The 55,214-nt window shown below is 72.2% G+C and carries 53 protein-coding genes and 2 pseudogenes (1 of these 55 running past the window's edge); 26 read left to right on the forward strand and 29 right to left on the reverse strand.

Going from position 1 to position 55,214, the window contains the following annotated elements:
• Positions 1-277: 277 nt before the first annotated feature.
• A complete protein-coding gene (locus J7E93_RS27365; protein WP_215072636.1) occupies positions 278-1,372 on the forward strand; it encodes a glutamate--cysteine ligase in 1,095 nt (364 codons plus the stop codon).
• A 39-nt stretch (positions 1,373-1,411) separates the two neighbouring features.
• On the opposite strand, the gene J7E93_RS27370 is transcribed toward J7E93_RS27365, so the two are convergent.
• Positions 1,412-2,182: an NIPSNAP family protein gene (locus tag J7E93_RS27370; RefSeq protein ID WP_308368802.1), complete on the reverse strand. Its 771-nt coding sequence runs from the start codon at positions 2,180-2,182 to the stop codon at positions 1,412-1,414.
• Between the two features lie 126 nt (positions 2,183-2,308).
• On the opposite strand from J7E93_RS27370, the gene J7E93_RS27375 reads away from it, so the two are divergent.
• The gene (locus J7E93_RS27375; protein WP_215072638.1) at positions 2,309-3,286 is read left to right on the forward strand and encodes a YafY family protein; all 978 of its coding nucleotides are present in this window, start codon (positions 2,309-2,311) and stop codon (positions 3,284-3,286) included.
• A gap of 85 nt (positions 3,287-3,371) precedes the next feature.
• Here J7E93_RS27375 and J7E93_RS27380 read toward each other — a convergent pair whose 3' ends face one another.
• The 3 genes from J7E93_RS27380 to J7E93_RS27390 form a co-directional block, all read right to left on the reverse strand.
• On the reverse strand, positions 3,372-5,087 hold the full coding sequence (locus tag J7E93_RS27380) for an ABC transporter ATP-binding protein (RefSeq protein WP_215072639.1): 1,716 nt from the start codon (positions 5,085-5,087) through the stop codon (positions 3,372-3,374).
• Entirely contained in the window at positions 5,084-6,844 is a 1,761-nt protein-coding gene (locus J7E93_RS27385) for an ABC transporter ATP-binding protein (protein WP_374105440.1), read from the reverse strand. Before J7E93_RS27385 ends, J7E93_RS27380 begins: the two co-directional genes overlap by 4 nt.
• A 281-nt stretch (positions 6,845-7,125) precedes the next feature.
• Complete coding sequence (locus J7E93_RS27390; protein ID WP_215072641.1) at positions 7,126-8,022, reverse strand: alpha/beta hydrolase; 897 nt, start codon at positions 8,020-8,022, stop codon at positions 7,126-7,128.
• Positions 8,023-8,139: 117 nt separating this feature from the next.
• Here J7E93_RS27390 and J7E93_RS27395 point away from each other — a divergent pair, with 117 nt between their 5' ends.
• Positions 8,140-9,177, forward strand: coding sequence for a helix-turn-helix domain-containing protein (locus J7E93_RS27395; RefSeq protein WP_215072642.1), 1,038 nt, complete (start codon positions 8,140-8,142; stop codon positions 9,175-9,177).
• 48 nt (positions 9,178-9,225) lie between these two features.
• Here the strand turns inward: J7E93_RS27395 and J7E93_RS27400 are convergent, their stop codons facing one another.
• The gene (locus J7E93_RS27400; protein WP_215072643.1) at positions 9,226-9,681 is read right to left on the reverse strand and encodes a hypothetical protein; all 456 of its coding nucleotides are present in this window, start codon (positions 9,679-9,681) and stop codon (positions 9,226-9,228) included.
• Between the two features lie 147 nt (positions 9,682-9,828).
• Between J7E93_RS27400 and J7E93_RS27405 the strand changes: the two are divergent.
• Positions 9,829-9,963, forward strand: a pseudogene (locus J7E93_RS27405) (J domain-containing protein); the annotation flags it as partial.
• A gap of 392 nt (positions 9,964-10,355) precedes the next feature.
• Here the strand turns inward: J7E93_RS27405 and J7E93_RS27410 are convergent.
• On the reverse strand, positions 10,356-11,075 hold the full coding sequence (locus tag J7E93_RS27410) for a type III effector protein (protein WP_215072644.1): 720 nt from the start codon (positions 11,073-11,075) through the stop codon (positions 10,356-10,358).
• Positions 11,076-11,203: 128 nt separating this feature from the next.
• Between J7E93_RS27410 and J7E93_RS27415 the strand changes: the two genes are divergently transcribed.
• The 3 genes from J7E93_RS27415 (at position 11,204) to J7E93_RS27425 (ending at position 12,739) form a co-directional block, all read left to right on the forward strand.
• Positions 11,204-11,629, forward strand: a complete 426-nt coding sequence (locus J7E93_RS27415) for an Hsp20/alpha crystallin family protein (RefSeq protein WP_215072645.1) — start codon at positions 11,204-11,206, stop codon at positions 11,627-11,629.
• Between the two features lie 216 nt (positions 11,630-11,845).
• Positions 11,846-12,295 carry a DUF4383 domain-containing protein gene (locus tag J7E93_RS27420; RefSeq protein ID WP_215072688.1) on the forward strand — a complete coding sequence of 150 codons (450 nt, stop codon included), beginning with the start codon at positions 11,846-11,848 and terminating at the stop codon, positions 12,293-12,295.
• A gap of 6 nt (positions 12,296-12,301) precedes the next feature.
• Positions 12,302-12,739, forward strand: coding sequence for a hypothetical protein (locus J7E93_RS27425; RefSeq protein ID WP_215072646.1), 438 nt, complete (start codon positions 12,302-12,304; stop codon positions 12,737-12,739).
• 15 nt (positions 12,740-12,754) lie between these two features.
• On the opposite strand, the gene J7E93_RS27430 is transcribed toward J7E93_RS27425, so the two are convergent.
• Entirely contained in the window at positions 12,755-13,189 is a 435-nt protein-coding gene (locus J7E93_RS27430) for a hypothetical protein (protein ID WP_251067176.1), read from the reverse strand.
• A 2-nt stretch (positions 13,190-13,191) separates the two neighbouring features.
• Complete coding sequence (gene ctaD / locus J7E93_RS27435; protein ID WP_215072647.1) at positions 13,192-14,925, reverse strand: cytochrome c oxidase subunit I; 1,734 nt, start codon at positions 14,923-14,925, stop codon at positions 13,192-13,194.
• Positions 14,926-15,290: 365 nt separating this feature from the next.
• On the opposite strand from ctaD, the gene J7E93_RS27440 reads away from it, so the two are divergent.
• The gene (locus tag J7E93_RS27440) at positions 15,291-16,841 is read left to right on the forward strand and encodes an FAD-dependent oxidoreductase (RefSeq protein ID WP_215072648.1); all 1,551 of its coding nucleotides are present in this window, start codon (positions 15,291-15,293) and stop codon (positions 16,839-16,841) included.
• A gap of 104 nt (positions 16,842-16,945) precedes the next feature.
• Here J7E93_RS27440 and J7E93_RS27445 read toward each other — a convergent pair whose 3' ends face one another.
• Together J7E93_RS27445 and J7E93_RS27450 are read right to left on the reverse strand one after the other, a co-directional pair.
• The gene (locus J7E93_RS27445; protein ID WP_308368803.1) at positions 16,946-17,398 is read right to left on the reverse strand and encodes an ATP-binding protein; all 453 of its coding nucleotides are present in this window, start codon (positions 17,396-17,398) and stop codon (positions 16,946-16,948) included.
• 12 nt (positions 17,399-17,410) lie between these two features.
• Entirely contained in the window at positions 17,411-18,376 is a 966-nt protein-coding gene (locus J7E93_RS27450) for a pirin family protein (RefSeq protein WP_215072649.1), read from the reverse strand.
• A 152-nt stretch (positions 18,377-18,528) separates the two neighbouring features.
• Here J7E93_RS27450 and J7E93_RS27455 point away from each other — a divergent pair, with 152 nt between their 5' ends.
• From J7E93_RS27455 to J7E93_RS27465, 3 genes are all read left to right on the forward strand, one after another.
• Positions 18,529-18,873, forward strand: coding sequence for a tetratricopeptide repeat protein (locus J7E93_RS27455; protein ID WP_215072650.1), 345 nt, complete (start codon positions 18,529-18,531; stop codon positions 18,871-18,873).
• Between the two features lie 85 nt (positions 18,874-18,958).
• Entirely contained in the window at positions 18,959-19,414 is a 456-nt protein-coding gene (locus J7E93_RS27460) for a DUF6153 family protein (protein ID WP_251067177.1), read from the forward strand.
• A 114-nt stretch (positions 19,415-19,528) separates the two neighbouring features.
• Entirely contained in the window at positions 19,529-20,200 is a 672-nt protein-coding gene (locus tag J7E93_RS27465) for a DUF305 domain-containing protein (RefSeq protein ID WP_215072651.1), read from the forward strand.
• Positions 20,201-20,254: 54 nt separating this feature from the next.
• On the opposite strand, the gene J7E93_RS27470 is transcribed toward J7E93_RS27465, so the two are convergent.
• A complete protein-coding gene (locus J7E93_RS27470) occupies positions 20,255-21,916 on the reverse strand; it encodes an amidohydrolase (RefSeq protein ID WP_215072652.1) in 1,662 nt (553 codons plus the stop codon).
• Between the two features lie 30 nt (positions 21,917-21,946).
• Entirely contained in the window at positions 21,947-23,341 is a 1,395-nt protein-coding gene (locus J7E93_RS27475) for a cytosine permease (RefSeq protein WP_215072653.1), read from the reverse strand.
• Positions 23,342-23,504: 163 nt separating this feature from the next.
• On the opposite strand from J7E93_RS27475, the gene J7E93_RS27480 reads away from it, so the two are divergent.
• On the forward strand, positions 23,505-24,119 hold the full coding sequence (locus tag J7E93_RS27480) for a TetR/AcrR family transcriptional regulator (RefSeq protein WP_215072654.1): 615 nt from the start codon (positions 23,505-23,507) through the stop codon (positions 24,117-24,119).
• A gap of 55 nt (positions 24,120-24,174) precedes the next feature.
• On the opposite strand, the gene J7E93_RS27485 is transcribed toward J7E93_RS27480, so the two are convergent.
• Together J7E93_RS27485 and J7E93_RS27490 are read right to left on the reverse strand one after the other, a co-directional pair.
• The gene (locus tag J7E93_RS27485; RefSeq protein ID WP_215072655.1) at positions 24,175-25,041 is read right to left on the reverse strand and encodes a 3'-5' exonuclease; all 867 of its coding nucleotides are present in this window, start codon (positions 25,039-25,041) and stop codon (positions 24,175-24,177) included.
• The gene (locus J7E93_RS27490; RefSeq protein WP_215072656.1) at positions 25,038-26,543 is read right to left on the reverse strand and encodes an NAD(P)/FAD-dependent oxidoreductase; all 1,506 of its coding nucleotides are present in this window, start codon (positions 26,541-26,543) and stop codon (positions 25,038-25,040) included. Before J7E93_RS27490 ends, J7E93_RS27485 begins: the two co-directional genes overlap by 4 nt.
• Positions 26,544-26,680: 137 nt before the next feature.
• Between J7E93_RS27490 and trxA the strand changes: the two genes are divergently transcribed.
• Complete coding sequence (gene trxA / locus J7E93_RS27495) at positions 26,681-27,046, forward strand: thioredoxin (protein ID WP_215072657.1); 366 nt, start codon at positions 26,681-26,683, stop codon at positions 27,044-27,046.
• Positions 27,047-27,117: 71 nt separating this feature from the next.
• Here trxA and J7E93_RS27500 read toward each other — a convergent pair whose 3' ends face one another.
• The 3 genes from J7E93_RS27500 to J7E93_RS27510 all read right to left on the reverse strand — a co-directional run bounded on the left by J7E93_RS27500 (position 27,118) and on the right by J7E93_RS27510 (position 29,787).
• Complete coding sequence (locus tag J7E93_RS27500) at positions 27,118-28,305, reverse strand: thiolase family protein (RefSeq protein ID WP_215072658.1); 1,188 nt, start codon at positions 28,303-28,305, stop codon at positions 27,118-27,120.
• 172 nt (positions 28,306-28,477) lie between these two features.
• Positions 28,478-28,747, reverse strand: coding sequence for a hypothetical protein (locus J7E93_RS27505; protein ID WP_215072659.1), 270 nt, complete (start codon positions 28,745-28,747; stop codon positions 28,478-28,480).
• Positions 28,748-28,764: 17 nt separating this feature from the next.
• Positions 28,765-29,787, reverse strand: a complete 1,023-nt coding sequence (locus J7E93_RS27510) for a LacI family DNA-binding transcriptional regulator (protein ID WP_215072660.1) — start codon at positions 29,785-29,787, stop codon at positions 28,765-28,767.
• Between the two features lie 175 nt (positions 29,788-29,962).
• Here J7E93_RS27510 and J7E93_RS27515 point away from each other — a divergent pair, with 175 nt between their 5' ends.
• The 4 genes from J7E93_RS27515 (at position 29,963) to J7E93_RS27530 (ending at position 33,745) form a co-directional block, all read left to right on the forward strand.
• On the forward strand, positions 29,963-31,216 hold the full coding sequence (locus J7E93_RS27515; protein ID WP_215072661.1) for an MFS transporter: 1,254 nt from the start codon (positions 29,963-29,965) through the stop codon (positions 31,214-31,216).
• 82 nt (positions 31,217-31,298) lie between these two features.
• Positions 31,299-32,006 carry an alpha/beta fold hydrolase gene (locus J7E93_RS27520; protein ID WP_215072662.1) on the forward strand — a complete coding sequence of 236 codons (708 nt, stop codon included), beginning with the start codon at positions 31,299-31,301 and terminating at the stop codon, positions 32,004-32,006.
• 8 nt (positions 32,007-32,014) lie between these two features.
• On the forward strand, positions 32,015-32,239 hold the full coding sequence (locus J7E93_RS27525) for a hypothetical protein (protein ID WP_374105441.1): 225 nt from the start codon (positions 32,015-32,017) through the stop codon (positions 32,237-32,239).
• Positions 32,240-32,320: 81 nt separating this feature from the next.
• Positions 32,321-33,745 carry a flotillin family protein gene (locus J7E93_RS27530; protein WP_215072664.1) on the forward strand — a complete coding sequence of 475 codons (1,425 nt, stop codon included), beginning with the start codon at positions 32,321-32,323 and terminating at the stop codon, positions 33,743-33,745.
• A gap of 68 nt (positions 33,746-33,813) precedes the next feature.
• On the opposite strand, the gene J7E93_RS27535 is transcribed toward J7E93_RS27530, so the two are convergent.
• From J7E93_RS27535 to J7E93_RS27545, 3 genes and pseudogenes are all read right to left on the reverse strand, one after another.
• Entirely contained in the window at positions 33,814-33,984 is a 171-nt protein-coding gene (locus tag J7E93_RS27535; protein WP_215072665.1) for a hypothetical protein, read from the reverse strand.
• A 115-nt stretch (positions 33,985-34,099) separates the two neighbouring features.
• Entirely contained in the window at positions 34,100-35,176 is a 1,077-nt protein-coding gene (locus tag J7E93_RS27540) for a glycosyl hydrolase family 18 protein (RefSeq protein WP_215072666.1), read from the reverse strand.
• Between the two features lie 118 nt (positions 35,177-35,294).
• Positions 35,295-36,053 (reverse strand): annotated as a pseudogene (locus J7E93_RS27545) (TIGR02452 family protein); the annotation flags it as partial.
• A 132-nt stretch (positions 36,054-36,185) separates the two neighbouring features.
• Between J7E93_RS27545 and egtA the strand changes: the two are divergent.
• Genes egtA through egtD form a run of 4 tightly spaced genes read left to right on the forward strand, consistent with a single transcriptional unit; the run spans position 36,186 to position 40,484 of the window.
• On the forward strand, positions 36,186-37,445 hold the full coding sequence (egtA, locus tag J7E93_RS27550; protein WP_215072667.1) for an ergothioneine biosynthesis glutamate--cysteine ligase EgtA: 1,260 nt from the start codon (positions 36,186-36,188) through the stop codon (positions 37,443-37,445).
• Complete coding sequence (egtB, locus tag J7E93_RS27555) at positions 37,442-38,755, forward strand: ergothioneine biosynthesis protein EgtB (protein ID WP_215072668.1); 1,314 nt, start codon at positions 37,442-37,444, stop codon at positions 38,753-38,755. Before egtA ends, egtB begins: the two co-directional genes overlap by 4 nt.
• Entirely contained in the window at positions 38,755-39,522 is a 768-nt protein-coding gene (gene egtC / locus J7E93_RS27560) for an ergothioneine biosynthesis protein EgtC (protein ID WP_215072669.1), read from the forward strand. The genes egtB and egtC overlap by 1 nt, the downstream gene beginning before the upstream one ends.
• Positions 39,519-40,484 carry an L-histidine N(alpha)-methyltransferase gene (egtD, locus tag J7E93_RS27565; protein WP_215072670.1) on the forward strand — a complete coding sequence of 322 codons (966 nt, stop codon included), beginning with the start codon at positions 39,519-39,521 and terminating at the stop codon, positions 40,482-40,484. The genes egtC and egtD overlap by 4 nt, the downstream gene beginning before the upstream one ends.
• Here the strand turns inward: egtD and J7E93_RS27570 are convergent.
• From J7E93_RS27570 to J7E93_RS27580, 3 genes are all read right to left on the reverse strand, one after another.
• A complete protein-coding gene (locus tag J7E93_RS27570) occupies positions 40,379-41,278 on the reverse strand; it encodes a 1-acyl-sn-glycerol-3-phosphate acyltransferase (RefSeq protein WP_215072671.1) in 900 nt (299 codons plus the stop codon). The genes egtD and J7E93_RS27570 overlap by 106 nt on opposite strands.
• On the reverse strand, positions 41,275-42,159 hold the full coding sequence (locus J7E93_RS27575) for a GNAT family N-acetyltransferase (RefSeq protein ID WP_215072672.1): 885 nt from the start codon (positions 42,157-42,159) through the stop codon (positions 41,275-41,277). Before J7E93_RS27575 ends, J7E93_RS27570 begins: the two co-directional genes overlap by 4 nt.
• 185 nt (positions 42,160-42,344) lie before the next feature.
• Positions 42,345-43,595: an extracellular solute-binding protein gene (locus tag J7E93_RS27580; RefSeq protein WP_308368804.1), complete on the reverse strand. Its 1,251-nt coding sequence runs from the start codon at positions 43,593-43,595 to the stop codon at positions 42,345-42,347.
• A gap of 220 nt (positions 43,596-43,815) precedes the next feature.
• On the opposite strand from J7E93_RS27580, the gene J7E93_RS27585 reads away from it, so the two are divergent.
• Positions 43,816-44,031, forward strand: coding sequence for a dodecin (locus J7E93_RS27585; RefSeq protein ID WP_215072674.1), 216 nt, complete (start codon positions 43,816-43,818; stop codon positions 44,029-44,031).
• Positions 44,032-44,234: 203 nt separating this feature from the next.
• Here J7E93_RS27585 and J7E93_RS27590 read toward each other — a convergent pair whose 3' ends face one another.
• Positions 44,235-44,723 carry a hypothetical protein gene (locus J7E93_RS27590; RefSeq protein ID WP_215072675.1) on the reverse strand — a complete coding sequence of 163 codons (489 nt, stop codon included), beginning with the start codon at positions 44,721-44,723 and terminating at the stop codon, positions 44,235-44,237.
• A gap of 47 nt (positions 44,724-44,770) precedes the next feature.
• Here J7E93_RS27590 and J7E93_RS27595 point away from each other — a divergent pair, with 47 nt between their 5' ends.
• Together J7E93_RS27595 and J7E93_RS27600 are read left to right on the forward strand one after the other, a co-directional pair.
• Complete coding sequence (locus J7E93_RS27595; protein ID WP_215072676.1) at positions 44,771-45,802, forward strand: LLM class flavin-dependent oxidoreductase; 1,032 nt, start codon at positions 44,771-44,773, stop codon at positions 45,800-45,802.
• Positions 45,803-45,846: 44 nt separating this feature from the next.
• On the forward strand, positions 45,847-48,201 hold the full coding sequence (locus J7E93_RS27600; protein ID WP_215072677.1) for an excinuclease ABC subunit UvrA: 2,355 nt from the start codon (positions 45,847-45,849) through the stop codon (positions 48,199-48,201).
• A gap of 18 nt (positions 48,202-48,219) precedes the next feature.
• Here the strand turns inward: J7E93_RS27600 and J7E93_RS27605 are convergent, their stop codons facing one another.
• Positions 48,220-48,771, reverse strand: a complete 552-nt coding sequence (locus J7E93_RS27605) for a YceI family protein (protein WP_215072678.1) — start codon at positions 48,769-48,771, stop codon at positions 48,220-48,222.
• Positions 48,772-48,871: 100 nt separating this feature from the next.
• On the opposite strand from J7E93_RS27605, the gene J7E93_RS27610 reads away from it, so the two are divergent.
• On the forward strand, positions 48,872-49,726 hold the full coding sequence (locus J7E93_RS27610) for a helix-turn-helix domain-containing protein (RefSeq protein ID WP_215072679.1): 855 nt from the start codon (positions 48,872-48,874) through the stop codon (positions 49,724-49,726).
• 72 nt (positions 49,727-49,798) lie between these two features.
• Here the strand turns inward: J7E93_RS27610 and J7E93_RS27615 are convergent, their stop codons facing one another.
• The 3 genes from J7E93_RS27615 to J7E93_RS27625 are packed head-to-tail and all read right to left on the reverse strand — an operon-like array spanning position 49,799 to position 53,260.
• On the reverse strand, positions 49,799-50,548 hold the full coding sequence (locus J7E93_RS27615) for a succinate dehydrogenase/fumarate reductase iron-sulfur subunit (protein WP_215072680.1): 750 nt from the start codon (positions 50,546-50,548) through the stop codon (positions 49,799-49,801).
• Positions 50,545-52,527, reverse strand: a complete 1,983-nt coding sequence (locus tag J7E93_RS27620) for a fumarate reductase/succinate dehydrogenase flavoprotein subunit (RefSeq protein WP_215072681.1) — start codon at positions 52,525-52,527, stop codon at positions 50,545-50,547. Before J7E93_RS27620 ends, J7E93_RS27615 begins: the two co-directional genes overlap by 4 nt.
• A 1-nt stretch (position 52,528) precedes the next feature.
• Complete coding sequence (locus J7E93_RS27625; RefSeq protein WP_215072682.1) at positions 52,529-53,260, reverse strand: succinate dehydrogenase; 732 nt, start codon at positions 53,258-53,260, stop codon at positions 52,529-52,531.
• Between the two features lie 72 nt (positions 53,261-53,332).
• Here J7E93_RS27625 and J7E93_RS27630 point away from each other — a divergent pair, with 72 nt between their 5' ends.
• The gene (locus J7E93_RS27630; RefSeq protein ID WP_215072683.1) at positions 53,333-54,232 is read left to right on the forward strand and encodes a LysR family transcriptional regulator; all 900 of its coding nucleotides are present in this window, start codon (positions 53,333-53,335) and stop codon (positions 54,230-54,232) included.
• 13 nt (positions 54,233-54,245) lie between these two features.
• On the opposite strand, the gene J7E93_RS27635 is transcribed toward J7E93_RS27630, so the two are convergent.
• A protein-coding gene (locus J7E93_RS27635; RefSeq protein ID WP_215072684.1) for an EAL domain-containing protein crosses the window boundary here: on the reverse strand, positions 54,246-55,214 show its 3' portion. The gene runs 1,194 nt beyond the window's last position; 969 of the gene's 2,163 nt are visible here — the last part of the coding sequence; its start codon lies off the right edge, out of view; it ends in the stop codon at positions 54,246-54,248.

Here is a 55,214-nt window from a genome sequence, read left to right on the forward strand (position 1 = left end):
GAGGCCCGGGAGGCGCTGCGCGGGGTGCTGGCGAGGCTCCCGGCGGCGCTGCGTGACCGACGACCGCTGCCCGCTCCCGTGGAGGCGGCGGCGCGGCGCCTGGACCGGGAGTGACCGCTCACGCTGTGACACCGAGAGTGACCGCTCGCCGCCTCTCGCCACGGGCGCCGGCCCGGCACCAGCGTGGCGGCGCCATCACGATGGCGGCGCCAGGACGGTCGAAGGGTGACCGCACCTTGTCCGATTCGTCCCCCTGTTCTCGGGGTACCTGCGCCACATGATCACCATTGGGGTCGAGGAAGAATACTTGCTGCTTGATCCGGACACCTGCCTGCCGGTACCGCTCGCGGACCGGGTGCGGGCGGCGGCCGGTCTGGAGCCGATCGTCGACGACGCCGAGCTCCAGTCGGAGCTGCTGCAGGCCCAGGTGGAGGTCGCGACACCCGTCTGCACCGACCTGGAGGAGGTCGGCGGTCACCTGCTGCGACTGCGACACGCCCTCGGCACGGCGGCGGAGCGGAACGGCTGCCGGCTCGCCGCCTGCGCGACGGCCCCGTACCGGGAGGCGGCCCCCGTTCCGGTCACCCGTAAGGCGCGCTACCTGGCGATGCGCTCCCAGGCCCCGCAGCTCGTCGCCGAGCAGCTGGTCAACGGGATGCACGTCCACGCGGCCGTGCCGGACCGGGAGATGGGCGTCGCCGTCCTGAACCGTATCCGGGTCTGGCTGCCGACCCTGGTGGCCATGTCGGCGAACTCGCCCCTGTGGGACGGCAAGGACACCGGTTTCGCGAGCTGGCGCACGGTGATCTTCGGCCGCTGGCCGGTCAGCGGCCCGCCGCCCCGCTTCGACTCGCTCGCGGACCACGAACGGCGTGTCCAGTCACTCCTGGACACCGGCATCATCACCGACACCGGCCAGCTGTACTGGCAGGCCCGCCTGTCCGACCGGTACCCGACCGTCGAGGTGCGCTGCGCGGATGTGCAGCTGCGCGCCGACACGGCGGTGATGTTCGCCGGGATCGTCCGCGCGCTGATCGCCACCGCCATTCGCGAGGAGAAGACGGGTGGCCCGCTTCCGCAGCTCCCGACCGAGCTGCTGCAGGCGTCGAACTGGCACGCCGCACGGCACGGGCTGAGCGGCCTCCTGGTCGACCCGGCCGGCCGGGCGCGCCGGGCGGGTGACGTGCTGTGCATGCTGCTCGACCACATCACCCCCGCCCTCGACGAGGCGGGCGACACCCGTGAGGTGACCTCGCTGCTGCACCGGCTCCTCCAGGAGGGCACCCCGGCGGACCGGCAACGCCGCGCACTGGCGGAGGGCGGTCTGCCGGCCCTCACGGAACTGATCACGGGCGAGACGGTCACTCCCTGACACCACGCCCCCGCACCGCCGCGCCGCTACGGGGGCGGGTCACGAGATGAGCGAGCGGCCGGTCGGCGCCAGCCGGAGCAGTTGGGGTGGCGCGGTCCGTTCTCCCGCGACGTCCCGCCCTACGTCTCCCTCGACGTCCCGCTCGACGCCCGGAAGGATCTTCCCTGCGAGGGGGTGGGCCCGGACTTCGGCGAGGTGGCGGCGGTACGCACGTTCGTCGGGGTACGAGGTGAAGATCGCGGCGACGTTCTCGCCGGTACGGACCGGCAGCCTGGCGAACGTGTTGTGCGCGTCCTCGGTGGTCAGGAAGGCGAGCGGCGCGGGCCCGGTCTCCCGGAGCGCGGGGAGGAGACCGTCCTGGATCCGCGCGACGCCGTCGTGCCGTCCGGGAGGGAAGGACCACAAGGTGGCGGCCACGAACCGGTCCGGTGCCGGAGCTCCGACCGGGGAACGCCCGGAGGGGAAGACGGTGAAACCGCTCCCGTCCTGCGCGGGGCGCAGGAGGAGGACGTCGTCGGAGTCGATCATGGTGTCGTTCGCCTGCGGGCCGTGCTCGGCCCAGACGGGACCGCCGTAGAAGTCCGTGAGCGCGCGATGGCGTGCCGCCATGTCCCGGAATCCGCGCAACCAGACGAAACGGTCCGGATCGTCGAGGTCCCGGAACTGCCCGAGCACCGTCATTCCCACTTCTTCCTGCGTTTCGACGAACTCCCGGTCGAACAGCTCGATGAGCTCGTCGCGCCGGCCGGGACGCAGCGTGTACTGGCGAAGCTCGATCACGGCCGGGGGGCCGACGGGGTCGTTGGGCACAGCGGGGCTCCTGTTCATCGCTCTCCGGGCAGCGGCGCCCGGCCCTTTCGGCCGAGCGGGGATGCGGATCGACGGTAGGGGGACCGTGTGACAGGTGCTGTCAGGGTTTCCGGCGAGAATGCGCGCATGTCTGCCAGTCGACTGCTGTCGGTGCTGCTGTTGCTGCAATCGCGGGGCCGCATGTCCGCGCAAGGGATCGCCGACGAGCTGGGAGTGTCCGTGCGCACCACCTACCGTGACCTGGCGCGCCTACAGGCCACCGGGGTCCCGATCTATGCGGAGCCGGGCCGCGGGGGCGGCTACCAGCTGATCGACGGCTACCGCACCCGCCTCACCGGGATGAGCGAGGGCGAGGCGCGGGCCCTGTTCTTCGCCGGTCTGCCCGGGCCCGCCGCCGATCTGGGACTCGCGGCCGAGGTGTCGGCGGCCCGACTGAAGCTCCTCGCCGCTCTGCCGACGGGCCTGCGCGAGGAGGCCGCGCGGGTCGCGGCGGTGTTCCACCTGGACGCCCCCGGCTGGTACCGAGAGCCCGAACGGACACCGCATCTCCCCTTGTTCGTCGACGCGGTGCTCACCCGCCGTGCGGTGGACGTCCGCTACCGCCGCTGGCGCGCCCCGCAGGAAGTGAACCGCCGCCTCCACCCCTACGGCCTCGTGCTCAAGTCCGGTACCTGGTACGTCGTGGCCGCCACGGACAAGGGGATCGCGACCTACCGCGTCGCCCAGGTCCTCGATGCGGTACGGGGCGACGAGCTGTTCGACCGGCCGGAGGATTTCGACCTGGGCGCGTACTGGGCCTCCTACCTCGATGACTTCCGGGCGCGCCGTTACTCCGGCACCGCCACCGTCCGCCTCTCCCCTCGGGGACGCCGGCGCCTGCCCGACAACGTCCCTCCGGAGGTGGTCCGAGCGGTCGACTCCACCGCCACCGCCGTCGGCGACGACGGCTGGGTCGAGGCGGTCATCCCGATCGAGGGCACCGAGCACGCCTGCGGCGAGCTGCTGCGGCTCGGCGGAGACGTCGAGGTCGTCGCCCCGGCCGAACTCCGCCGGGCCATGTCCGCCACCGTGGAGACCCTCGCCCTCGCCTACGGCCTCCGCTGACGCCGGAGCGCCCAGGCGGCGGGCCGACGCCGGACCACCCCGGCGGCGGGCCGGTCCGGGCTCCGCGGTGGCGATGTCGGCCGGTTCACGCACGCGCCGCCGGCGTGAGGGAGATGTTCCAGAATTCGGCGTAGCGGCCACCGCGGCGCAACAGCTCGTCGTGGCTGCCTTCCTCCACGGTCCGGCCGCCGTCCAGGAAGACGATGCGGTCGGCGCGTCGGACGGTCTGCATCCGGTGTGCGACCATCACCACCGTCCGCCCTGCCATCAGGCGCTCGATGCCCTCGTGGACGGCCGCCTCGTTCACCGGGTCCAGTGCGGAGGTCACCTCGTCCAGCAGCACGATGGGCGCGTTCTTCAGCAGCGCTCGCGCGATCGAGACACGCTGGCGTTCACCACCCGACAGCAGGGCGCCGCCCTCGCCGACATTCGTCGCCCATCCGCCGGGCAGTCGCTCGATCACCTCGTCCAGCCGCGCGGCGGTCGCCGCCGCCCGGACCTCGGCTTCGTCGGCGTCGGGGCGGCCGAGGCGTACGTTCTCCTCGATGGTGCCGTCGAAGAGACGGACGTCCTGGAAGACAACGGCGATCTGCGCCATCAACACGTCCGTGCTGATCGCGCGCACGTCCACACCCCCCACACGTACCGCGCCCGCGTCCACGTCGTGGAACCGTGCGAGCAGCTGGAGCAGTGTGCTCTTCCCCGCACCCGACGGCCCGACCACGGCAAGCCGCTGTCCCTGCGGCACGGACAACGACGCGTTGTCGATCACGGTGCGCTCGCCGTGCCGAAAGACGACGGACTCGAACTCCAGGTCATGTCCTGCCGGCTGGACCGGTTCGCGAGGTTCCGGTAGCGGCTCGGTGCGCAACACCGTGTCGAGTCGCATCAACTCCGCACGCGCTCCGCGCAGTTGGCCACCGATGTCCGCCAGCGACAGCAGCGGATCGGCGCTGCGTGCGGCCAGCACCAGGATCGCCAGGACCTCTGCCGTACCGATGTCCCCACCGAGCGCGAGGGAGGCGCCGAGGGCCAGCACCACGGTGAACGTCACCTGCACCGCGAGCGTCAAGCCCACCACGCCGGGCAGCGCAGACAGCGTCGAACGGCGGGACGCGCGCTGGACCTGCCGCAGCGAGTCGTCGAGAAACCGGAAGCGTTCGGCGGTCCGGCCGCCGGCCCGCAGCACCGGCTGGGCCTGGAGATATTCGATGACTCGCCCGGTGGCCTCCCGGTCGCGTGCGGCGCGCTCCGCGTCGCCTGCGGCCATCGAGCGTCCCGTCCGGATCTGGATCGCCGCCACGACCGGTGCGGCGACCAAGGCGGCCAGCCCCAGCTGCCACTGGAAGGCCAGCATCACGACCACGATCGTCAGGGGCGTCACACAGGCGGAGACGAACGGTGCCAGCAGATGCGCGATCGTGCTCATCGCCTGCAGAACGCCGCGACTGGCCAGGACGGACACCTCCCCGACACGGCTCGGGCCGTACCAGCCGAGGGGCAGGCGGGCCAGATGATCGCCGAGCCGGTGGTACACACCCCGCAACAGCGTGGTGCCGGTGTGGAAGCCGGACAGATCGCTGATGTAGCGCAGCGCCGCGTAGAGCGCGACGGCGGCGCCGAACGCGCTCAGCCAGGGCCAGGCATCGGAGGGCGTGCTCTCGAACAGTGCCCGCAGCACGGGGACCAGCAGTGCGTAGGACAAGCCCTCGGCCATCGCGGTCGCCGTCATGAGGGCCACGGTGCGACGCACCGGCGGGGCGTACTCGTGGCCGAGGACGCGCAGCAGCATTCGTATCATCGGGGCTCGTCTCCTCGCAGTACGCCACCGTGGGCTTCGGCCTCGGCGGGCGTCGCCGGCCGGTGGGTTCGCCAGAACGCGGCGAACTTGCGGTTCCGTGCCAGCAGTTCGGCGGGCGGGCCGCTCTCGACGATCGACCCGTTCTCCAGCATCACGACGGTGTCGGCGTCGGCGACCGTCTCCAGGCGGTGGGCGATGACCAGGATCGTCCGCTCGCCCTCCAGCGCCGCCAGGGCCCGGCGCACCGCCTGTTCGGTCTGCGGGTCGGCGAAGGCGGTCGCCTCGTCGAGCACCAGAACGGGCGTATCGGCCAGCAGGGCGCGTGCGAGCGAGATCCGCTGCGCCTCGCCGCCCGACAGTCCGGCATCCTCACCGATCACCGAGTCGTAGCCGCGCGGCAGTTCAAGAATTCGATCAGGCATGTGCGCCAGCCGGGCGGCACGCACCACATCTTCTCTGTCGGCATGGGGTACCGCCAGCGCGATGTTGTCCGCGACGGACGCGCGCAGCAGGCGCACGTCCTGGAAGACGAAGGAGACCATCCGGTAGAGCTCCCGGCTGCCGAGCTCGCGCAGATCGACACCGCCCAGGGCGACCGAACCATGGGTCGGGTCGAAGAACCGCGGCAACAGCTGGACCAGCGTGGACTTTCCGCTGCCCGACGGCCCGACGATCGCGGTGACCGTCCCCGGCTCGAGCACCAGGTCGATCCCGCGCAGCACCTCCTGACCGTCGTCGTAACCGAAGCGAACGTCACGCAGTTCCACCCGGTGTCCCTGGGGTGCGAGCGGGCGGGCGGGCTCCGGTAGTGACGGCACCTCGAGTACGTCCCGGATCCGGCCGACGGCGCGCCGGGCGGCCTGCATGTCGTCGAAGCCGTGGCCGAGGGCCGCCACCGGAGCGGTCAGGCCGAGTCCGAGTAGCAGGAAGGGCAGGAGGTCGGCCGGGGCCATGCCACCGGCGCTGATCAGGGCAGTACCGCCGATCAGCACGACCAGCAGCACGAACGGCGGCGACAGCGCCACCTGCATCCCGGCGGCGATCCCGGCCAGACCGCGGACCATCCGGAAGAAGCTGCCGACGAAATCCTCCACGGCCGTGAGGAATCTACGGTGGACGCGCTCGCTTCCACCGAACACCTTGACCACCGAGATGCCCTGGACGAACTCGACCGCCGAACTCGCGATCCGCCCCATCGCCGCGTCGAACTCCTTCTGCTCGCGCAGCCGGGTCGGAGTCATCATCAGCGGAACCAGCGCCGCTGCCAGCGCCACCGGGATCATCGTGATCAGTGTCAGCCGCCAGTCGACGGTGAACAGGTAGATCAGCGACACCAGCGGAACCGCGAAGGCGGAGACGAGCTCGCCGGGGGCGTGGGCGATGAACGGGTGCACGGCGCTCACGTCCTCCCCCACCACCTTGGCCAGCTCGCCGGTCCGGCGTCGGGCGAACCAGCCGATCGGCACCCGCCCCAGCCGCGCGGCCAGTCGTCGGCGGAACGACAGTTGCACCTGACCGTCGAGGACATGCCCGATTCCGGTCGACGCGGCCGTGAACAGCAGACGGACGAACAGGCCGGCCGCACCCGCGATCACCACGATCCGGACGTGACCGTGATCGATCGGGCCGGGCGACAACAGCGCACGCCCGAGTTCGACGACCGCCAACAGCGGCGCCAGACCTGCGAGAGCGCCGATGACCTGCAGGATCACCACGGCGGCGAAACTCCGGGCATGGGGGCGCAGCAGCCCTGCCACGGTGTGTCCCGCCGCCGCGAGGTCGGCGTCCGGTGGTGGTGTGGACCGTTCCCTCGCCTGGGCGGGGTCGGTGATGGTCATCGTTCTCCCGTCTTCGTCCATCTGGTCGCGACCGGGCCCGTGATCGAGCCGCTGGTCGTACTCCACGGGCCGGTCGACCGACGGCGTCGAGCGGCAGGTGGCCGCTCGACGCCGTCGGTGCGGATGCCCGCTGTGACCTCACGCCGTCGGTGCGAGGCCCGCTGTGACCTCACGCCGCCGGTGCGAGGCCCGCTATGACGTCACTCGGCCATGGCGCGGCGCAGGGCGGCACCGATTTCGGCGAGCTGCCGCTGCGATACGTCGGCGGACAGGATGGCCTGCGAGCCGTGGAAGGTGCCGGGCCACTGGTGCAGCTCGACGGAGACACCCGCCTGCAGCAGGCGCAGCGCGTAGTCGATGCCTTCGTCGCGGTTGGGGTCGAACTCCGCGGTGGCGATGTAGGCGGGTGGCAGGCCGGACAGGTCGGTGGCCCGTGCCGGTGCGGCGTACGGGGTGGCGGACCGGTCGCCCAGGTAGTGCCCGAGCGCCGCGGCGCGTACGGCGCGATTGTTCCAGGGTGTGTCGGTGAAGTTCCGCGCCGACCACGTCTGTTGCCGGTCGTCGAGGATGGCTTCGTTGAGCAGCTGGAAGCGGATCGGCGGCCCCTGCTGGTCGCGCGCCCGCAAGGCCACCGCGGCCGCGAGGTTCGCGCCGGCACTGTGGCCGGCGACCGCGATCCGCTCCGGGTCGATGCCGAGCTCGGCCGCCTGCTCGGCCGTCCAGTTCAGTACGGCGTAGGCGTCGTCCAGGGCTGCCGGGAAGGGGTTCTCGGGGGCCAGTCGGTAACCCACCGAGATCACCGTCGCGCCGGAGGAGGACGCGATCCGGGCGGCCCAGTGGTGATCGGTGTCCAGGTCGCCGAAGACCCAGCCGCCGCCGTGCAGCCAGATGACGGCGCCTTGTGCGTGTTGTGGACGGTAGATCCGTACCGCCACGTCCGGATCGGCGGGAACCGTGTGGTCCTGTATCTCCATTCCTGTCGCGTCCGCTGCCGGCCTCGCGGCGGCCAGCTCGGCGAAGGTCTTGCGGTAGGCGACCGGGTCGGCCAGGTCGACCTTGGGGAACAGCGGGACGAATGCTTCGAGTTCGGGGTCCATGTCGGCCATCCTCACGGCCGCCCCCGCGTTGTTCATCCGACACCCGTCGGGCATCCGGCTCCGATCACGCGCCGATCGGCGCTCAACCTCCGGCCGTGGAGGCCCTATCCTCCTGGGATGGAGGCACTGGCCGTACGGCTGTCGGGACTGGATTCGCAGGTCGAAGGCGCGATCCGCGTCGTCATGTTCTACGACACACTGATGCGCCGACGGGTGGATCTCCCGGCACTCGCCCGGGCCTCGGCGGGTCTGGCCGAGTGTGCGGCCGGGATTCGGCTCCACGGCACGGGGCAGGTGATCCGCATGGCGCCCGACGGCAGGCCGGCGCCCACGCCACCGCCCTCGGCGTCCAGTGCGGCGCCGATCATCCTCGACGACGAGGAGATCGGCACGGTGTGGCTGGAACGCCCCGGTCCGCCCGGCCCGCTCGACGAAGCGCTGCTCGACCGGCTCGCCATCGCCGCCGCGGCGGTCGCCGAGCGGTACGGCCCGGCCCGCACCACCATGGCCGACCCCGCCCTCGTCGAACTGGTGATCAGCTCCGACAGCGACGAGGCGGCCAGAGCACGGGCGTTGCGCCTCCTGGGTTTCTCCGCCGACTCGCCGGTCCGGGTCGTCGCCGTGCACGCACAGCTGCCGCTGGACCAGCTCGGCGGTCTGCTCTGCCCGGCCCGCCCGGTGAAGGCGGCGGCAATCGCCGACGTGGGGGTCATCCTGGCCGCCACCCTCGACCCGACCCGGTTTCCGCCGGGCGTACGCGCGGGCATCGGGACCGCCGAAAGCCCCGACCTGGCCTGGCAGCAGGCCCGCACCGCCCTCCGCTTCACCACCCCACGCCGGCCGGTCGTCCACTACGCCGGCCTGGGGGCGTTGGCGCTGCTCGCCCAGGTGCCCCGGGACGCCGCGCGGGACAACGCCGACGTGGCCGCGATCGCCCGCATCGCCGGCGCCGCCCCGGAGGATCTGGAGACGCTGGACGCCTACTGCACCACCGGTTCCCTGCGCCGGGCCGCCGACCGTCTCCACCTGCACCACAGCAGCGTCGCCCGCCGACTCGAACAGATCGGCAAGAGTCTGGGCGTCGAACTGACCGAGCCCTCCGGCCTGTTGCGGGCCAGGCTCGCCCTGACGACGTGGCAGCTCCTCGACGGCTGAGAAAGACCCGCTCGGAGCACGGCGGCGTCGCGGTGCGGGCTGGGGAGGTCAGGCGGGCTGTGCGGCCGGCCCCTTCGCCGCAGGCACGGTGTCCGGATCCGGGTCGGGGTCGGGGAGCCGGGCAGGGCGCGGTGCGGACGCGCGCCTGCGGACGGCGGTGCGGACGGTTGCCGCCGTCGCCTCCGGGACACGGTCCGAGACCGCGACACGCGCGAACGGCGACGCGTCCGGGTGGAGGTCGAGACAGGCCACCGGCCCTCGTCGCGGGCGGATGGCGACGAAGTCCTTCACCCCCGCCGCTTCCCTGACGCCGAGGCACAGCACGTCCGGGATCCAGGCGCCCCGGCTCGGCGTTCCGCGCAGGACGCGCCACCAGGACGGTTCGACCTGGACCTTGTCCACCGCCCGGAGCGGGACGTGCACGTTGCCCCGCCGCGCGGCGGCCTTCTCCCACCACGACAGCCGGACCACCAGTTCCTCCCCCTGGATGACCAGGCGCGCCATGATCGAGACACCTCCTCACACTCCGTTCCTCTTCCTTTTAGTAACTCCTTTCCCTTGCATTGACAATCGAAGACTGAGGTCCTATGGGTGGTGGAGGGACTTTCCGCACCTCGGCTCGCGCGGCCGCAGGAGAGGAGGCGGGAGGAGATGACAGGGCAGAACGCGGAGCGAGACCCCTATGCGGTGCTCGGCATCCCGTCGACGGCGTCCGCTCGCCAGATCACCGCGGCCTATCGCCGGCTGGTGCGGAGCCTGCATCCCGACACGGCCCCCCAAGGGCCGGGCGGGCACGAACATCTCACCACCGTGGTGGCCGCGTACGAGGTGCTCCACGACCCCACCGGCGCGCCTCGTACGACCGCGCCTCCCTCGACCGCGCCTCCCTCGACCGCGCCTCCCTCCACCACGCCTCCCGCGACGCCCTGCGGGAGGAGCGGCCGTCGCCCCGAAGCGGGCCGGTGGCGGTCATCGTTCACCACATCCGCGCCCCCGCCGTTCGCGTGGGCGGCGCCCCGACCGGGACGCCCTGGCCCACGGAACCCCTCCACGTACGCCCGTACTCCTCTCGCCCGGAGCCTCGAAGCTCGGACCTGTTCGACCCGCTCGACCGCCCGCTCGATCAGCTGCTGCGCTGGGTATGGGGGATGGGTCCCAGATCCTGAGGCGCGGTCCCGTCAGGGCGTGCCGCGCTGGGCCGTGCTGTCGCGGCGCAGCCGGTCGGCCTCGTGGACGAGGCGGTCGACGTTCTCGGCGAGGTCGGGGCGCGCGGCCCGCAGGTGGTCGCGGGTGTCGGCCAGCGGATCGACGAGCGCGGCGGCGTCGTTGTCGGCGAGGGCGCGGTCCAGTTCGGCGAGGGGGGCGCGTGCCCCGTCCGGGAGACCGGGGAGATCGGTGAGAGCGGTGATCTGACCGGCGAGCCGGCGGAGGTCGGCCGCGTGGTCCCGGGCCCAGGTGACGACGGCACGATCGGCGGCGCGCCGGTCGCGGGTTGCCTTCACGCGCTGTTCGGCGGTGGTTCCGTCGGCACCGGGCCGGAGTCTGAGGTAGCGCCGTTCGGCGGCCTGGCGGCTGGCGACTCCGAGCGGGTGGGCGAGATCGGCCCAGCTGGCGCCGGCCTCGCGAGCCGCCTCGATCAGGGTCGACTCCCAGCTGCCGAGTTCGTCGCGTACCTGGCGCAGCAGCAGGAGCGAGGCGAGGGCCTGCTCCGGGCCGCTCGTGTCGGCCACGGCGGTGGGCACGTCGGGGTCGGCGGCGTGCACGGCGCGCAGGGCCGCGTCGATGGTGTCGAGCGCCGCCGCGGCGGCGAGGAAGGACTCCGGACCGGTACGGACCCGCGCCCCCGGACCCCGCCGGTCGCTGCGTCGCCCTTCACGGCTCTGGTCGCTCGCGGTCATGGGACCCCCTCAGGTCTCGTCATCCTCGCGATGACGGGAGAAGTTGTCATCACTTGGATGACATGTTACAACGGTGTCAGGTGAAGCGCATTGGCAGGTACTGCCTGAACCGATGGAGGTGTTTCGCGATGTTGATGCGCACCGACCCCTTCCGTGAACTGGACCGGCTGAGCCGGCTGCTGGAGCCCGGCACCTGGTCGAGGCCTTCCGCGATGCCGATGGACGCCTACCGGAAGGGCGACGAGTTCGTCGTCGCCTTCGATCTGCCCGGCGTCTCCCCGGACGCGATCGAGATCGACGTCGAACGGAACATGCTGACCGTGAAGGCGGAGCGGCGTCCGGTCGCGGACACGGACGATGTCCAGATGGAGCTCTCCGAGCGGCCGCTGGGCGCCTTCTCCCGCCAGATCATGCTGGCCGACACGCTCGACACGGAGCGCATCGCCGCGGACTACGACGCGGGTGTCCTCACCCTGCGCATCCCGATCGCCGAGCGCGCCAAGCCACGCAAGATCAGCATCGGTACGTCGGAACACAAGGAGATCAGCGGCTGAACGAGCCGCGCCGACCGTGCGGGCGGTGGAGGCGGCCCCCCGCCCTTCCCCGCCCGGCCCTCCGCCTCCTCGGAGGGGTGGCAGCGACGCCCATGACAGATCCCGCGCCGCTTGGTTCCGGAGAAGGTGGCTGAATCTCCCACAAAGGGGGTACCGCCGAGGTGATCGAGGGGGGCCATCGCGGGGGGCCATCGCAGAGAGGCGGTCGTGAAGATGATGGCAACGCACCGTACGGCGGGTGCCTCGCGCACCCCGGTCCAGCAGGCGGCGCTTCTGGTAGGCGCCGTGTTCCTGCTGGTGGGGGTCCTCGGATTCATCCCGGGCATCACCACGGACTACGACACCCTGAAGTTCGCCGAGCACCACTCCGACGCGAAGCTGCTGGGCGTCTTCCAGGTGTCGATCCTCCACAACCTCGTGCATCTGCTCTTCGGTTTCGCGGGAATCGCCATGGCCGGGGCCGCCTCCACCGCCCGCACCTTCCTGATCGGTGGCGGTGTCATCTACCTGGTGCTGTGGCTGTACGGCCTGCTCATCGACCGGGACAGCGGCGCCAACTTCGTCCCCGTCAACACGGCTGACAACTGGCTGCACCTGGCCCTCGGCCTGGCCATGGTCGCCCTCGGCGTCCTCCTGGGCCGCGCACACCGCCCCGCGAGGAGGTGAACCACCATGACGGTGCAGGATCACCGAAGGCTGGTCCCGCGTGTGGCGGACCCCGGCCACGTGGTGCGGCAGGGAGCGCATGACCAGATCCTGGGTCTGCTGATGCTGGCGGCGGCGGCAGTGCTGGTGCTGTGGCCGATGGCCACCCAGGACGGCCCGAAGGACGCCCAGGTCAATGAGGTGTTCGTCGGCCTGGTGGTGCTGTTCCTCGCCGGCAAACGGATCTACCGCGGCAGCGGGCTCCGGTCCGATGCCGTGATCGGCCTGGCGGGTGTGTGGATGATCGCCTCCCCGTTCGTCCTGGAGGCCCAGGACACCGCCGTTCACACGGCGAATCGCGTCGTCGACATCGCCGCCGGCAGCGTCCTGGTCGTCCTCAGCCTGCTGTCGGTGCTGCTCGTGCGTCTGGACCGGAAGCGCCGGCCGGGCGGGCACACCCGTTAGCCGACCGCACGCCGGTCAGCCGGCGGCGCGCCAGACGATCAGGGCCGAGGCGGCGGCCAGGGCCGCCGCCCCCGTCAGCGTGGTGGCCACCAGGCGTCGGCGCAGGAGGTCATAGCGGTCGCTGTACTCGCCACGCAGCTGGTGCGCGCGGGCGACGGTGTCCCGCAGCATCTGGCGGCGCAGCGCGAGGTGTTCCCCGGCGAAGAGCCGGGCGACCTCGGCCTGTTCGTCGGGGCCCAGCCAGGCCAGCCGACGGGCGAAGACGAGGCCGGCGCGGGCCGCGTCCGCCTTCACCCGTTGGCTGAGCAGGTATCCCTCCAGGCGGGCGATGCCCTCGGTCGCGTCCGCCGCCAGGAGCGTCTCGGCGGTGGCCGGACCGTGCGGATCGTGGTGGCCCTCGGGCCTCTCATCCCCCTCCTGCGGTTCCGGCGGGTCGGCCGGGGAGCGCATCGCTAGGCTCCCCGACCGGCGTCGGGTCCCTGGTGCGTCGCCGCGCCGGTGTCGTCGAGGACGTCCCGCTTCGTTCCCTTCCCCGGATCCAGAGCGGCGAGCTCCGGGTAGTTCAGGTCGAAGGCCGGCGACTCGGAGCGGATCCGCGGCAGGGTCAGGAAGTTGTGCCGGGGCGGCGGGCAGGTGGTGGCCCACTCCAAGGAGCGCCCGAAGCCCCACGGGTCGTCGACCGTCACGCGCGGGGCGGTCTTGGCGGTCTTCCAGACGTTGTAGAAGAACGGCAGCGTGGACATGCCCAGGAGGAACGCGCCGATGCTGGAAAGGGTGTTGAGGGCGGTGAACCCGTCGGCCTCCAGGTAGTCGGCGTAGCGGCGCGGCATCCCCTCGGCTCCGAGCCAGTGCTGGACGAGGAAGGTGGTGTGAAAACCGATGAACAGCGACCAGAAATGGATCTTCCCCAGGCGTTCGTCCAGCATCGTGCCCGTCATCTTCGGCCACCAGAAGTAGAAGCCGGCGAACATGGCGAAGACGACGGTTCCGAAGACGACGTAGTGGAAGTGCGCGACGACGAAGTAGGTGTCGGTGACGTGGAAGTCCATGGGCGGCGAGGCCAGGATGATGCCGGTCAGTCCTCCGAACAGGAAGGTGACCAGGAAGCCGATGGACCACAGCATCGGGGTCTCGAAGGAGATCGACCCCTTCCACATGGTGCCGATCCAGTTGAAGAACTTCACTCCGGTCGGGACGGCGATCAGGAAGGTCATGAAGGAGAAGAACGGCAGCAGCACCGCCCCGGTGGCGAACATGTGGTGCGCCCAGACGGTGACCGACAGGCCGGCGATCGCGACGGTGGCCGCGATGAGGCCGACGTAGCCGAAGATCGGTTTACGGGAGAAGACGGGCAGGATCTCGGTGACGATGCCGAAGAACGGCAGCGCGATGATGTAGACCTCCGGATGCCCGAAGAACCAGAACAGGTGCTGCCACAGCAGTGCCCCTCCGTTGGTCGGGTCGAAGACGTGCGATCCGAACTGGCGGTCCGATTCGAGGACCAGCAGGGCCGCGGCCAGCACGGGGAAGGCGAAGAGGACGAGCACCGACGTCAGCAGGATGTTCCAGGTGAAGATGGGCATCCGGAACATCGTCATGCCGGGCGCGCGCATGCAGATGATCGTGGTGATGAAGTTGACGGCGCCCAGGATGGTGCCGAACCCGGCCAGCGCGAGCCCCATGATCCACATGTCTCCGCCGACGTAGGGGGTGCGTTCACCGCCGCTGAGCGGCGTGTACGCCGTCCACCCGAAGTCCGCCGTGCCCTGGGTGGTGAACACGCCGGAGAACGCGATCAGGCCGCCGAAGAGGAACAGCCAGTACGACAGCATGTTCAGCCGCGGGAACGCCACGTCGGGCGAGCCGATCTGCAGGGGCATGACCACATTGGCGAACCCGGCGAAGGTGGGGGTGGCGAAGAGCAGCAGCATGATCGTGCCGTGCAGGGTGAACGCCTGGTTGTACTGCTCCGGGGAGACCACCTGCAGACCCGGGCGCGCCAGCTCGGCCCGGATCACCAGCGCCAGCGCCCCTCCGAGGATGAAGAACACGAACGACGTGATCAGGTAGAGGTGCCCGATCTTCTTGTGGTCCGTCGTCGTCAGCCAGGACACCACCACCTGCCCCAGCGACCTCGTGGGCTGGGGGATGGGTGCGACCGGCTCGGTGGCAGTGTCGGTGGTCATAGGAAACCCCTGGACGCGTGATCGGAGAACAGGCGACCGCCCGGCACGGGATGCCGGAGGGTCGAAGGATGTTCCTGTGTCTACCGGTGACGGGCCCCCGAGTGAATGCGCCGCAGGCGCGCGTACGGGTGAACGGGTACGGGTGACCGCGTACGGGTGAACGCGTACGGGTGCAGCCGAAGAGGTGTTCCTGGCCGGGGTTCCCCGCCCGGAGCCGCGCCGCGCCACGCCGCATACCGGGCGGAAGCCCGGGCAACGGCTCACCATGAAGGACCGCTTCCCCGCTTCCTGCGGCCCCGGCGTGCGGGAACCCCTGTGCCACCGGAAGCGGCGCCCCGAGGAACCTGTGAAGGGAGAACGCCGACATGACGCGACTGCCCGGCACCTACGAGTCGTACTGGATGGAGACCGGGGAGGGCCCCCGACATCCCGGACCGCCCGGCGAAGTGGAGGTCGACGTCGCGGTGGTCGGCGGAGGCATCGCCGGCATCTGCACGGCCTGGGAACTGGCCCGCGCCGGACGGAGCGTCGCCCTGCTTGAGGCCGACCGCATCGCCGCCGGAGTCACCGGGTACACCACCGCGAAGCTCTCCGCCCAGCACGGGCTCGTCTACGCCCGGCTGCTCAAGTCGTTCGGGGCGGAAGGTGCTCGGCTCTACGCGCGATCGCAGCAGGAGGCCGTCGAGTACGTCGCCCGTGTCTCGGCGGAGCTGGGGATCGACTGCGACCTGGAGCGCGTCCCGGGCTACACGTACGCCGAGTCGGCGGACGCGGTCGACCAGCTCAGGGCCGAGGCGGAGGCGGCACGCGAGGCCGGCCTGCCGGCGTCGTTCGTCACGGACACCGGCCTGCCGTACCCCGTCGCGGGTGCGGTCCGGGTGGAGCAGCAGGCGCAGTTCCATCCGCGCAAGTACCTCCTGGCGCTCGTCGCCGATCTCGTCGGGCGGGGCGGGAAGGTGTACGAGCGGACCCGGATCGTCTCCCTCCACGAGGGCAAGCCCTGCCGGCTCACCACCGAAGGCGGGGCGGAGATCGTCGCCCGTGACGTCGTCGTGGCCACGCACTACCCGGTCTTCGACCGCGCGCTGCTGTTCTCCCGGCTCGAACCGCACCGCGAACTCGTCGTCGCGGCGGCCATTCCCGCCGACCAGGACCCGCGGGGCATGTACATCACCCAGGAGCAGAACACCCGGTCCGTGCGCACCACGCCGTACGGGGAAGGGCAGCGGCTGCTCATCGTCACCGGGGAGAAGTTCAAACCCGGCGTCGGCGACGTGAGCGAGCGTTACGAGCGACTCGCCGCCTGGACCGAGGAGCGCTTCCCGTCCGCGCGGATCACCCACCGATGGGCGGCGCAGGACAACACGACCACGGACAAGGTGCCGTACGTCGGGCGCTTCCACCCGGGCGCCGAGCACGTGTACGTGGCGACCGGATTCGGCGGGTGGGGCATGAGCAACGGCGTCATGTCCGGCCGGCTCCTCACCGCGCACATCATGGGCGAGGAACTGCCCTGGACCTCCCTGTACGACCCGCGGCGGCTGCACCCCCGTGAGGCGTCCTCCCTCCTCAAGGTTCAGGGGTCGGTCGTCAAACACTTCATCGGCGACCGGCTTCGCGGGTCCCACGTGGACAGCGTCGAGGAGATCGCGCCCGGTTCCGGCGCCGTCGTACGGGTGGGCGGGCGGCGCTGCGCGGTCTACCGCGACGAGAGCGGCACGGCCCACGCCGTGTCGGCGCGCTGCACGCACCTGGGCTGCCTCGTCCACTTCAACGACGCCGAGCGGTCCTGGGAGTGCCCCTGCCACGGATCGCGGTTCGGCACCGACGGCGCCGTGATCCAAGGCCCCGCCGTCCGCCCTCTGGAGCCCCGGCCCCTCCCCGGCGAGTCCGAGGTGTCAGACGTGTCCGACTGACCGCGGCCGGGCATCGTGCGGACACCGACACCGACCGGACGGCGGCGGCCGGACCGCCGCCGCCGTCCGCGCACCCCGCGGCCGCCACGTACGGCGAGGAAAGCTCAGGGCCGCACCTCGAAGCCGCCGCGCCCGTCGAACCGCACCTCGCGGACGGTGTCGAACCCGTCCGCCGACGACGGTCTGCGCAGCCGCTTCAGCGTGGCCAGGACCCCGACGTCGGGGACACGGTCGCGGCTCCCGCGGGCTTCATTGCGCCGCAGCGAGCCCGCGAGGTCCGGGGGGAACCAGTAGGCCGTCACCGTGGCGCCGTGGGCGTGGGCGAGCTCCACCAGCGGGCCCCACTCCTGCGGCGAAGGGTTGGTGTTGTCGACCGCCACCGACCTCCCGGCCGCCAGGGCCTCCCCCGCCAGGCGCATCTGCCGCTGTTGCTTCTTCCGCGCGCCGCGCGGGAACAGGTCCTTGCTCACCAGCTCGTACCGGCCCGCCAGGCACTGCTCGTAGAAGGTGGACTTCCCCGACGCCTGCAAGCCGACCAGCACGGCCACGTCCCTCACGGCTGTCACCCCTCAGCGCACCCGACCCCGCGGCTTCAGCGGTGTCGCGGGGAGTTCCGGGGCCGGAAGCGGCGCGCCGTCGTACCCCTTCACCTCGCCGAACCTGGTGCCGTTCATCCACGCCTCGCGCGCCTCTTCGATGTCCTGCTGGGACCGTCCGATCCAGTTCCAGAACATGACGATCTCCTCCTCGAACGGCTCGCCGCCCAGGAGCATCAGGCCGGCGTCCGAGACCGCGCGCAGCGGGAGTTCCGTACGGCCGCAGCCGAGGTAGAGCATCGAGCCGGGCAGGACCGGGACGCCGTCGACGTGCGCCTCGCCCGACATCGACAGGACCGCGTACTCGAAGTCCGGCTCCAGGGGGAGGTTCGCCTCCGCGCCCGCGGCGAGGGTCAGGTCGGCGCCGACCAGCGGCGTGTAGGTCGCACCGGGTGACACCGCTCCGTCGAGCGCGCCGAGGATCACCGTGGCCGTGAGGCCGGGAGCGGTGACCTGTGGGAGGCTCGCGTGGTGCTGGAAATGCGGTTCCACATGGCGGTGGGCGTCCGGGAGCGCCACCCAGAGCTGTGCGCCGTGGAGGAAGCGGGCGTGGGACCTGGGGCTCTCCTCGGAGTGGGAGATCGCCCGGCCCGAGGTCATCAGGGCCAGCTCGCGGGGGCGTACGGTCTGGAGGCTGCCCGTGCTGTCGCGGTGCAGGATCTCCCCCTCGTGGAGCCAGCTCACCGTCTGGAGCCCCATGTGCGGGTGCGGCGGGACCTGCATGCCGGGCTCGTCGGCGATGTCGTCGGGACCGTAGTGGTCGACGAAGGCCCAGGCGCCCACCATGCGGCGGCCCAGGTTGGGGAGCAGGCGGCGGACCTCGGTCGATTCGCCGAGCCGGACGTGACGGGGGCCGAGGAGTTCCCGCACCGGTTCGGCGACGACGAAACCACGGCCGCCGCAGACGGTGAGGGTCGCCTCACGATCAAGATTGCTCATGGCGCTCAACCTATTCCTGTCCGGGGAGGAGCTGGGGCGTGCCCACGCGACAATATTAGTGGAATGTTCAACGATATGGGTCTGTTGACGGAGGTGCCGCCCCCAAGAATGGCAGGCGGAGCCGGTGGTCGGACGCACGGCGAGGGAGAGACATGAACGACACGTACTACGAGTTCGGAACGGCCGGCGAGCGCTGGGACCGCGCCCAGCTCTTCTTCGAGACGAAGGAATACCTGACGGCCGCCCGCATCCTGCGCGGTCTGGTCGCCGAGCACCCCGACCAGACGGCCCAGCGCCTGCTGCTCGCCCGCGCCTACTACCACTCCGCACAGCTCGCCCGTGCCGAGAAGGAGCTCCGAGCCGTTCTGGACCGGGACCCGGTGGAGCAGTACGCCCGGCTGATGCTCGGCCGCACGCTGGAGCGGCAGGGCCGCGCCGCCGAGGCCGCGCCCCATCTGCGGCTCGCGGCCGCGATGGCCGGCGAGACCCAGGAGTGACCCGCCGCTCCAGGGGCGCGGCCCGGCGTGTGCCGCGCCGCGCGTCCCGGCCCGTTCGGTAAGGTCCTCGCGGGAGGTTCGAACCATGCGTACGGGACGGCTGGGACGCGGCACCATGCGAGCGGGAGGTGCCCTCGCGCACCTGCTGCTCGTCGTGGTGCTCGCGCTCGGCGTCTTCGTGATGCACGCGGTGGGCCACCCGGAGGGCTCTTCGGACACGGCGACGACCGCCATGGGCCACGCCCCCGACGCCGGACCGGCGGCAGCCGTCGACACGGGTCACCCCTCGACTCACGGCCACCGGGCGAAGGACGGGGCACCCACCTCCTCCTCGCACGGTCCGGGCACCGGTATGGACATGTCCACGCTCTGCGTGGCCGTGCTCGGCATCTGGGCGCTCGCCCGGCTCGTCCTCGCCGCTCTGCGCCGTCACCCGGACCGGCTGGTCCGGCTGCTCGGCCGGCTCACGCCCGCGCTGGGGCCGAACGCCCCGCCGCGCCGGCCTCCCGACCTCGCTCAGCTGTCCATCCTGCGGATCTAGGCCGATCCCGCCACCGCGGGCGCCTCGCGCTGCCCGCGGACACGTCCCTTCGGCCCTTTCCGCGCGTACGCCGGTCGCGTACGCCGTACCGACAGCACACGAGGTGTGACACCCATGCGTACCTTCACCCACCCCACCGCCCGGAAGCTCGCCCTGGCAGGCGCCGTCGCCGCCGCCGGTCTTCTGCTCTCCGCCTGTGGCACCGACGACGACACGATGAGCGGAATGGACCACGGCGGCACCACCTCCGCCGCGCCCTCCGCGCCCTCCACGTCCGCCACGCCGTCCACGTCCGCCACGGCGGCCGAGAGCCCCGCCCCGGGTGCGTTCAACGACGCGGACGTGATGTTCGCGCAGATGATGATCCCGCACCACCAGCAGGCCCTGGAGATGGCGGGGCTCGCCGAAGGGCGGGCCGAGGACGCCGACGTCAAGAAGCTCGTCGCCGACATCGAGAAGGCCCAGGATCCCGAGATCCGGAAGATGAAGGCCTGGCTCAAGGGCTGGGGCAGGCCCGAGTCCGCCGGTCACGGCGACCACGGCGGCCACGGCATGGCCGGGATGATGTCCGAGCAGGACATGAAGGCTCTCGAAGCGACCAAGGGCAAGGCCTTCGACAGGAAGTTCGCCGAGTTGATGATCGCCCACCACGAAGGGGCGGTCGAAATGGCGAAGTCGGAGCTGAAGGACGGCCGCAACGAGACGGCCAAGAAGCTCGCCGACGACGTGGTACGGACGCAGTCCGCCGAGGTCGCTCAGTTGCGGAAGATCCTCGACCGACTCTGACCGTCACCCTGGGGCGGCCCCTCACCGCGAGGGGTCGCCCCAGGCACGAGGGCGTCAGTCGCCCGCCCGTGTCAGGACCACCTCACCGCCGACCACGACGGTCTCCGCCACCGTGCCGGGGATGTCCTCCGGGTCGACGCGGAGGATGTCGCGGGAGAGGACGACGAAGTCGGCCAGTTTGCCGACGCTCAGCGAACCCCGCTCGTTCTCCAGGAAATTGGCGTACGCCGACCCCATGGTGTACCCCTCGACGGCGGTGGCGACGTCGATCGTCTCCTCGGGCGTCCAGGGCTCCCCGCCGCCCGCGAGCGGGCGGCGGGTGACGGCCGAGTAGATGCCGACCATCGGATCCATCTCGGCGACGTTCCAGTCGCTGGACAGGGCGAGGACCGCCCCGGCGGTGTGCAGGCTGCGCAGGGGCCACGCCTTGTGCCAGCGGTCGGGGCCGATGTTCTCGGCCCAGTCCTGGCCGGGACCCGCGATGTCGGGGGCGGCGTGCCGGGGCTGCATGCAGGCCACCACGCCGAGTGCGGCGAAGCGCGGGGTGTCGGCCGGGTCGAGGCATTCGACGTGGACGATCTGGTGGCGGGCGTCGCGCGGCCCGTTGGCGGCGCGGGCGCGGCTCACGGCGTCGAGCACCGTGCGGATGCCACGGTCGCCGGTGGCGTGGACGAAGCACTGGAAGCCGCGGGCGTCGAGGCGGGTGAGCAGCTCCGCGAACTCCTCCGGCGGATAGAAGGTCTCGCCGCGGTGGTGCCCGCACCCGGCGTACGGCTCCAGGAGCGCGGCCGTGCGGGGTTCGACGACATCGTCGATGTAGAGCTTGAGCGGTCCGACGCGCATCCGGTCGTCGGCGAACCGCCGTGCCGCCTCGGCGAATGCGTCGAGGTCGGCCTCGGTGGTCCCGCGTGGGTGGAAGAGGGCCGCGACGATCCGGGAGCGGAGCCGGCCCTCGGCGCGGGCGCGTTCGAAGAGGGCGAGGTCGTCGAGGGAGTTCTGGGGTTCGACGACGGTGGTGATCCCGTAACCGATGGCGTCGTCGAGGCTCTTGGTGAGCCTGCCGTACTGGCGGTCGGGTGCGGCCCAGGGCACGCCGAGCTCGCGCAGGGCCCGGTGGCCGTCGCGGGAGAGGCCCTTGACGGCGAAGTCCTTGACGAAGCCGGTGGGTTCGCCGCTGTCGGGGTCGGTGGCGGCCTCACCGAACGGCAGGCTGGTGCGGCCCTTGCGGATGCCGAGCCGGTGCAGGGCGGCGGTGTTGAGCCAGACGGTGTGCACGTCGTAGCTGAGGACGAGCGCGGGGGTGTCGCCGGTGACGGGGTCGAGGTCGGCGGCGGTCGGCATGCGGCCGCCGGGGATCGCCGAGTAGTCGAAGGCCTCCGCCTCGATCCAGGCGGCGTCGGGGTGGGCCGTCCGCCAGGAGGTGATCCGTTCGTGGATCGCTTCGAGGGTCCGGGCGCCCGCGAGTTGGACGCAGGAGTCGTCGGAGCCGAGGCGCACATGGTTGTGGGCGTCGATGAACCCCGGGAGGGCGAGCCGTCCGCCGGCGTCGATGATCCGGGTGTCGGGTCCCGTCCAGGCGGCCGCGTCGGTGCCGGCACCGAGCCAGACGATCCGGCCGTCGCGTACGGCGAGCGCCTCGGCCTCGGGCAGTGCGGGGTCGACGGTGTGGATGCGGGCGCCGGTGAGGACGAGGTCGGCGGGGGCACTGCTGTTCATGCGGAGGAACTTCCTTGTCGTGCGGGGGTGTCAGGGCTGGGCGGGCGTGAGGGCGCGGCGCGCGAGGAGGACGTACACGAGCGCCGAGACCGCGGCGCCCAGCAGGGTGAGGTCGGCGCCGCCGAGCGGGGCGACGAGCGGGCCGGTCCAGAGCTCGGAGTCGCAGGTGAGGGCGGCGAAGACCATGCCGGAGAGGAGGGCGGTGAGGCCGGCGGGGTGCCATCCGCCGCGGTACCAGTAGGAGCCGCGCTCCCCCGCGTGCAGAGCGTCGGAGTCGTAGCGGCAGCGGCGCAGCACCATGTCGGCGAGGAAGACGCCGCCCCAGGGCGCGAAGACGATGATCAGGAGCGAGAGGAAGGAGAGCAGCGAGGTCGTGAAGTCGGTGAGGAAGAGGGCGCCGAGCGAGCCGAGCGCGGTGACGGCGGCGCTGATCACGATGGCACGGGCGCGGCTCCAGGGGATGCCGAGCACCTGGAGGTTCAGGCTGGAGGAGTAGAGCGTGATGATCGAGTTGGTGACCGAACCGCCGAGGACCAGGGCGAGGAAGAGCGGCTGGAACCAGCCGGGGAGCAGCCCTTCGGCGCCCGCGACCGCGTCCGTCATGTCGGCCTGGGTGGCGGCGGCGACGCCCGCGACGCCGAGGGCGACGGAGGAGAGGAAGCCACCGAGCCCGCCGCTCCAGGTGAGTGCCCGCAGGGTGGCGGTGCGCGGGAGGTAGCGGGTGTAGTCGGCGGGCATCGGGACGTACGAGAAGGGCCCGGCGAGCATCACGACGAAGGCGAGGCTCCAGCCGGAGGCTCCGGGTCCGGCGGCCGGGGCGGCGGTGTCGGCGCCGGGCAGGACGAGGATCAGCAGGACGGCGAAGCCGACGGCGAGGGCGTAGGCCATCCAGCGCTCGGCGAACTGGACGGTGGCATGGCCCCACAGGGCGACAGCGAAGGTCATCGCGAGGGTGACGGCCAGGGCGAGGGCGCGGGCGGCGTGGCCGCCGCTCCAGCCGAGGTCGGCGAGGAACGCTTCGAGGGCGAGGGTGCCGACGACCGTGTTGACGATGGTGTAGCCGATGGAGACGACCCAGTTGAGCAGTCCGGCCGGCCAGTTGCCGAGGACGCCGAAGGCGGCGCGGGAGATGACGAGTGTGGCCGTGCCGGTGCGGACGCCGCTGAGCCCGGCGGCGCTGATGGCGAAGAAGGAGAGGCCGCCGAGGACGACGACGGCGGTGGCCTGCCAGAAGGAGAGGCCGAAGGCGACGGCGAGGGCGCCGTTGATCACATAGGTGAAGGTGAGGTTGGAGCCGAACCAGAGCCAGAAGAGGTCCTTGGGGCTGCCGTGCCGTTCGGCGTCGGGGATGGGGTCGATGCCGTGGCCCTCGACCTGGAAGACCTCGTCGCGGCCGGTGTCCGCCGCTCTCGCCTGCTGCGCCATACCCACTCCCCCAGAGTTTGAATGCCGTTCTAGAACTTAGAACGGCATTCAAGATGTGGGAGAGGTGGGCGCCCCGTCAAGACCTCGGCGGCCGCGGTTAGAGTCGTGACCGTCGGTACGGGACGAACGGACCGCCCGTACCGGGGCGATGGAGGCGGAACGGGTGGCAGGGGCAGCACGACGGCGCGACGGGCACATCACCCGGGAGCGGATGCTCGAGGAGGCCATGACGGCCATCGCCGAGGACGGCCTGGCGGGGCTCACCATGGCGGCGCTCGCGGAACGTCTGGGCACGAGCGGTGGCCACATCCTGTACTACTTCGGCAGCAAGGACCTGCTGCTGCTCGCCGCCCTGCGCTGGAGCGAGGCGGCCTTGGCCGAGGAGCGCGGGGCGCTGCTGTCCCGGCGGCTGACGGCGGAGCGCAAACTGGACCTCTTCCTGCGGCTCTACCTTCCGCGCGGCCCCCGTGACCCACGCTGGATGCTGTGGATCGAGCTCTGGGCCCGCACCCCGGCGAACGACTCCCTGCGCGAGGCCCAGCGCGATCTGGACCGCGGCTGGCAGGACGACCTGGAGGCGCTGCTCGCCAAGGGGGTGGCGCAGGCCCGTTTCGCACCGATGGACGCGGCCGAGGTGACCGCCCGGGCCTCCGAACTCCTCGCGATGCTCGACGGGTTGAGCACGCGCGTGGTGCTCGGCCAGGAGTCCGGGCGCGACGCCCGCCCCGCACTGGAGACGGCCCGTGCGGCGGCGGGGTTGCTGGTTCCGCGGGCGTGAGGCGGCCTGGGAACGGGCACGGTCGGCATTGCTTCCCGCCCCGACGAGGGGGAGTTCAGCCGTCGCCCGGCGGATCCTGCCAGGGTCGGGGCGCGATCGGGGTGAACGGCCAGTCCAGGGGGTCTCGGTGGTGGCGGGACTGGTCCGCGTTCCAGAGGATCTGTTCGGCGTGGAGCACGGGCCGGGACAGGCGGGCCAGCGCAGGGTAGGAAGCGCCGATCACCTGGGCGAGGCGGAGCGTGGCCTCGGCGTCGGAGGCCGCGTCGCCGGGGCGGTCGTGCGGGACGCCGTACCACGCGGTGACGGCTTCGAGGGAGCGACGGCCGGGGCGGTAGCGGTCGGCGTGGCGGTCCAGGACGAGCGGGTCGCAGACGGGGGCCAGGCCGCCCGGGAGACGGTCGGCCGGCGGGGTCACTCCGTGGCGCAGGAATTCGGCGTGGAGGAGGGTCAGTACGTGCGGGGCGAACCAGACGACCAGGAGCTCCTTGGCGGCCAGGTGGTCGACGAGCACGGTGGCGAGTTCGGCCAGGGCACGCGGGGCGGGCACGCCCTCCGCCCGCGCCCGCTCGATGGTGATGTCGTGTCCTTTGCCGGGCGCCACGGAAAGTGGATCGGAGCCAGGATCCAGGAGCCAGTCGCGGCTCGTGCCGTCGCTGACCCGGACGGCGGCCGTGAGCACGCGGTCCACCGCCGCCCGGTTGCCGGTGGTCGTGATGTCCAGTGCCATGAGGCGGCGGCGGTGCCAGCCCGGCAGGTCCTGGCGGGCCGGCGGGGCCGGTTCCCGGTCGTGCTCAGGGTGGAAGACCTCCCAGCCGCCCGTCGGACCGTGCCGGAGCACCCCGGTCCCGGCCGCCACCACGGCCCCGCAGACGGCGCACGGCCCGTCGTAGTCGTTGCTCAACCGCGGGGCACCGGCGCTCATGACGTGCCCGTACCGTCCCGATCGCCCCGGCCGTCCCGGTCGCCTCGGCCGTCCCGGTCGCCCCGGCCGTCCCTGTACGCCTCCAGGAGCCTCAACCAGGCCTCGCTCAGCGTGGGATACGCCGGGACGGCGTGCCAGAGGCGTTCGATCGGCACCTCTCCTGCGACGGCGATCGTCGCCGAGTGGAGGAGTTCGCCGATGCCCGGGCCGACGAGCGTGACGCCGAGGACGGTCTCGCGGTCCAGATCGACGACCATGCGGGCGTGACCGCGGTAGCCATGGGCGTACAGACCGGCGCCCGCCACGGCCGCGAGGTCGAGGTCGACGGCGCGGGCGCGGTGGCCGGCCTGCTCGGCCTCGGCCAGGGAGAGGCCGACCGAGCCGGCCTCCGGGTCGGTGAAGACGACCTGGGGCACGGCGGCGTGGTCGGCGGTCGCCGCGTGCGCGCCCCAGCGGTCGGTCTCCAGAGGGGAGACGCCGGTCGCGCGGGCCGCGATCGCTGCCCCGGCGATCCGCGCCTGGTACTTGCCCTGATGGGTCATCAGGGCGCGGTGGTTGACGTCTCCGACGGCGTAGAGCCAGTCGCTGCCGGTGACCCTGAGGCTGTCGTCGACGGGAAGCCAGGAGCCCGGCTCCAGGCCGACCGTCTCCAGGCCGATGTCCTCGGTGCGGGGGACCCGGCCGGTGGCGAACAGGACCTCGTCGCCCTCGACATGGTCTCCGCCGTCCAGGACCACGGTGACCGGTCCGGTCCCCCCGTCCCGTACCACCGCGGTGACCGAGGCGCCGGTACGGACGTCCGCGCCGCGCTCGGTGAGCGCGTCGGCGACGTGCTCACCCACGAAGGGTTCCATCCGGGGCAGCAGCCCCTTGCCCCGTACCAGGACCGTGACGCGTGAGCCGAGCGCCTGCCAGGCGGTCGCCATCTCCGCGGCGACCACTCCCCCGCCCACCACGACGAGGCGGCCCGGGACGCGGTGGGCGCTGGTGGCCTCACGGCTGGTCCACGGCCGGGCACCGGTCAGCCCGGGCAGTTCGGGAAGGGCCGCGCGGGTTCCGGTGCAGACGGCGACGGCGTGGCGGGCGGTGAGGAGGTGCCGCTCGCCCTCGGGGCCGTCGACCGCCACCTTGCGGGCGCCGCGCAGGCGGCCGTGGCCCCGGTAGAGGTGGGCGCCGGTCGAGTCGAGCCAGCCGACGGCGCCGTCGTCCTTCCAGTTCGAGACGTAGTAGTCGCGGTGGGCGAGCACCGCTGCCGCGTCCAGCGGCCCCTGGACCAACTGGCGAAGGCCCGGCACCTTGCCGGCGTCGGAGCGGGCGATGGCCGGGCGGAGCAGCGCCTTGCTGGGCATGCACGCCCAGTACGAGCACTCGCCGCCGACCAGTTCGCTCTCCACCACCGCCACGCTCAGTCCGGCCGCCCGGGCCCGGTCCACCACGTTCTCACCGACCGGCCCCGCTCCCAGGACCACCACGTCGTACTCGTGCTCCACCGCTCGCGTCATGGGCCCCAGTCTGGCGGCAGGCCGCGCCCGGTGCGAGCGGTACCGGAATAGCGCGGCTCGATACGCCGTTGTGCCGGGCAGGTCCCCAGCGGACCGTGAGGACGACCGCAGACCCGGGCCCCGGAGAGGCAGGAAGCATGAGCACTGTTGAGCTCACCAAGGAAAACTTCGACCAGATCGTGAGCGACAACGACTTCGTTCTGATCGACTTCTGGGCTTCCTGGTGCGGTCCGTGCCGGCAGTTCGCGCCGGTCTTCGAAGCGGCGTCGGAGCGCCACGAGGACCTGGTCTTCGCGAAGGTGGACACCGAGGCACAGCAGGAGCTTGCCGCGGCGTTCGAGATCCGCTCGATCCCGACGCTGATGATCGTCCGCGACAACGTGGCCGTTTTCGCCCAGCCGGGAGCGCTGCCGGAGGCGGCGCTCGAGGACGTGATCGGGCAGGCGCGCAAGCTGGACATGGACGAGGTGCGCAAGTCCATCGAGGACGCGAAGCAGAAGTGAGCCGGCGGTGACACGCCGGTGAGCAGCACCGCGGGGGCGGTACGGGAATCACCCGTACCGCCCCCGCGGCGTCAGCGCTCCAGGACGAGCGCGATGCCCTGGCCGACGCCGATGCAGAGCGCCGCGAGGCCGGTGCCCGAGCCCGCCGCGGCGAGCTGGTGCGCCACCGAGCCGGCGAGCCGCGCTCCGGAGGCCCCGAGCGGGTGGCCGATGGCGATGGCGCCGCCACGGGGGTTGACGATCTCGGGGTCGAGTTCCGGCCACTCGGCGAGGCAGCCGAGAGCCTGGGCGGCGAAGGCCTCGTTCAGCTCGAAGGTCCTCAGATCGGCGAAGGACCGGCCCGCCTTCTCCAGCGCGCGGCGCACCGCCTCGACCGGGCCGAGCCCGAAGAGCTGGGGCTCGATGCCGGTGACGGCGGAGGCGCGGATCCGGGCGAGCGGTTCGCGCCCGGTCTCCCGCAGCCCCTCCTCGTCGACCAGGAGCAGGGCGGCGGCGCCGTCGTTCAGCGGCGAGGCGTTGCCCGCGGTGACCGTCCCCCCGTCGGGACGGAAGGACGGCTTCAGGCGGGCGAGCGCCTCCATCGAGGTGGTGTCGCGGATGCACTCGTCGCGGGCGAGGTCCACGCCGCCGTACGGCACGACCTCACCGTCGTAGAGTCCCTTCGCCCACGCCTCGGCCGCCTTCTGGTGGCTGGCCAGCGCGAAGGCGTCCTGCTGCTCACGCGTGACCCCGTGCTTGTCGGCGACGAGCTCCGCGCCCTCGCCGAGCGCGACCGTCCACTCGGCGGGCATCCGCGGGTTGGTCATCCGCCAGCCCAGCGTCGTGGAGTGCAGCTGCTGATGACCGGCGGGGAAGGCGCGCTCGGGCTTCTGCAGGACCCAGGGGGCGCGGGACATCGACTCGACGCCGCCGGCGATCGCGACGGAGGCGTCGCCGAGCGCGACGGCCCGGGCGGCCTGGATCACGGCCTCGAGCCCGGAGCCGCACAGACGGTTGACGGTGACACCGGGGACGGAGGTGGGGAGCCCCGCGAGGAGGACGGCCATCCGGGCCACGTCACGGTTGTCCTCGCCCGCGCCGTTGGCGTCACCGAGGTAGACGTCGTCGATCCGGGCGGGGTCCAGGGCGGGCGTGCGGTCCACGAGCGCCTTGACCACGTGGGCGGCGAGGTCGTCGGGACGCGCGGAGGAGAGGGCGCCCCCGAACTTGCCGATCGGCGTGCGGACGGCGTCGACGATGTAGACGTCGCGGATGCTCATCGGTTCTCTCCCACAGGACCTGCGATCGAAGACGTTCGCCTGGTGAATTTTCCTTCAGTGACGTGCGCGCCCGAGTCTCCGCCCGACCAGGCGTCCTGTCAACGCTCCGGGGAGCGGGGAGCGGGGGCGGTGGGAAGAGGGGCCGAGAGCGAGGGGCGGGGGCCCGGTCCGCTCAGCCGTCGGCCGGACGACGGATCAGCGCCGTCAGTCCGTAGTTCAGTTCGCGGCCGTCGACGAGCAGCGCCTCGACGGTGCGGGTCTCAGGGTCGATCTCGGCGACGATGCCGTGCCCCTCGTAGCGCGGATAGCCCGACACGCCCTGCCGGCCCGTGGCCTCCACCACCGCGGAACGTACCGCTGTGTCCTCCACGGAGGCGCCGCCACGGTCCTCGACGTGCTCGGGCACCAGCATGATCTCGAAACGCTGCGGAACTCTGCTCATGTCTCGACGCTAAGCGCTCAGCTGGACTCCCGCCGGACGACGCGCGAGGCCAGTAGATCGCGCGCCTCCGGGGCGGACTGCGGGTCGCGCACCACGCTGTCGACGAGCTCGGCCAGGTGCCGGCCGATCACCATGTCGATCCGGACCGTGCTCAGCCGGGGCCGCAACAGCCGCCCGAGCAGCAGATCGTCCGAGCCGACGACCGCCGTCTCCTCGGGGACGGAGATCCCGGCGTCCTGCAAGGCCCGCATCAGCAGCATGGCGTACTCGTCGTTGTACGCGAAGACGGCGTCGAGACCCCGTTCCCGCCAGCCTCCGGCCAGCTCGTTCGCCGACTCCTCCTCGTACCGCAGAGGCAGGGGTACGACCGTGGCGTCGGTCCCCGCCACCGCCTGACGTGCCCCCTCCAGCCGGGGCCCGGCGAACATCTCCAGGCCCGGCTCCTCGGGGACCACCACGCCGATCCTGCGACGGCCGCGCTCGACCAGGTGCTCGACGGCGACCCGGCCCACCCGCCCCTGGTCCATGACCAGGGCGTGCGCACCCTCCACCCGCTGCGACCCGAGGGTGATCACGGCCTTCGCCCCCGAGCGCTTGAGGATCTCCACCCCCTGCGGGGTCAGCTGGACCTGCCCCAGGGAGACCACCGCGACCGGGCGCAGCTCGGCCCAGGCGCGGGCCGCCTCGTCCGCCTCCAGGCCGAGGCTCCCGTACTGCACCACGGTGTAGTCGAGCGCGCGCAGGGCCCACTGGAGTTCGTTGAGGAACTGGCTGTACAGCGGACCGATCGGGACGTGCGCGGTGGGCAGGAGGACCATCCGGCTGTGGCCCGCGCGCAGGCTGCGGGCGGCGGCGTGCGGGACGTACCCGAGCTCCTCGGCCGCCTCCCGGACGCGTCGACGGGTCGGCTCGCTGATCCGCACGGCCGCGGTGTTGTTGAGCACGTACGACACGGTGGCCCGGGACACGCCCGCGAGCCGCGCGACATCGGCGCTGGTCGGGACGGGACGTTCGGCGGACTGTTCGGTTGGCTTCCTCATCGCTCCGGCATCTTTCCAGACCGATCCCGCCCCGGGTCTGGCGGATGGCCTGATTCGAGTGCTACACAGTGCTGAAGCGTGTCACTGACACGTGTCAGTTCGCCAGTTCTCCGAGTCTCCCCCCTCCCCTTCCGCTCCTCGCCCCTGCATCGGGCGATCTTCCCAGGAGGGCAATGTGGCCCTTTCCTCCTCCGAGGCCGGCACCGACACCACAGACGCCGGCTCCCCTTCCGAGACCCGTCCGACCCGCGGGCTGCTGCCCTTGCTGCTCACCGGCAACACGGCGATGTACGCGCTGTACGTCGGCGTCCCGGGCATGCTCCTCGCGCTCCAGATCGAGGACATCGATCCCGCGCACAAGGTGGCCAACTTCGGTCTGGTGTCCGGTGTCTCGGCCATCTTCGCCACCGTCTTCAACCCGGTGGCGGGCGCCCTCTCGGACCGCTCGGGGCGCCGCAACCCGTGGATCCTCGCGGGCGGCCTGCTGGCGATACCCGTCATGTTCCTGCTCGGCAGCGTCCACACGCTCCTGCTGGTCATGATCGCCTGGTGTCTGGGCCAGGCCGTCATGAACATCTACCAGGCCGCCCTCACCTCGGTCGTGCCCGACCGGGTGCCGACCGCCTCGCGCGGCAAGGCCTCGGCGGCCGTCGGGCTCGGCCTGCCCATCGGCTCCGTCATCGGCGCCCTGGTGGGAGCGGCGTTCTCGGAGAACTACCGCACCGGCTACCTCGTCTTCGGCGCGATCGTCGCGGCCGCCGCCGTGCTCTTCACCGCCTGCGCCCCTGAGGAACGGATGCCCGCCAGGACTCCGCTGCCGGTCAAGGCGCAGATCGCCGCCTTCGGCAGCGCGCTCAAGGACCACGACTTCCGCTGGGCGTTCATCGGCCGCGCGCTGCTGGTCCTCGGCTACTTCGCGGTCGCCGGCTTCCAGCTCTACATCCTCAAGGACCATACGGAGCTGCCGGCCGGCCTCGCGGCCGAGGAGGCGGTGGCGATCCTGATGCCTCTCAACGCGGTCGCGATGGTGGTCTCGACCGTGCTCGGCGGCTGGCTCTCCGACCGCTACGACCGCCGCAAGCTCTTCGTCGGCGCCTCCGCCGTGCTCGCCGCCGTCGCCCTGGTCATCCCGGCCGTCTCGACCAGCTGGGCAGCGATGCTCATCTTCTCCGTCGTCAACGGCCTGGGCTTCGGCTGCTACATGGCGGTGGACACCGCACTGGTCACCATGGTCCTGCCGAAGGCCGAGGACGCGGCCCGCGACATGGGGGTGCTCAACGTCGCCAACGCCGGACCGCAGATCGTCGCCCCGTTCGTCGCCTCGTTCATCGTCTCGGCGAGTGGCGGATACACCGCCCTGTTCGTGATCGCGGCCGTACTGTCGGTCCTCGGGGCGCTCGCCGTGCGCCCGATCCGTACCGTGCGCTGAGCGAAGGTACATCCTGTGGTTGCGGCCGTCCCGGGACGGTCCACGGGCCTCCCTCCAGCGCCCCTCATCGAAAGGCTTCACCGTGCGGCTGCACACCACCACATGGGGATCCGGCGACCGGATCGCCCTGCTGATCCACGGGATCATGGGAGACCACCGCACCTGGCGGCTGGTCGGACCGGCCCTGGCCGAGCGCGGCTACCGGGTGATGGCCGTGGACCTGAGGGGCCACGGAGCCAGCGGCCGTGCCGAGGGCCCCGAGGGGTACACCCCCCGGGAGTACGCCGACGACCTCGTCGAAACCCTGCCCGCCGGAGCGGAGTTGGCCGTCGGGCACTCCCTCGGCGCGCTGACCCTTGCGGCCGCGGTGGAGCGGCTCGGGCCGCGCCGGGTCGTCTACTCCGACCCGGCCTGGTACCTGCCGGCCGGGGAGGACGGCTACCGCCCCGAGCTGTTCACCCAGGCCAAGCTCCTCACCCGCGAGCACATCCGGAAGTTCAACCCCCGCTGGGCGGAGGAGGATCTGGACATCGAGATGGAGACGGTCCGGCTCTGGGACGAGCGGACGGCCCACGCTCTGGTGGAGTTCGCCGGCCGGGAGATGTGGCCGGACAAGCCGCTGGTCCCCTCGCTGATCACCCTCGCCGATCCGAGCATGCTGGTCTCCCCGGCGAAGGCCCGGATGCTCCAGGAGCGCGGTTTCGAACTCCGTACGGTCGTCGGCGCGGGGCACACCATCCACCGGGACGATTTCGACGGGTTCATGGCCGCGCTGGAGGGCTGGATCTGACGTACCTTCTGTTCATGGACGACGTCTCGATGGTGGGATTGCTCGGCCGGGTCACCGGCACCGTCGGGCCCGGTCTCGTCGGTGAGGTGATCGTCCGGATCCGGGGCGGGGCCGAGCACTTCCTCGCCTATCCCGCCGCCGGCAAGGACCGGATCGAACCCGGAACGGTCGTGATGGTCGTGGAACATCTCCCTCCACGCACCGTCTATGTCACAGCCGCGTACGACGGCTGACCGACCCATTGAGCGTCCGCCGCCCGGGGGCGCACACTCCCTTCACCGGATCCGCACCGGCTCCGGTGAAGGGGGCTGCCCATGGGCATCGGCATCCTGGCGGGCGGCGCGATCGGCGCCGTCGTCGTACTCATCGCACTGTTCAAACTGATGTGGCGCGTCGCGGAACCCAATGAAGCACTGATCATCTCCGGCTCCCACCACAAGATGGAGGGGCTCGGCGAGGGCATGGGCTTCCGGATCGTCACCGGGCGCGGCACCCTCGTGGTGCCGGGCGTCCAGGCCGTCCGGAAGCTGTCGCTCGATCTGAACGAGACCCAGCTGCAGGTCGAGTGCGTCACCCACCAGGGCATCCCGCTGAAGGTCCGCGGTGTGGTGATCTTCAAGGTGGGTGACGACTTCGTGTCGATCGCCAATGCGGCCCGTCGCTTCCTGGACCAGCAGAAGCTGATGTCGGAGCGGGTGCACATCGTCTTCGCCGGTCATCTGCGCGCCATCGTCGGCGGGTTGACGGTCGAGGACATGATCCGGGACCGGGAGAAGCTGACCGGGCAGGCCCGTTCGGCCTGTGGCACCGAGATGGAGAAGCTCGGTCTGATCGTCGACTCGCTGCAGATCCACGAGATCGAGGACCCGACGGGGTACATCAAGAACCTGGCGGCACCGCACGCCGCGGCCGTCCAGCGCGACGCCCGCATCGCGCAGGCGGAGGCCAACCGGCGCGCCACCGAGGCCGAGCAGCAGGCGGCGGCCCGCATGTCGGAGGCGACCCGGGACAGCGAGATCCTGCAGGCCGGCTACCAGGCCGAGCGGGACCAGGCCTCCGCGAAGGCCCGGCAGGCAGGTCCGCTGGCCGAGGCGGGGGCGCGCCAGGAGGTCGTCGTCCAGGAGACGCGGGTCGCCGAACTGGAGGCGTACCGCAAGGAGCAGCAGCTCCAGGCGGAGGTCCGCAAGCCCGCGGACGCCAAGGCGTACGAGACCCGGACCCGCGCCGACGCCGAGCGCGACGCCCGGATCTCGGCGGCGCAGGCGGACGCCAAGGAGACCGAGCTGGCGAGCGCCGCCCAGGCCACGGCGACCCGGTTGACCGGTGAGGCGGAGGCGGCGGCCCAGCAGGCGAAGGGGCTCGCGATCGCCGAGGCGACCAGGGCCAAGGGTCTCGCGGAGGCGGAGGCGATCAAGGCCCGTGCGGCGGCGCTCGCCGAGAACCAGGAGGCCGTGGTCGCCCAGCAACTGGCCGAGAAGTGGCCGGAGATCGTGGAGGCGGGCGCGTCCGCCTTCGGCAATGTGGACCAGATGGTTCTGCTCAACGGTGCCGACGGCATGGCGGAGATGTTCGCCAAGGCGATGACCATGGGAGGGACGGGGCTCGGTCTGGCCCGTCAGCTGCTGTCGACGATGAATCCGGGGGCGGCCGGCCCGCTGGGCGGGACGCCTTCGGTGAACGGCTCCGCTCCGCCCGCTCCCCGGACGGAGGCGATCGAGGTCGGCGACGGCCGGGAGTAGCGGGCCGTACGCGCGAGGCCGGGCCCGGCGCCGTCACGGTGTCGGGCCCCGGTCACGGGCGCGGGAGGTCAGTTGTGGCCGAACCTGCGTTCCTTCTTGTGCGCGACCTGCTGCACGAGAGGGCGGGGGGTCTCGCCCACGGCCGACGTGCCCGCCTGTTCCTTCGCCGTCACCGTGGTCTTCTGCTCGTGGCCGCCGGAGCGGGCGCCGCGGTTCACCCGGGTCTGTTTCTTGCCCACGATCGTGCCTCCTGTGCGGGATCGGACGCTGGGCCGTCTTCAGCCTCGCACGCGGGCACGAAAGCCGCATGTCAGGCGCGGGACGCCGCATGCCGGGGCGGTCGGGCATCGCGTGTCAGGCCCGGGGCGCCCCCTGGGCGAGGACCGGCCAGATCGCCGGGTCCTCGAAGTTCAGCGCCCACAGGGCGGTGCGGGTGATGCCGTGGCGGCGCAGAACCGGAAGGTGGCCCGCGACGCCGCGGGCGTCCTGGTACCAGACCTCGCGGGTGTGAGCACCCGCCGTGTAGGTGAAGCGGGGGGTGCTGGAGGCGGGGTCGAGCCGGTACGGGACCCGGTGCGCGCGGCGCAGCGCCTCGGCCTCCTTCCAGGTCACGTGGGCGGTCGCGCCGGCGTCGGTGGCGGTGCCGGCGGCGGGCCAGTCCCAGCCGTAGGCGGGCAGGCCGAGCTCGATCCGCTCGGGCGGGATCAGCGCGGTGGCGGTCCGCAGCACCTCGTCGTACCACCGGGGAGTGGAGAGCGGTCCGGGGGTGCCGCCCGCCCAGTGCAGGTTGTATCCCATGATCCGCACCCGGTCGGCGACCTTGCCGAAGGTGGCGTAGTCCCAGATGCGGCCGGTGGTCGCGGTCTTCGGCATGACGGTGACGACGCAGGTCTTGGCGAGGGCGTGCAGGCGGGCGCAGACGTCGGTGACGAGGGCCGCGTATCCGTCCCGTACGGCGGCGTACTCGGCGTTGCCGGTGGTCGCGTGCGATTCGTAGTCCAGGTCGAGCCCGTCGTAGTCGCGGCTGACGGCGGTGGCGAGGAGGGCGTCCGCATGGGCGGCGCGCCGGGCCGGGTCGGTGACGATCGCAGCCAGGGCCCCTGGGCGGAGGGTCTCCATGACGGTGGGTACGACGTCGATGCCGGCGCGGTGCAGGCCGTCGATGACGAGCCGCTCGCCCGCGCCGGGGTGCGGGGCGATCCGGTCGGCGGCCTTCGTCTCGTACCAGAACGGGCTGACGGTATGCAGCTGGTCGGCGTGGCGCAGGGCGTTCAGGTAGGCGGCCTCCTGGTCCCAGTAGGGCAGCCAGGCGGAGACGGTGCGCCGGAGCGGAGGGTCCTCGTGCGGGGCGGCGGGGTGGGCGGCTCCGAGGAGGAGCGTGAGAAGGACGGTCAGGAGTGCGGCGGTGCGGGAGGGTGTCGCGAGGGCCATGGCCCGAGCCTCGTGGACCGGCCCGCTCCACGCTCCGTGGACTGGTCCATCCAGTGCTCCGCCGGTCAGGCCCCGGCGAGGACCTTCTGGAACGCGCCCAGCGTGGTCCGGCCCGCCGCGCGAAGACGATCTCGTCGAAGTGGCCGGCGAACCGGCCCCCGTCCGTGAGCAGGGCCCGGAAGGCGGTCGCGACCTCGGCCGGGTCGTTCTGGAAGACGCCACAGCCCCAGGCCCCGAGGACGAGCCGCCGGTAGCCGCCCGCCACGGCCGTCTCCAGGACCCGTTCGGCGCGGGCGGCGAGCGCCGCGGGGATCCGGCCGGCGAGCTGCGGGGTCTGTCGGCGGACGACGCCCGCGTTGGGGGCGGGCGAGGTGAGGAAACCGACCGTGAACGGCTCGTCCAGGAGCTCGCCCCGGTCGTCGCGGAAGACCGGCACGGCCGGGGAGAGGATCACCCGGTCCGTGTAGAAGGGGTCTCTCTCGGCCCGGTGGTGGGCGTAGTACTCGGGGACGCGCAGCAGGGTGGTGTAGAGGGCGGAGGCCCGGCAGAGGGCCTCTTCCTGGGCCTGGGCGCCGTTGAGATAGCCGCCGCCGGGGTTGCGTGCGGAGGCGAAGTTCAGGGCCGCGACCGGGTTCGGGTCGGCCCGCAGGAGCCTGCGGGCGGCGACGAGGCTGCTCTCGTCGGTGACCTCGACGGCGGTGGTGCGGTCGGTGTCCGGGGTCACGGGGACGGGTTCGGGGCCGTGGAGCCTGGTTCCCTCCAGCGCCGCGGTCAGCTCCGCCTCGATGGACACCGTCCGGCCGCCGGGCACGCGGTAGCGGCCCGCCTCGACGATCTCCTCGGTCTGCTTCGCGATGGCCCGCAGTCGTGCGCTCATGCCCGCCAGCTTGATCGACTTCGTCGCCCCGGGGCAACGGGATATTCACCGTGGGGCCCGAGGGGCGGTCTTGCACGGCCGTCGGAGGTGGCTTTAGGTGGTAGCAGCGCCTTCCAGAACTGGAGGAACCCGATGTCGTCGAGCGGCATACCGCCGAGCGGCCCACCCCTCACCGAGGACGAGGCCGAGGACCTGCTGCGATGTATCTGCTTCAAGACGGGCCCGCCCCGCACGGTCGGGGTGGAGGTGGAATGGCTCGTCCACGAGCTGCGTGACCCGCGGCTTCCCGTCCCGCCGCACCGGCTGGCCTCGGCCGTCGACACCGTACGTGCCCTGCCGCTGGCCTCGGCCCTGACCTTCGAACCCGGCGGGCAGCTTGAGCTCAGCTCGCCGCCCGCCGCTTCCCTGATGGAATGCGTCGACACCGTCGCGGCCGATCTCCGCGCCGTACGGGACGCCCTCGGCCGGATCGGCCTCCTCCTGAGCGGTTACGGGGTCGACCCCTGGCAGGCACCGCGCGAACGGGTGTTGCACGAGCCCCGGTACGACGCGATGGAGGCCTCGCTCGACCGGACGGGACCCGCCGGCCGGGCCATGATGCGCGACTCGGCCTCGGTACAGATCTGTCTGGACGCCGGGCACGAGGAGCCGGGTCCGCTCGGCTACCACCGGCGCTGGCAGCTGGCCCATCTGCTGGGCGCGGTCCTGGTGGCCGCGTTCGCCAACTCCCCCGTCCACGGCGGCCGTCGCACCGGCTGGCGTTCGACCCGGCAGGCGCTGTGGACCGATCTCGACCCGGCACGGGCGCTCGCACCGGCGGCGGACCGCGAGCCGCGTGCCGCCTGGGCGGCGCACGTGCTCGACGCACCGGTGATGTGCGTACGCGGCGACGAGGCGCCGTGGGTCGTACCGGAGGGGCTGACGTTCCGGAAGTGGCTGCGCACCCGGCGGCCCCGGCCCGCCCATGAGGACGATCTGCGCTACCACCTGACGACCCTGTTCCCGCCGGTGCGGCCGCGCGGGCATCTGGAGCTGAGGATGATCGACGCACAACCGGGAGCCGACGGCTGGATCGTGCCGGTGGCCGTGACCACCGCGCTCTTCGAGGACCAGGAGGCCGCCGAGCGCGTGTACCGGGCCGTGAAACCCCTTGCCGAACGGTCCGGTTCGCAGGCGCCGCCCCGCAATCCGCTCTGGCGGTCCGCGGCCCGCGACGCGCTCACGGACCCCGATCTGCACGCCGCCGCCCTGGTGGCGTTCCCGGCCGCCCTGGAGGCGCTGCCCCGGATCGGGGCGAGCGACGCCGTCCTCGGGGCGGTGGCCGCCTTCCACGAGCGGTATGTGATCCCCGGCGGCTGCCCGGCGGACGAACTCCAGGAGGTGGCGTCATGACCGTGACCGATCCCACGACCCTGCGGCAGCGGGCGCTGGCCGCGCTCACCACCGCGCGCGAGCGGACCGCCCTGCTCACCTCCTGCGTCGAGGACGACGAACTCACCGCCCAACACTCACCGTTGATGTCTCCGCTGGTGTGGGACCTGGCGCACATCGGCAACCAGGAGGAGCAGTGGCTGTGGCGGGCCGTCGCCGGCCGTGACGCCCTGCGCCCGGAGATCGACTCGATCTACGACGCCTTCGAGCATCCCCGCGCCGCCCGCCCGACCCTGCCGCTGCTGCCGCCGGCCGAGGCCCGCGCCTACGCGTCCGACGTACGGGGCCGGGTGCTCGACGTGCTGGAGCGGACGCCGCTGGAGGGCCGCCCGCTCGTCGAGGCCGCCTTCGTGTTCGGCATGATCGCCCAGCACGAACAGCAGCACGACGAGACCATGCTGATCACCCATCAGCTCCGCAAGGGCCCGGCCGCGCTGACCGCTCCCCCGCCCCCGACGACGCCGACCGGCCCTCTCCCCGGCGAAGTCCTCGTCCCCGGCGGCCCGTTCGTCATGGGAACCTCCGACGAGGCCTGGGCGCTGGACAACGAGCGCCCGGCGCACACACGGGTCGTCCCCGCGTTCTTCATCGACACCGTGCCCGTCACCAACGGCGCCTACATGGCCTTCGTCGCGGACGGCGGCTACACGGACGAGCGTTGGTGGCAGGCGGAGGGCTGGGCGCAGATCCGGCAGCACGGGATCGGCGCGCCGCTGTTCTGGCACCGCTCGGGCGGCCAGTGGCTGCGCCGCCGGTTCGGGGTGACGGAACCGGTGCCCGAGGACGAGCCCGTCGTGCATGTGAGCTGGTACGAGGCGGACGCCTACGCCCGCTGGGCCGGACGCAGGCTCCCCACGGAGGCCGAGTGGGAGAAGGCCGCCCGCCACGATCCCGCGACCGGGCGCTCCCGCCGCTATCCGTGGGGCGACGCGGATCCCGCACCCGCCCACGCCAACCTCGGCCAGCGGCATCTGCGGCCGGCCCCGGCCGGAAGCTATCCGCAGGGCGCCTCGCCGCTCGGCGTACGGCAGTTGATCGGGGACGTGTGGGAGTGGACGTCCAGCGACTTCCTGCCGTACCCCGGGTTCACGGCCTTCCCGTACAAGGAGTACTCGGAGGTCTTCTTCGGTCCGGCCCACAAGGTGCTGCGCGGCGGGTCGTTCGCCGTGGACGCGGTGGCCTGCCGCGGCACGTTCCGCAACTGGGACCTGCCGGTGCGCCGCCAGATCTTCTCCGGTTTCCGGACCGCGCGGAACGCGGAGCCGGTCTGATGTGCCGGCATGTGGCCTACATCGGCGAACCGGTGACCGTCGGGGAGTTGGTGCTCCGGCCGGAGCACGCGCTGCTGCGGCAGGCGTGGGAGCCTCGCACGCAGGTCAGCGGCGTGGTCAACGCGGACGGGTTCGGGGTGGGCTGGTACGCCGAGGGCGACCCGGTCCCGGCGCGCTACCGCCGGGCCGTCCCGATCTGGGCCGACCCCTCGCTGACCGATCTGGCGCGGGTGGTGCGCACCCGCGCCCTGCTCGCCGCCGTCCGCGGCGCCACGCTGCCCGGTGCCGACGGGGAGGCCGCGGCGGCCCCGTTGTCCGCCGGGCCGTGGCTCTTCAGCCACAACGGCGCCGTCGGCGGCTGGCCGGACTCGATGGCCACCCTGGCCTCGGTGCTGCCGGCCGAGGAATGGCTGCGGCTGGAGGCAAGGACGGACTCGGCCCTGGTGTGGGCGCTGGTGCTGCACCGGCTGCGGGCCGGGGACACACCCGGACGGGCGCTCACCGACACCGTGCGGGAGGCCGCCGGTGCGGCCCCCGCCTCCCGGCTGAACCTGCTCCTCACCGACGGCTCGACGATCACCGCGACGGCGTGGGGGAACAGCCTCTGGTACCTGACGGGACCCGACCTCAGCGGCGCTCCGCGCACGGTCGTGGCCTCCGAGCCGTACGACGACGATCCGCTCTGGCGCGAGGTGCCGGACCGCACTCTGCTGTCCGCCACCCGCTCCGACGTCACCCTGACCCCGCTCAAGGAGCCCTCTGCGTGAGCCCCTTCCAGCTGACCCGCACCCTGCCCGAGGACGCCACCGACGCCGATCTGCGCGCCGATGTGGTCCACGGTCTGACCCGTACGCCCAAGGAGCTGCCGCCGAAGTGGTTCTACGACGCGCGCGGCAGTGAACTGTTCGAGGAGATCACCCGGCTCCCCGAGTACTACCCGACGCGCGCCGAACGGGAGATCCTGATCGACCGGGCACCCGACATCGCCGCGGCCGTCGGGGCCCGCACCCTCGTGGAGCTGGGGTCCGGCTCCTCGGAGAAGACCCGGTTCCTGATCGACGCCCTGTTGCCGGTCCTCGACAGCTATGTGCCGGTGGACGTGAGCGAGACGGCGCTGACCGGGGCGGCCGAGTCGCTCCTCGCGGAGCGGCCCTCGCTCCACATCCACGCGCTGGTCGCCGACTTCACCCGGGGGCTCGCGCTGCCCGGCACGCCGGGGCCGCGTCTGGTGGCGTTCCTGGGCGGCACCATCGGCAATCTGCTGCCCGGTGAGCGCCGGGTGTTCCTGCGCTCGGTACGGGCGATGCTGGCGCCGGGTGACGCGCTGCTGCTCGGCACGGACCTGGTGAAGGACGAGGCGACGCTGGTCGCCGCGTACGACGACGACGCCGGGGTGACGGCCGAGTTCAACAAGAACGTGCTGGCGGTGATCGCGCGTGAGCTGGGCGCGGACGTACGTCCCGAGGACTTCGACCATGTGGCGCTGTGGGACCGGGAGCGGGAGTGGATCGAGATGCGGCTGCGGGCCCGTCACGCGCTCACCGTGAAGATCCCGGAGCTGGATCTGGTGGTTCCCTTCGAGGCGGGCGAGGAGGTACGGACGGAGGTGTCGGCGAAGTTCCGTCAGGCGGGCGTGCGGGACGAGCTGGCGACGGCGGGTCTTGAGCTGACCCACTGGTGGACGGACGAGGAAGGGCGCTTCGCGCTGTCGCTGGCGACGGCGCGCTGAGCCGCCAGGGCGAGGGAGCGGCGGTCCGGATACCGGCCGGTGGAGATCGGATCCAGTATCCGGACCTCGGCGGTCAGTCCGCCGGCCGTCGCGATCCGCCACAGGGAGGCGCCGAGCGGGTCGTCGCCCACGAAGGCGGCGGGTCCGCCGGGCCGGTACTCCAGTCGTACGGGCTGCACGGCGACGGAGGAGTCGAGGGCGGCCTGGAAGGCGGCCGGGCGGAACGCGCCGCCGGCCCGGCCGCACCAGGTGGAGCCCTCGGGGAAGACGATCAGACGGCCGCCGCCGGCGAGGGTGCGGGTCATCGTACGGACGGTGCCGGGCAGGGCCCGCAGCCGGTCGCGGTCGATGAAGAGGGTGCCGCCCAGGGCCGCGAGGGCTCCCAGGACGGGCCAGGTCCGTACTTCGCGCTTGGCGAGCATCCGGCCGGGCAGCACGGCGGCGAGGAGCGGGATGTCGAGCCACGAGATGTGGTTGGCCACGATCAGGAGGGGGCCGCGGGCCGGGGCGTCGGCGTCCGTGATCCTCACACGGACGCCGAAGGCCCGGACCACGGCCCGGCACCAGTGCCGTACGAGGGCGTGCCTGACGGCGGTCGGCAGCGGCGCCGTCAGGGGTGCGCACACCACCCCGGCGAGGACGAGGCCGACGCCGGCGGCCAGCCGGGAGACGGCGAGGAGGGTGCGGACGGTGGCGCAGCCGGGGCCGGGGTGTGCGGCGCACCGGCCCGGGGTGCAGGGCGCCGTGGGCAGCCACGGCGAGACGGACGGCGACGGGGCCGATGCCGTGTTCACCGCGCCGGCGCGAGGGAGAGGAAGTGGCGCAGGTAGCGGGGGTCGATGTCGCGCAGCGAGAGCAGGACGTAGAGGTCGGCGACCCCGAAGTCCACGTCGTGGGCGGGCGCTCCGCAGACCCGGGCGCCGAGCCGCAGGTAACCGCGCAGCAGCGGGGGGAGCTCGGTGCGAGCCGCGGGGCGGGAGGTGCCGCTGGGGGTCCAGAGCCTGTGCGGGGTGACCCAGTACTCCTCGGGGGCGAGGTGCTTGGTCCTGACGGTGTCCCAGGTGGCGGCGGCGAGCGTGCCGCCGTCGGCGAGCGGTATCGAGCAGCAGCCGGCCAGCCAGTTGTGGCCGGTGGTGGTCATGTAGCGGGCGAGTCCGGCCCAGATGAGGGCGATGACGGCGCCGTTGCGGTGGGCGGGGTGGACGCAGGAGCGGCCGACCTCGACGAGGTCGTCGCGGAGGGGGTCGAGCCGGCCGAGGTCGAACTCGCTCTCGGAGTAGAGACGTCCGGCGATCCGGGCGCGCTCGGGCGGCAGCACCCGGTAGGTGCCGACGACTTCGCCGGTGGCCTCCTCGCGTACCAGCAGGTGGTCGCAGTACGCGTCGAAGGCGTCGATGTCCAGGCCGGGCTCGGGGCCGTCGAGACGGGCGCCCATCTCGCCCGCGAAGACCTGGTGGCGCAGCCGCTGGGCGGCGCGGACGTCGTCCTGGTCACGGGCGAGGCCGACGACGTAGCGGGGCTGCGGATCGACGGCCGGTGCGGCCGGGGCGAGGGGGGCGACCGGGGCGACGGGGGCGACCGCGGGAACCCCGCCTGGCACCCCGGCCTGAACCGGAAGGCCGGCGGGGACGGGGACAGCGGGTGCGACGGCGACTGCGGGCAACGGTGCGGGCATGTCGGGCTCCTCCGGTGCACGAGAGGGGGACGGTGAGGGCCGGACCGCGTGAGCGGTGGTCCGGCTCCTTACTTCTTCCGTGACCGACTGGATTCGACATGACCGTTCGGCGGATCGCGGGTGTGGATGCGCTGAATGCTGTTCGCGGGCTTCTCGGCGCACCACGGGGCGAGCCGCTCGGCGGACTACTCGGCGAGCGCCTCCGTGATCTGCCGCGACGCCGCCTCGGCCGCCGTCTTCGGGTCCTCGCCCTGCAGGACCGCCGTCATGTACGGCTTGATCGGGTTGGCCGCCTCCACATCGGCCCACTGCGGCGAGTTGGGGGTCGCCCTGCCCCGTGCCGCGCCCACGGCCATGACGGCGGTGGCCTCCTGCCCCTCGACGACGGAGGCGAGCGTGGTCTTGTTGGGGACGTAGTTCATGGCACGGGCCAGTTCGGACTGCCACTTCTCGCCGGCCAGGGCCTTGACCACGTCGATGGCCGCCGTCCGCTCGGGCGCGTTCTCCGGGACGATCAGATCCGAACCGCCGGTGAACACCGCACAGGGCTGCCCGGCCCTCTTCCCCGGTATCGGGAAGAAACCGAGCTTGTCCTTGAGTCCCGGGTTCGCCTTGGTGATGGCGGCGACGGCGCTGGGGGTGGCGATGATCTGGGCGACATCGCCCCGGGCGAAGACCTCGGCCTGGGGCGGCGTCTGCTCGTCGGCGTCCTTGGGTCCCGAACCGAGTGACTGCAGGTCCTTGTAGAACGCCATGCCGCGCAGCGCCGCCGGACTGGCCAGCGCGCCGGTCCAGTCGCCGCCCTTGTCGTCGGCGAGCTCGCCGCCCTCGTCCCAGATGAAGCCGGCCAGCGTGTACCAGTCCTGTCCCGCGAGGTAGATGCCCTGGGAGCCGTTGCGGTTGAGCTTCTCCGTGTCGTCCAGCCACTGGGCCCGGGTGGCGGGCGGCTCGGTGACACCGGCCTCCTTGAAGAGGTCCTTGTGGTAGATCACGACGCGGTTGGCGGCGTACCACGGGATGCCGTACTGCGATCCGCCGATGCGGCCGGGTTCGGCGAGGCCGGGCAGCCACTCCTGGCTGCCGAGGTCGCGTACGGACTCCAGCGTCAGGTCGTAGAGCTTGTCGGTGTCCGCGTACTGGGCGACCTGCGTGTTGCCGACCTCGATGACGTCGGGCCCGCCGGGTCCTTTGATCGCCTCGGTGACCTTCTTCCCGATGCCGGTCCACTCCTGGAAGGTGAACTCCAGTTCGATGCCCTGGTGCTCGGCCTCGTAGGCCTCGGTGAAGCGCTGGAGGAAGTCCTCGCTGACGCTGTCGCGCATCAGCCAGACACTGACCGTGCGGTTCCGGTCGGAGTCACCGGGGAGGAGGCCGCAGCCCGCGAGCGCGAGGGCGGTCACAGCGGCCACGGGCCAGACGAAGGGGCGGTTCTTCACGTAGGTCACCTTCTGCGTTCCATGACTGGCGTACGGCATGGGGAGCTGACCCGACGTGGGGGGAGCGAACGGCGCGTTCGCGCGGGTATGTGGCCTGGATTCTGGTCTGGACCAACGAGGTGGTCAAGTCCTGGACGAATCGGTTCAGGTGCCGACGTGTCGCGGTCCGGGGCGTGGTGGGGCACGGTGGAACGACCCCACCGAGAGGAGTTCGGACCCCATGTCGAACCACACCTACCGCGTCACCGAGATCGTCGGCACCTCCACGGACGGCGTCGACCAGGCCATTCGCAACGGCATCGAGCGTGCGGCGCAGACGCTGCGGGCCCTGGACTGGTTCGAGGTGACGCAGGTCCGCGGCCACATCGTCGACGGGGCGATCGAGCACTACCAGGTCGGCCTGAAGGTCGGCTTCCGCCTGGAGGAGGGCGAGTGACGGTCGGCTTCGGCCCGGAGGAGCGTGACTGACGGTCGGCTTCGGCCCGGCGACGGGGGCTGACGGTCGCCTCGGCCCGGAGGAGCGTGACTGACGGTCGGGTTCCGGCCGGCGCACGGCGGCTGACGGCCCGCCGGTGTGCACGGCCCCGTCCGGGCGGCGGGCGCCGGGCGGCGCGCAAGCGCGAGCGCGAGCGCGAGCGGTCAGGTCCGGCCCTCCTTCTCCTGGGCGACCTTCAGCTCCTCGGACGCGGTCGCCCAGCGGGCGCGGACGACCCGGAAGCCGGCCTTCTCGGCCGCGTCGCAGACGAGCTCGTCGTCGTCGACCAGCATCCGGACCTCTCGGCCGCCGCCGAGCCGGCGCAGGATCTCCAGCTTGGTGACGCGGGCCGGGCGCCGGTCGGCGTTGCGCCGCATGTGGATGGGTCCCTCCGGCAGTTCCTGCGCGGCGAGCCACGCGACGGTGTCCTCGCGGCACCGCTCCGGCCGCCCGGTCAGGTAGACGATCTCGCACTCCCGTGCCGCCTCCTGGCACAGCGCGATCCCCTGGGCGAGCGGCGGGTCGTCGGGCGCGGCGGCGAAGAAGCCGTCCCAGTCGCGTGGGTGTCGCTCCAGGAAGTGCTGGCGGTGGGCGGTGCCGGAGAGCGTGTTGTCAAGGTCGAAGACGGCCACGGGCCTGCTGTTTCGCGTCACGGGACCAGCGTAGGGAATCCTCCGGGCGCCGTGACGTTGAACCCGGCGTGACCCTTTCTTCCGACGGCATCCGCTTCTCCGTCCTCGACCGCTCCCGCACCCGGGAGGGTGAGGCGGGCTCCCAGGCGCTGCGCGACACCGTGCGGCTCGCGCAGGAGGTGGAGGCGCTCGGCTACCACCGTTTCTGGGTCTCGGAGCACCACAGCGTGCCCGGCGTGGCCGGCTCGGCGCCGACCGTCCTGGCCGCCGCCGTCGCCGGTGCCACCTCCGCCATCCGGGTCGGCACCGGAGGGGTGATGCTCCCCAACCACCAGCCGATGATCGTCGCCGAGCAGTTCGGTGTCCTGGAGTCGCTGTTTCCGGGCCGGATCGACATGGGGCTGGGCCGCTCGGTCGGCTTCACCGACGGCATCCGCCGGGCGCTGGGCCGGGACAAGGACGACGCGGAGAGGTTCGGGGAGCAGCTGACCGAGCTGCTCGGCTGGTTCACGGGCACGCAGACCGCCCACCCGCAGGTCCACGCCCGGCCGGCCGAGGGCCTGCGGGTCCCGCCGTACGTCCTCGCCACCGGCGAGGGCGCCTCGATCGCCGCCGCGGCGGGGCTGCCGCTCGTCATCGGTGATCTGCGGGGGCGCGAGCGGATGCTGAGCGCGATCGACGCCTACCGGTCCGCGTTCCGTCCCTCCGTCTGGGCCGGGGAGCCGTACGTCGTCGTGGCGGGCACGGTCGCCGTGGCCGGGAGCGAGGAGGCCGCCCGGCGCCTTCTGGTCCCTGAGGCGTGGTCGCTCGCGTACTCGCGCACGCGGGGCGTGTTCCCGCCGCTGATGCCCGCCGAGCGCGTCGAGGAACAGACGATGACGCAGAAGCAGCGCGGCTTCTTCGAGTCGGGGCTCCGCGGACATGTGTACGGCACCGAGGAGCAGGTCGGTGAGGCGCTGGAGGCGGTGGTGAAGGAGAGCGGGGCGCAGGAGGTGCTGGTGACGACCAGTACGTACGACCGGGCGGCGCTGCTCGACTCGTACCGCCGGCTCGCCCGCGTCGCGGGCCTGACCGGCACCCACGTCCAGGGCCCGGCCTAGGCGGTGCCAGGCAGGACTTTCCGGACACGACCTAGTATCGGGGGATGCCCGAGCACTCCCCGCACGATCCGTACGTCCGTGTCCGCGGCGCCCGCGAACACAATCTGAGCGGGGTCGACGTCGACATCCCGCGCGACGCGATCACCGTCTTCAGCGGGGTGTCCGGCTCCGGCAAGTCCTCGCTCGCCTTCGGGACGATCTACGCGGAGGCCCAGCGGCGCTACTTCGAGTCGGTCGCCCCGTACGCCCGGCGGCTGATCCACCAGGTGGGCGCGCCGAAGGTCGGGGAGATCACCGGTCTGCCGCCCGCCGTCTCCCTCGAACAGCGGCGCTCGTCCCCGAACGCCCGCTCCTCCGTCGGTACGGTCACCACGCTCTCCAACTCGCTGCGCATGCTGTTCTCGCGCGCGGGCGCGTACCCGGCGGGGGCGGAGCGGCTCGACTCCGACGCCTTCTCGCCGAACACGGCCGCCGGCGCCTGCCCCGAGTGCCACGGTCTCGGCCGGGTCCACGGCACGAGCGAGGAACTGCTCGTGCCCGATCCGAAGCTGTCGATCAGGGAGGGGGCGATCGCGGCCTGGCCCGGTGCCTGGCAGGGCAAGAACCTCCGCGACGTGCTGGACGCGCTCGGCCACGACGTGGACCGGCCGTGGCGGGAACTGCCGGCCGAGGACCGGGAGTGGATCCTCTTCACCGACGAGCAGCCGGTCGTCACCGTCCATCCGGTGCGGGAGGCGGGGCGGATCCAACGCCCTTACCAGGGTACGTACATGAGCGCGCGGCGCTATGTGATGCACACCTTCTCCGACTCCAGGAGCGCGACCCTGCGCGCGAAGGCGGAGCGCTTTCTGACCAGCACCCCCTGTCCAGTGTGCGGCGGCGGCCGGCTGCGTCCGGAGGCGCTCGCGGTGACCTTCGCGGGCCGTACGATCGCCGAGCTTGCCGCCCTGCCGCTGTCCGCGCTCGCACCGCTCCTGGCGGAGTCGGCCGGCTCCGAGACCGCCCGGGTCCTGACGGAGGACCTGGTCAACCGGATCGGGACGGTGACGGAGCTGGGCCTGGGCTATCTGAGCCTGGACCGCACGACCCCGTCCCTCTCCAGCGGTGAGCTGCAACGGCTGCGCCTGGCCACCCAGTTGCGCTCGGGCCTCTTCGGTGTGGTGTACGTCCTCGACGAGCCGTCCGCGGGTCTGCATCCGGCCGACACCGAGGCGCTCCTTGCGGTCCTTGACCGGCTCAAGGCGGCCGGGAACTCCGTGTTCGTGGTGGAGCACCACCTCGATGTCGTACGGCACGCCGACTGGCTGGTGGACGTCGGCCCCCGGGCCGGGGTGCACGGCGGCCGGGTCCTGCACAGCGGTCCGCCGCACGAGCTCGCGACGGTCGAGGAGTCGGCGACCCGCCGCTTCCTCTTCGACCGCTCCCCCGCCGCGGCCGGGCGGACGGTGCGCGAGCCCGCCGGCTGGCTGCGGACCGGGCCGGTCACCCGGCACAACCTGGAGGGGCTGGAGGCGGCCTTCCCGGTCGGGGTCCTGACGGCGGTGACCGGTGTCTCGGGGTCGGGGAAGTCCACGCTGGTCGGTGAGCTGTCCGAGGAGACGGAAGGCGTGAGACGGCTGGTGACGGTCGATCAGAAGCCGATCGGGCGGACACCCCGCTCCAACCTCGCCACATACACCGGCCTCTTCGACGTGGTGCGCAGACTCTTCACCGCGACCGAGGAGGCCCGGGCGCGTGGCTACAAGGCGGGACGGTTCTCCTTCAACGTGCCCGGCGGCCGGTGCGAGACCTGCCAGGGCGAGGGCTTCGTCTCGGTCGAGCTGCTCTTCCTGCCGAGCACGTACGCCCCCTGCCCCGACTGCCACGGCGCCCGCTACCACCCGGAGACGCTGGAGGTCCGGTTGCGGGGGCTCACCATCGCCGAAGTCCTCGACCTGACGGTCGAGTCGGCGGCCGAGTTCTTCGCCGACACCCCGGCTGCCGCGCGCAGTCTCCGTACGCTGCTGGACGTCGGCCTCGGATATCTGCGGCTCGGCCAGCCCGCGACCGAGCTCTCCGGCGGTGAGGCGCAACGCATCAAACTCGCCGCCGAGCTGCAGCGCCCGCGCCGCGGCCGCACCCGCACCCTCTACGTACTGGACGAGCCGACGACCGGCCTGCACCCGGCCGACGTCGAGGTCCTGATGCGCCAGCTGCACGGCCTGGTCGACGCCGGCCACTCGGTGATCGTCGTGGAGCACGACATGGACGTGGTCGCCACGGCGGACTGGGTGATCGACCTGGGGCCGGGAGGCGGCGACGAGGGCGGCCGGATCGTGGCGGCCGGGCCCCCCGCCGAGGTGGCGCGGGCCGCCCGGAGCCGGACCGCGCCGTATCTGGCGGCCCGGCTCGGCAGCTGAACCCGGCTTCGCTTCCCGCTACTTGGGCTCGACGAACTGGACCTCCAGGTCGACCTTGATCACGTCGCCGAGGAAGCCGGGGGCGAAGTCGAGGCCGAAGTCGCTGCGACGGAACTCGCCGGTCGCGTCGAATCCGGCGTGCCGGCTGCCGTCCACGGGCACGTCCACGACTCCGCCGAACTCGACGTCGAAGGTGATCGGGCGGGTGATCTCGCCGATGGTGAGCTCGCCCGCCATGCTCCACTCCTCGCCCGCCCCGCTGATCCGGGTCGACCGGAAGCTCATCGTGGGCCGCTTCTCCACGTCGAGGAGGTCGGCGGCGCGCACATGCGCGTCGCGGTCCGCGTTGCCGGTGTCGATCGAGGCGAGGGCGACGGTCGCGGTGATCGAGGAGTCCTCCAGGGTCTCGCCGACGACGAGCTCGGCCGCCAGGTCGTTGAAGCGGCCTCGCACCTTGGAGATTCCGAGGTGGCGGACGGTGAAGCCGACGGAGGAGTGGTGCGGGTCGAAGGTCCAGCGCCCGGAGGTCAGCGGAAGTGCGGTCGAGGTGTTCTGCGATTCGGTGGTCATGGCTCCACGCTGCTTCCTCGCGGCGCCGTGAGGAAGGCCGGGCCAAGGCTGGTAGTGACAGGGCCACCCTCCGCGCACCCGCTGCTCGTACGATCGGGACGTGAGCGACAACGAACTGGGAGCCTTCCTGCGCGCCCGCCGCGAGGCTCTGACCCCCGCCGAGGCCGGTCTGCCGACGGGGCCGCGGCGGCGCACGCCGGGCCTGCGACGGGCGGAGCTGGCGATGCTCGCCGGAGTCAGCGTCGAGTACCTGGCCCGCCTGGAACAGGGCCGGGACCGCAACCCCTCGCCGCAGGTGCTGGGCGCGCTCAGCGACGCGCTGCGCCTCCCGCTGGACGCCCGGGTCCATCTGCGGCGCCTCGTCAAGTCCGGAGGTCAGCAGCACATGTGCTCGATGGTGCCGACCCCGGCCCGCGAGGTGCGGCCCCCGGTGCGCGCCCTGCTCGACCGGCTCGGCCCGACGCCGGCCGCGGTGGTGAACATGCTGGGTGAGATCGTCGCGCACACGGAGGGGTACGCACTGCTCGCCGGACCGCTGGGTCTGCTGGAGGGTGATCCGCCGAGTCTGCTCCGCTACCTCTTCACCGACCCGCGGGCCCGCGCGGTGTATCCGGACTGGGACCGGGTCGCCGACCAGCAGGTGGCCGCCCTGTACTTCGGCCTCACCGGCTCCGACCCGCGTGTGGCCGAGCTGGCGCGGGAGTTGACGGTGACGGCCGGTTCGGCGTTCTCCGACCGGCTCGCCGCCGCGGGTCTGCTGCGGGCGCGTTCGGGCGTGGAGCGCCTGGTGCATCCCGAAGTCGGTGAACTGCGTCTGGCGTACGAGGTGCTCGAACTGGCGGAGACGGACGGGCAGAACATGCTGGTCCATCTGCCCGCCGACGAGGGGACCTCCCTCGCCCTGGACCGGCTCGTCGGCCGCCGTCCGGGCACCCTGCGCGCGGTCGGCGGCTGACCGGAAACCCGAAAGCCGGGCGCCCGGGGCCACACGCTCCCAGGCGGGGGCCCCGCGCCCCCGGACCCGGGGCTACCTCCGGGAGGCCTTGCGCTGCGCGCGCAGCCACTCCTTGTTCATCGCCGCGATCGACGGCAGCGGGATGCCCTTCGGGCACGCTGTCGCGCACTCACCCGTCAGCGTGCAGCCGCCGAAGCCCTCGGCGTCCATCTGGCCCACCATGTCGAGGACGCGGGTCTCCCGCTCGGGGGCGCCCTGCGGCAGCACGTTGAGATGGTTGATCTTGGCCGAGGTGAAGAGCATCGCCGACCCGTTGGGGCAGGCCGCCACACACGCGCCGCAGCCGATGCACTCGGCGTGCTCGAAGGCGAAGTCGGCGTCGGCCTTCGGGACCGGGGTCGCATGGGCCTCGGGGGCCGCGCCGGTGGGTACGCTGATGTAGCCGCCCGCCTGGATGATGCGGTCGAAGGCGGAGCGGTCGACGACGAGGTCCTTGACGACGGGGAAGGCGGCGGCCCGCCAGGGTTCGACGTCGATCGTGTCGCCGTCGCGGAAGGACCGCATGTGGAGCTGGCAGGTCGTGGTCCGCTCGGGGCCGTGGGCGTCGCCGTTGATGACCAGGCTGCAGGCGCCGCAGATGCCCTCGCGGCAGTCGTGGTCGAAGGCGACCGGGTCCTCGCCCCGGAGGATGAGTTTCTCGTTGAGGGTGTCGAGCATCTCCAGGAAGGACATGTCGGAGGAGATGCCGTCCACCTCGTACGTGGACATGGCGCCTTCGGCGTCGGCGTTCTTCTGGCGCCAGACGCGCAGGATGAGCTTCATGCGTAGCTCCGCTGGGTGGGGTGGACGTACTCGAAGACGAGGTCTTCCTTGTGCAGGACGGGGGCGGTGCCGGTGCCGCTGTCGTGCGTTCCCGTGGGGCGGCCCCCGGTCCCCCGGAACTCCCAGGCCGCCACGTACGAGAACTCCTCGTCGCGCCGGGCCGCCTCGCCGTCCGGGGTCTGGGACTCCTCGCGGAAGTGGCCGCCGCAGGACTCGGCCCGGTGCAGCGCGTCGAGGCACATCAGCTCGGCGAGCTCCAGGTAGTCGACGATCCGGTTGGCCTTCTCCAGCGAGTGGTTGAGCTCTTCGCCGGTGCCGGGGACCTTGATGCGGCGCCAGAACTCCTCGCGGATCTGGGGGATGCGGTCGAGCGCCTTGCGCAGACCCTCCTCGGTGCGGGCCATGCCGCAGAACTCCCACATCAGCTCGCCCAGTTCGCGGTGGAAGGAGTCGGGCGTCCTGTCGCCGTCCACCGCGAGGAGCAGATGGAGCCGGTCCTCGGTCTCGGCGAGCACCTCGCGGACCACGGGGTGGTCGTCGTCGAGAGGCTCGCTCGACGGGTGGCGGGCCAGGTAGTCGTTGATCGTGGACGGCAGGACGAAGTAGCCGTCGGCGAGGCCCTGCATCAGCGCGGAGGCGCCGAGGCGGTTGGCTCCGTGGTCGGAGAAGTTGGCCTCGCCGATGGCGAAGAGGCCGGGAACGGTGGTCTGGAGGTCGTAGTCGACCCAGAGGCCGCCCATCGTGTAGTGCACGGCGGGGTAGATCCGCATCGGCACCTCGTACGGGTTCTCGGCGGTGATCCGCTCGTACATGTCGAAGAGGTTGCCGTACCTCTCCTCCACCGCCTGGCGTCCCATGCGCCGGATGGCGTCGGCGAAGTCGAGGTAGACGCCCTGTCCGCCGGGGCCGACGCCCCGGCCCTCGTCGCAGACGTTCTTGGCGGCGCGGGAGGCGATGTCACGCGGGACGAGGTTGCCGAAGGAGGGGTAGATCCGCTCCAGGTAGTAGTCGCGCTCGTCCTCGGGGATGTCGGCCGCGGGCCGGGTGTCGCCCTTCGCCTTCGGTACCCAGATGCGTCCGTCGTTGCGCAGCGACTCGCTCATCAGCGTGAGCTTGGACTGGTGGTCGCCGGTGCGGGGGATGCAGGTGGGGTGGATCTGGGTGAAGCAGGGGTTGGCGAAGTACGCTCCGCGCCGGTGGGCCCGCCAGACGGCGGTGGCGTTGGAGTTCATGGCGTTGGTCGACAGGTAGAAGACGTTGCCGTAGCCGCCGCTCGCCAGGACGACGGCGTCGGCGTAGTGGGTGGAGATCGCACCGGTGATCAGGTCGCGGGCGACGATGCCGCGGGCCCGTCCGTCGACGACGATCAGGTCCAGCATCTCGGTCCGGGCGTGGAGTTCGACGTTGCCCGCGGCGATCTGGCGGGACAGCGCCTGGTACGCGCCGAGGAGGAGCTGCTGGCCCGTCTGGCCCCGGGCGTAGAAGGTGCGGGAGACCTGGACGCCGCCGAAGGAGCGGGTGTCGAGCAGTCCGCCGTACTCGCGGGCGAAGGGCACGCCCTGGGCGACGCACTGGTCGATGATCTCGACCGAGATCTGGGCGAGGCGGTGGACGTTGGACTCGCGGGCACGGAAGTCGCCGCCCTTGACGGTGTCGTAGAAGAGGCGGTGCACGGAGTCGCCGTCGTTGCGGTAGTTCTTGGCGGCGTTGATGCCGCCCTGCGCGGCGATGGAGTGGGCGCGGCGCGGGGAGTCCTGGTAGCAGAACTGGACGACGTGGTAGCCCTGTTCGGCGAGGGTGGCGCCGGCCGAGCCGCCGGCGAGGCCGGTGCCCACGACGATGACGGTGTGCTTGCGGCGGTTGGCCGGGTTGACCAGCTTGGCCTGGAAGCGGCGGGTGTCCCAGCGCTCGGCGACGGGGCCGGCGGGGGCCTTGTGATCGACGACCGGCGCGCCGGTCTCGTAGTCGAGGTAGCTCATGTCAGCTCACCACTCCGGTCATGACGGCGACGGGTACGGAGACGAAGCCCACGGTCAGGGCGAGCGCGAGCCCGTTGGCGAGGGCCTTGAGGAGCCGCTCCCGTCGGGCGTTGCCGACGCCGAGGGTCTGGGCGGCGCTCCAGAAGCCGTGACGCACATGCAGGCCGACGGCGAGCATGGCGGCGATGTAGACGAGGTTGCCGTACCAGGTGGAGAAGGTGTCCACGACGTTCTGGTACGGGTGTCCCTCCTGGAAGCCGCCGGGGTGCGCGGTCCCGGTGGTCAGGTCGAGAATGTGCCAGACGAGGAAGAGGGCGACGACGACACCGCCCCAGCGCATGGTGCGGGTGGCGTAGGAGGAGCGCTTGCGCCAGTGGGCGTAGGCGGTGGGGCGGGCCTTGATGTCGCGCCGGCTGAGCTGGTAGGCGGAGACGGCGTGGGCGACGACGGCGGCGAGCAGCACGATCCGGACGAGCCAGAGCGCCCAGGAGTGGTGCAGGACGGGGGCGCCCATGGTGCGCAGCCAGTGGCCGTAGGCGTTGAACTCCTCTGGGCCGAAGAAGACCTTGAGGTTGCCCATGACATGGGCGACGAGATAGCCCAGCATGAGCAGGCCGCTGACGGCCATGACCGTCTTCTTGCCGAGGGTCGATCCCCAGAAGGTGCGCGAGCGCGTCGGGGACGGTGGTCGGCCGGTCCCCCGGTCCGTCGTCGTCTTCGTTGCCAGAGCCATGCCCTCGACGCTAGGGGCGAGGGGCCCGAGAGGTCCAAGACATGGTCCGGCTCATCTCGATAGGCTGAGCCTATGCAGTTCCAGCAGCTTCTCTACTTCGTCGCGGTGGCCGAGACCCGTCACTTCACCCGGGCCGCGGAGCAGGTCCATGTGTCGCAGCCCTCGCTCTCCCAGCAGATCCGCGCGCTGGAGCAGGAGCTGGGGGCGGAGCTGTTCAGCCGGGCGCGGGGCAACATCGCGCTCACCGACGCGGGCGAGGCGCTGCTGCCGCTCGCCCGGCGGATCCTCGCCGACACGGACACGGCCCGGCAGGAGGTGCAGGAGCTGGTACAGCTGAGGCGAGGACGGGTGCGGCTGGGCGCGACGCCGAGTCTGTGCACGGGCCTGCTGCCGGATGTGCTGCGCGCCTTCCACGACCTGCATCCGGGCATCCGGCTGCAGATCGAGGAGAGCGGCTCGCACGACCTCGTACGGGAGCTGGCGCGCGGGGCGCTCGATCTCGCGCTGGTGGTGCTGCCGCTGCCGACTCCGTCGCCGGCGCTGACGACGGTGGAGCTGCTGCGGGAGGACCTGGTGGTGGTGTCGAGCGCGGCGGCCCCGGCGCCCGCGCGACCGGTGCGGATCGCGGATCTGCGCGACCAGCCGCTCGTGATGTTCCGGCACGGCTACGACCTGCGGGAACTGACGGTCGCCGCGTGCCGGGCGGAGGGCTTCGAGCCCTCGTTCACGGTGGAGGGCGGCGAGATGGACGCCGTCCTCGGCTTCGTACGGGCGGGGCTGGGGGTCGCGGTGGTTCCGGCCATGGTGGCCGCCCGGGCGGGCCGCGACCTGCGGGTCACGGCCCTGGCCCGCCCGGGCCTGCGGCGCACGATCGCCCTGGCCCACCGCAGCGACGTGGCCCCGCCGCGCGCGGCCCGCGAACTCCAGGGTTTGTTGCTGCGTACCCGGCCCACCCCACCGGCCGCGTCCTGACCGCCCGGGGTTCCTACACCGCGTCCGCCAGGAGCAGGGAGTGGATCCGGTCCGGGGCGCCCGGCCTCGCGTAGTACCAGCCCTGGGCCGTGTCGCAGCCCAGTTCCCGCAGCTGCTGCGCCTGGGCGCCCGTCTCCACGCCCTCCACCGTCACCGCCAGTTCCAGACTGTGCGCCAGCGAGACGATGCCCTCGACGATCTTGAGGTCGACCGGGTCCGCCGGGTGCTGCTGCATGCCCTGGGTGAAGGACCGGTCCAGCTTCAACACGCTCACCGGCAGACGGCGCAGATTGGCGAGGTTCGAGTAGCCCGTGCCGAAGTCGTCGAGTGCTATGTCCACGCCCATCTCGGCGAGCTGCCGCAGCGGCTTGAGCAGGTCGTCGTCCGCGCCGATCAGCGCCGACTCGGTCACCTCCAGGCAGAGCGCGCCCGGTTCGAGCCCCGAGCGTTCCAGGACGTCGACCGTGTCGGCCACCAGGCGCGGGTGGTGCAGCTGGGTCGGGGAGAGGTTGACGTTGATGCGCAGCGGGCCGCCGTCGGAGTGGCGTGTCTGCCAGAACCGGGCCTGGCGGACGGCCTCCTGCAGCACCCAGCGGCCCAGCGGCACGATCAGGCCGGTGTTCTCCGCGAGCGGGATGAACCGGTCGGGCCCGAGCACCCCGTGCTGCGGATGGCACCACCGTACGAGCGCCTCCGCGCCGTGCACGGTGCCGTCCCCGAGATGCACCAGCGGCTGGTACTCGATGAAGAACTCACCGCGCTCCAGGGCGGCCGGCAGCGCGGTGGTCAGGCCGTGCCGGGTGATGGCGCGCGCGTCGGCCTCCGCGTCGGCGAACTCGAAGCGGTTGCCGCCCGCCGACTTGGCCCGGTACATCGTGATGTCGGCGCTGCGCAGCACCTCGGCGGGGGTGCGTTCCCCCGTCGGGCCCTCGACGACGCCGATGCTGCCCCGTACCGGCAGTTCGCGGCCGTCGATCCGGAC

This window comes from Streptomyces sp. ISL-36, assembly GCF_018614205.1.
In the GTDB taxonomy this organism is placed as follows: domain Bacteria; phylum Actinomycetota; class Actinomycetes; order Streptomycetales; family Streptomycetaceae; genus Streptomyces.

Bases quoted from the DNA above. Each gene is read 5' to 3' on its own strand.
- J7E93_RS27365 (WP_215072636.1), top strand. From the start codon at position 278: ATGATCACCATTGGGGTCGAGGAAGAATACTTGCTGCTTGATCCGGAC.
- J7E93_RS27375 (WP_215072638.1), top strand. From the start codon at position 2,309: ATGTCTGCCAGTCGACTGCTGTCGGTGCTGCTGTTGCTGCAATCGCGG.
- J7E93_RS27380 (WP_215072639.1), bottom strand. From the start codon at position 5,087: ATGATACGAATGCTGCTGCGCGTCCTCGGCCACGAGTACGCCCCGCCG.
- J7E93_RS27390 (WP_215072641.1), bottom strand. From the start codon at position 8,022: ATGGACCCCGAACTCGAAGCATTCGTCCCGCTGTTCCCCAAGGTCGAC.
- J7E93_RS27395 (WP_215072642.1), top strand. From the start codon at position 8,140: ATGGAGGCACTGGCCGTACGGCTGTCGGGACTGGATTCGCAGGTCGAA.
- J7E93_RS27400 (WP_215072643.1), bottom strand. From the start codon at position 9,681: ATGGCGCGCCTGGTCATCCAGGGGGAGGAACTGGTGGTCCGGCTGTCG.
- J7E93_RS27410 (WP_215072644.1), bottom strand. From the start codon at position 11,075: ATGACCGCGAGCGACCAGAGCCGTGAAGGGCGACGCAGCGACCGGCGG.
- J7E93_RS27415 (WP_215072645.1), top strand. From the start codon at position 11,204: ATGTTGATGCGCACCGACCCCTTCCGTGAACTGGACCGGCTGAGCCGG.
- J7E93_RS27420 (WP_215072688.1), top strand. From the start codon at position 11,846: ATGGCAACGCACCGTACGGCGGGTGCCTCGCGCACCCCGGTCCAGCAG.
- J7E93_RS27425 (WP_215072646.1), top strand. From the start codon at position 12,302: ATGACGGTGCAGGATCACCGAAGGCTGGTCCCGCGTGTGGCGGACCCC.
- J7E93_RS27430 (WP_251067176.1), bottom strand. From the start codon at position 13,189: ATGCGCTCCCCGGCCGACCCGCCGGAACCGCAGGAGGGGGATGAGAGG.
- ctaD (WP_215072647.1), bottom strand. From the start codon at position 14,925: ATGACCACCGACACTGCCACCGAGCCGGTCGCACCCATCCCCCAGCCC.
- J7E93_RS27440 (WP_215072648.1), top strand. From the start codon at position 15,291: ATGACGCGACTGCCCGGCACCTACGAGTCGTACTGGATGGAGACCGGG.
- J7E93_RS27450 (WP_215072649.1), bottom strand. From the start codon at position 18,376: ATGAGCAATCTTGATCGTGAGGCGACCCTCACCGTCTGCGGCGGCCGT.
- J7E93_RS27455 (WP_215072650.1), top strand. From the start codon at position 18,529: ATGAACGACACGTACTACGAGTTCGGAACGGCCGGCGAGCGCTGGGAC.
- J7E93_RS27460 (WP_251067177.1), top strand. From the start codon at position 18,959: ATGCGTACGGGACGGCTGGGACGCGGCACCATGCGAGCGGGAGGTGCC.
- J7E93_RS27465 (WP_215072651.1), top strand. From the start codon at position 19,529: ATGCGTACCTTCACCCACCCCACCGCCCGGAAGCTCGCCCTGGCAGGC.
- J7E93_RS27470 (WP_215072652.1), bottom strand. From the start codon at position 21,916: ATGAACAGCAGTGCCCCCGCCGACCTCGTCCTCACCGGCGCCCGCATC.
- J7E93_RS27475 (WP_215072653.1), bottom strand. From the start codon at position 23,341: ATGGCGCAGCAGGCGAGAGCGGCGGACACCGGCCGCGACGAGGTCTTC.
- J7E93_RS27485 (WP_215072655.1), bottom strand. From the start codon at position 25,041: ATGAGCGCCGGTGCCCCGCGGTTGAGCAACGACTACGACGGGCCGTGC.
- J7E93_RS27490 (WP_215072656.1), bottom strand. From the start codon at position 26,543: ATGACGCGAGCGGTGGAGCACGAGTACGACGTGGTGGTCCTGGGAGCG.
- trxA (WP_215072657.1), top strand. From the start codon at position 26,681: ATGAGCACTGTTGAGCTCACCAAGGAAAACTTCGACCAGATCGTGAGC.
- J7E93_RS27500 (WP_215072658.1), bottom strand. From the start codon at position 28,305: ATGAGCATCCGCGACGTCTACATCGTCGACGCCGTCCGCACGCCGATC.
- J7E93_RS27505 (WP_215072659.1), bottom strand. From the start codon at position 28,747: ATGAGCAGAGTTCCGCAGCGTTTCGAGATCATGCTGGTGCCCGAGCAC.
- J7E93_RS27510 (WP_215072660.1), bottom strand. From the start codon at position 29,787: ATGAGGAAGCCAACCGAACAGTCCGCCGAACGTCCCGTCCCGACCAGC.
- J7E93_RS27530 (WP_215072664.1), top strand. From the start codon at position 32,321: ATGGGCATCGGCATCCTGGCGGGCGGCGCGATCGGCGCCGTCGTCGTA.
- J7E93_RS27540 (WP_215072666.1), bottom strand. From the start codon at position 35,176: ATGGCCCTCGCGACACCCTCCCGCACCGCCGCACTCCTGACCGTCCTT.
- egtA (WP_215072667.1), top strand. From the start codon at position 36,186: ATGTCGTCGAGCGGCATACCGCCGAGCGGCCCACCCCTCACCGAGGAC.
- egtB (WP_215072668.1), top strand. From the start codon at position 37,442: ATGACCGTGACCGATCCCACGACCCTGCGGCAGCGGGCGCTGGCCGCG.
- egtC (WP_215072669.1), top strand. From the start codon at position 38,755: ATGTGCCGGCATGTGGCCTACATCGGCGAACCGGTGACCGTCGGGGAG.
- J7E93_RS27575 (WP_215072672.1), bottom strand. From the start codon at position 42,159: ATGCCCGCACCGTTGCCCGCAGTCGCCGTCGCACCCGCTGTCCCCGTC.
- J7E93_RS27585 (WP_215072674.1), top strand. From the start codon at position 43,816: ATGTCGAACCACACCTACCGCGTCACCGAGATCGTCGGCACCTCCACG.
- J7E93_RS27600 (WP_215072677.1), top strand. From the start codon at position 45,847: ATGCCCGAGCACTCCCCGCACGATCCGTACGTCCGTGTCCGCGGCGCC.
- J7E93_RS27605 (WP_215072678.1), bottom strand. From the start codon at position 48,771: ATGACCACCGAATCGCAGAACACCTCGACCGCACTTCCGCTGACCTCC.
- J7E93_RS27615 (WP_215072680.1), bottom strand. From the start codon at position 50,548: ATGAAGCTCATCCTGCGCGTCTGGCGCCAGAAGAACGCCGACGCCGAA.
- J7E93_RS27620 (WP_215072681.1), bottom strand. From the start codon at position 52,527: ATGAGCTACCTCGACTACGAGACCGGCGCGCCGGTCGTCGATCACAAG.
- J7E93_RS27625 (WP_215072682.1), bottom strand. From the start codon at position 53,260: ATGGCTCTGGCAACGAAGACGACGACGGACCGGGGGACCGGCCGACCA.
- J7E93_RS27630 (WP_215072683.1), top strand. From the start codon at position 53,333: ATGCAGTTCCAGCAGCTTCTCTACTTCGTCGCGGTGGCCGAGACCCGT.